This window comes from Pseudomonas sp. FW306-02-D09B, from assembly GCF_058782685.1.
In genome coordinates, this window is record NZ_JBYSXY010000026.1 from 7,007 (window position 1) to 52,793 (window position 45,787).

At 57.2% G+C, this 45,787-nt stretch carries 44 protein-coding genes and 3 tRNA genes; 27 read left to right on the plus strand and 20 right to left on the minus strand.

Annotated features, from left to right (window positions below; translation table 11 throughout):
* Together AC3WK5_RS27265 and AC3WK5_RS27270 are read left to right on the plus strand one after the other, a co-directional pair.
* Nucleotides 1–77, plus strand: a tRNA-Arg gene (locus AC3WK5_RS27265).
* Nucleotides 78–149: 72 nt separating this feature from the next.
* A tRNA-Arg gene (locus AC3WK5_RS27270) sits at nt 150–226 on the plus strand.
* Nucleotides 227–245: 19 nt separating this feature from the next.
* Here the strand turns inward: AC3WK5_RS27270 and AC3WK5_RS27275 are convergent.
* Nucleotides 246–758, minus strand: a complete 513-nt coding sequence (locus tag AC3WK5_RS27275; protein WP_103318658.1) for a cell envelope protein SmpA — start codon at nt 756–758, stop codon at nt 246–248.
* Between the two features lie 320 nt (nt 759–1,078).
* Between AC3WK5_RS27275 and mgtE the strand changes: the two genes are divergently transcribed.
* Nucleotides 1,079–2,521 carry a magnesium transporter gene (gene mgtE, locus AC3WK5_RS27280; RefSeq protein WP_054593610.1) on the plus strand — a complete coding sequence of 481 codons (1,443 nt, stop codon included), beginning with the start codon at nt 1,079–1,081 and terminating at the stop codon, nt 2,519–2,521.
* 165 nt (nt 2,522–2,686) lie between these two features.
* On the opposite strand, the gene AC3WK5_RS27285 is transcribed toward mgtE, so the two are convergent.
* Complete coding sequence (locus AC3WK5_RS27285) at nt 2,687–3,013, minus strand: Arc family DNA-binding protein (protein ID WP_003178899.1); 327 nt, start codon at nt 3,011–3,013, stop codon at nt 2,687–2,689.
* A gap of 388 nt (nt 3,014–3,401) precedes the next feature.
* Between AC3WK5_RS27285 and phnN the strand changes: the two genes are divergently transcribed.
* The 3 genes from phnN to AC3WK5_RS27300 all read left to right on the plus strand — a co-directional run bounded on the left by phnN (nt 3,402) and on the right by AC3WK5_RS27300 (nt 4,850).
* Nucleotides 3,402–3,986, plus strand: a complete 585-nt coding sequence (gene phnN / locus AC3WK5_RS27290) for a phosphonate metabolism protein/1,5-bisphosphokinase (PRPP-forming) PhnN (RefSeq protein WP_054593609.1) — start codon at nt 3,402–3,404, stop codon at nt 3,984–3,986.
* A 123-nt stretch (nt 3,987–4,109) separates the two neighbouring features.
* A tRNA-Arg gene (locus AC3WK5_RS27295) sits at nt 4,110–4,186 on the plus strand.
* Nucleotides 4,187–4,358: 172 nt separating this feature from the next.
* A complete protein-coding gene (locus tag AC3WK5_RS27300; RefSeq protein ID WP_103318662.1) occupies nt 4,359–4,850 on the plus strand; it encodes a hypothetical protein in 492 nt (163 codons plus the stop codon).
* Here the strand turns inward: AC3WK5_RS27300 and AC3WK5_RS27305 are convergent.
* Complete coding sequence (locus AC3WK5_RS27305; protein ID WP_103318665.1) at nt 4,813–5,460, minus strand: recombinase family protein; 648 nt, start codon at nt 5,458–5,460, stop codon at nt 4,813–4,815. The two genes, AC3WK5_RS27300 and AC3WK5_RS27305, sit on opposite strands and share 38 nt — an antisense overlap.
* A gap of 219 nt (nt 5,461–5,679) precedes the next feature.
* Here AC3WK5_RS27305 and AC3WK5_RS27310 point away from each other — a divergent pair, with 219 nt between their 5' ends.
* On the plus strand, nt 5,680–7,005 hold the full coding sequence (locus AC3WK5_RS27310) for an AAA family ATPase (RefSeq protein WP_158248922.1): 1,326 nt from the start codon (nt 5,680–5,682) through the stop codon (nt 7,003–7,005).
* 8 nt (nt 7,006–7,013) lie between these two features.
* Nucleotides 7,014–7,919, plus strand: coding sequence for a DUF4435 domain-containing protein (locus AC3WK5_RS27315; protein ID WP_103318669.1), 906 nt, complete (start codon nt 7,014–7,016; stop codon nt 7,917–7,919).
* 18 nt (nt 7,920–7,937) lie between these two features.
* Here the strand turns inward: AC3WK5_RS27315 and AC3WK5_RS27320 are convergent, their stop codons facing one another.
* The 7 genes from AC3WK5_RS27320 to AC3WK5_RS27350 are packed head-to-tail and all read right to left on the minus strand — an operon-like array spanning nt 7,938 to nt 11,039.
* Entirely contained in the window at nt 7,938–8,522 is a 585-nt protein-coding gene (locus AC3WK5_RS27320) for a tail assembly protein (RefSeq protein ID WP_103318672.1), read from the minus strand.
* A gap of 5 nt (nt 8,523–8,527) precedes the next feature.
* Nucleotides 8,528–8,881 (minus strand): hypothetical protein, encoded by a 354-nt coding sequence (locus tag AC3WK5_RS27325; protein WP_103318674.1) that lies wholly within the window; start codon nt 8,879–8,881, stop codon nt 8,528–8,530.
* A 54-nt stretch (nt 8,882–8,935) separates the two neighbouring features.
* Nucleotides 8,936–9,778: a hypothetical protein gene (locus AC3WK5_RS27330; RefSeq protein ID WP_103318677.1), complete on the minus strand. Its 843-nt coding sequence runs from the start codon at nt 9,776–9,778 to the stop codon at nt 8,936–8,938.
* Nucleotides 9,775–9,996: a hypothetical protein gene (locus tag AC3WK5_RS27335; RefSeq protein ID WP_103318678.1), complete on the minus strand. Its 222-nt coding sequence runs from the start codon at nt 9,994–9,996 to the stop codon at nt 9,775–9,777. Before AC3WK5_RS27335 ends, AC3WK5_RS27330 begins: the two co-directional genes overlap by 4 nt.
* Nucleotides 9,983–10,402 carry a hypothetical protein gene (locus tag AC3WK5_RS27340; RefSeq protein ID WP_103318681.1) on the minus strand — a complete coding sequence of 140 codons (420 nt, stop codon included), beginning with the start codon at nt 10,400–10,402 and terminating at the stop codon, nt 9,983–9,985. The genes AC3WK5_RS27335 and AC3WK5_RS27340 overlap by 14 nt, the downstream gene beginning before the upstream one ends.
* The gene (locus AC3WK5_RS27345) at nt 10,399–10,815 is read right to left on the minus strand and encodes a DUF5681 domain-containing protein (RefSeq protein WP_103318683.1); all 417 of its coding nucleotides are present in this window, start codon (nt 10,813–10,815) and stop codon (nt 10,399–10,401) included. Before AC3WK5_RS27345 ends, AC3WK5_RS27340 begins: the two co-directional genes overlap by 4 nt.
* Nucleotides 10,812–11,039 carry a hypothetical protein gene (locus AC3WK5_RS27350; protein ID WP_103318685.1) on the minus strand — a complete coding sequence of 76 codons (228 nt, stop codon included), beginning with the start codon at nt 11,037–11,039 and terminating at the stop codon, nt 10,812–10,814. Before AC3WK5_RS27350 ends, AC3WK5_RS27345 begins: the two co-directional genes overlap by 4 nt.
* A gap of 1,074 nt (nt 11,040–12,113) precedes the next feature.
* On the opposite strand from AC3WK5_RS27350, the gene AC3WK5_RS27355 reads away from it, so the two are divergent.
* The 5 genes from AC3WK5_RS27355 to AC3WK5_RS27375 all read left to right on the plus strand — a co-directional run bounded on the left by AC3WK5_RS27355 (nt 12,114) and on the right by AC3WK5_RS27375 (nt 19,896).
* On the plus strand, nt 12,114–13,115 hold the full coding sequence (locus AC3WK5_RS27355) for a fimbrial protein (RefSeq protein WP_256585276.1): 1,002 nt from the start codon (nt 12,114–12,116) through the stop codon (nt 13,113–13,115).
* A 1,557-nt stretch (nt 13,116–14,672) separates the two neighbouring features.
* On the plus strand, nt 14,673–16,277 hold the full coding sequence (locus tag AC3WK5_RS27360) for a tetratricopeptide repeat-containing response regulator (RefSeq protein ID WP_103318687.1): 1,605 nt from the start codon (nt 14,673–14,675) through the stop codon (nt 16,275–16,277).
* Entirely contained in the window at nt 16,274–16,966 is a 693-nt protein-coding gene (locus tag AC3WK5_RS27365; RefSeq protein ID WP_103318690.1) for a sensor histidine kinase, read from the plus strand. Before AC3WK5_RS27360 ends, AC3WK5_RS27365 begins: the two co-directional genes overlap by 4 nt.
* Before the next feature lie 228 nt (nt 16,967–17,194).
* The gene (locus tag AC3WK5_RS27370) at nt 17,195–18,436 is read left to right on the plus strand and encodes a glutamine synthetase family protein (RefSeq protein ID WP_177474887.1); all 1,242 of its coding nucleotides are present in this window, start codon (nt 17,195–17,197) and stop codon (nt 18,434–18,436) included.
* Between the two features lie 71 nt (nt 18,437–18,507).
* Nucleotides 18,508–19,896 carry an MFS transporter gene (locus AC3WK5_RS27375; RefSeq protein ID WP_103318694.1) on the plus strand — a complete coding sequence of 463 codons (1,389 nt, stop codon included), beginning with the start codon at nt 18,508–18,510 and terminating at the stop codon, nt 19,894–19,896.
* A gap of 56 nt (nt 19,897–19,952) precedes the next feature.
* On the opposite strand, the gene AC3WK5_RS27380 is transcribed toward AC3WK5_RS27375, so the two are convergent.
* The 4 genes from AC3WK5_RS27380 to flgA all read right to left on the minus strand — a co-directional run bounded on the left by AC3WK5_RS27380 (nt 19,953) and on the right by flgA (nt 22,550).
* Entirely contained in the window at nt 19,953–20,699 is a 747-nt protein-coding gene (locus AC3WK5_RS27380) for a flagellar brake protein (protein ID WP_103318696.1), read from the minus strand.
* Nucleotides 20,700–20,794: 95 nt separating this feature from the next.
* The gene (locus AC3WK5_RS27385; RefSeq protein WP_103318699.1) at nt 20,795–21,262 is read right to left on the minus strand and encodes a flagella synthesis protein FlgN; all 468 of its coding nucleotides are present in this window, start codon (nt 21,260–21,262) and stop codon (nt 20,795–20,797) included.
* 48 nt (nt 21,263–21,310) lie between these two features.
* Complete coding sequence (gene flgM / locus AC3WK5_RS27390) at nt 21,311–21,637, minus strand: flagellar biosynthesis anti-sigma factor FlgM (protein WP_103318762.1); 327 nt, start codon at nt 21,635–21,637, stop codon at nt 21,311–21,313.
* Between the two features lie 151 nt (nt 21,638–21,788).
* Complete coding sequence (gene flgA, locus AC3WK5_RS27395; protein ID WP_103318701.1) at nt 21,789–22,550, minus strand: flagellar basal body P-ring formation chaperone FlgA; 762 nt, start codon at nt 22,548–22,550, stop codon at nt 21,789–21,791.
* Nucleotides 22,551–22,631: 81 nt separating this feature from the next.
* Between flgA and AC3WK5_RS27400 the strand changes: the two genes are divergently transcribed.
* The 6 genes from AC3WK5_RS27400 (at nt 22,632) to flgE (ending at nt 27,808) form a co-directional block, all read left to right on the plus strand.
* Nucleotides 22,632–23,564 carry a chemotaxis protein CheV gene (locus tag AC3WK5_RS27400; protein WP_103318704.1) on the plus strand — a complete coding sequence of 311 codons (933 nt, stop codon included), beginning with the start codon at nt 22,632–22,634 and terminating at the stop codon, nt 23,562–23,564.
* Nucleotides 23,565–23,609: 45 nt separating this feature from the next.
* Complete coding sequence (cheR, locus tag AC3WK5_RS27405; protein WP_054593598.1) at nt 23,610–24,437, plus strand: protein-glutamate O-methyltransferase CheR; 828 nt, start codon at nt 23,610–23,612, stop codon at nt 24,435–24,437.
* Nucleotides 24,438–24,846: 409 nt separating this feature from the next.
* Nucleotides 24,847–25,254: a flagellar basal body rod protein FlgB gene (flgB, locus tag AC3WK5_RS27410; RefSeq protein WP_054593597.1), complete on the plus strand. Its 408-nt coding sequence runs from the start codon at nt 24,847–24,849 to the stop codon at nt 25,252–25,254.
* A 3-nt stretch (nt 25,255–25,257) separates the two neighbouring features.
* Entirely contained in the window at nt 25,258–25,701 is a 444-nt protein-coding gene (gene flgC, locus AC3WK5_RS27415; protein ID WP_054593596.1) for a flagellar basal body rod protein FlgC, read from the plus strand.
* A 15-nt stretch (nt 25,702–25,716) separates the two neighbouring features.
* The gene (flgD, locus tag AC3WK5_RS27420) at nt 25,717–26,445 is read left to right on the plus strand and encodes a flagellar hook assembly protein FlgD (RefSeq protein ID WP_103318706.1); all 729 of its coding nucleotides are present in this window, start codon (nt 25,717–25,719) and stop codon (nt 26,443–26,445) included.
* 31 nt (nt 26,446–26,476) lie between these two features.
* Nucleotides 26,477–27,808 carry a flagellar hook protein FlgE gene (gene flgE, locus AC3WK5_RS27425; protein WP_103318708.1) on the plus strand — a complete coding sequence of 444 codons (1,332 nt, stop codon included), beginning with the start codon at nt 26,477–26,479 and terminating at the stop codon, nt 27,806–27,808.
* A 290-nt stretch (nt 27,809–28,098) separates the two neighbouring features.
* On the opposite strand, the gene AC3WK5_RS27430 is transcribed toward flgE, so the two are convergent.
* Nucleotides 28,099–30,993 carry a ribonucleoside-diphosphate reductase subunit alpha gene (locus AC3WK5_RS27430; RefSeq protein WP_103318710.1) on the minus strand — a complete coding sequence of 965 codons (2,895 nt, stop codon included), beginning with the start codon at nt 30,991–30,993 and terminating at the stop codon, nt 28,099–28,101.
* Between the two features lie 730 nt (nt 30,994–31,723).
* Here AC3WK5_RS27430 and AC3WK5_RS27435 point away from each other — a divergent pair.
* Nucleotides 31,724–32,449 (plus strand): response regulator, encoded by a 726-nt coding sequence (locus tag AC3WK5_RS27435; RefSeq protein WP_054593592.1) that lies wholly within the window; start codon nt 31,724–31,726, stop codon nt 32,447–32,449.
* Nucleotides 32,446–34,056, plus strand: coding sequence for an ATP-binding protein (locus AC3WK5_RS27440; RefSeq protein ID WP_103318712.1), 1,611 nt, complete (start codon nt 32,446–32,448; stop codon nt 34,054–34,056). Before AC3WK5_RS27435 ends, AC3WK5_RS27440 begins: the two co-directional genes overlap by 4 nt.
* Before the next feature lie 158 nt (nt 34,057–34,214).
* On the opposite strand, the gene AC3WK5_RS27445 is transcribed toward AC3WK5_RS27440, so the two are convergent.
* Together AC3WK5_RS27445 and AC3WK5_RS27450 are read right to left on the minus strand one after the other, a co-directional pair.
* Complete coding sequence (locus AC3WK5_RS27445; protein WP_103318715.1) at nt 34,215–34,940, minus strand: 4'-phosphopantetheinyl transferase family protein; 726 nt, start codon at nt 34,938–34,940, stop codon at nt 34,215–34,217.
* A 252-nt stretch (nt 34,941–35,192) separates the two neighbouring features.
* The gene (locus AC3WK5_RS27450) at nt 35,193–35,984 is read right to left on the minus strand and encodes a dienelactone hydrolase family protein (protein ID WP_103318717.1); all 792 of its coding nucleotides are present in this window, start codon (nt 35,982–35,984) and stop codon (nt 35,193–35,195) included.
* 239 nt (nt 35,985–36,223) lie between these two features.
* Here AC3WK5_RS27450 and AC3WK5_RS27455 point away from each other — a divergent pair, with 239 nt between their 5' ends.
* Nucleotides 36,224–36,901, plus strand: coding sequence for a response regulator transcription factor (locus tag AC3WK5_RS27455; protein ID WP_103318720.1), 678 nt, complete (start codon nt 36,224–36,226; stop codon nt 36,899–36,901).
* Nucleotides 36,898–38,244 (plus strand): ATP-binding protein, encoded by a 1,347-nt coding sequence (locus tag AC3WK5_RS27460; protein ID WP_103318722.1) that lies wholly within the window; start codon nt 36,898–36,900, stop codon nt 38,242–38,244. Before AC3WK5_RS27455 ends, AC3WK5_RS27460 begins: the two co-directional genes overlap by 4 nt.
* A gap of 160 nt (nt 38,245–38,404) precedes the next feature.
* On the opposite strand, the gene AC3WK5_RS27465 is transcribed toward AC3WK5_RS27460, so the two are convergent.
* Entirely contained in the window at nt 38,405–39,403 is a 999-nt protein-coding gene (locus AC3WK5_RS27465; RefSeq protein WP_103318724.1) for an AraC family transcriptional regulator, read from the minus strand.
* Nucleotides 39,404–39,739: 336 nt separating this feature from the next.
* Between AC3WK5_RS27465 and AC3WK5_RS27470 the strand changes: the two genes are divergently transcribed.
* Both AC3WK5_RS27470 and AC3WK5_RS27475 read left to right on the plus strand, forming a co-directional pair.
* Nucleotides 39,740–41,074 carry a dicarboxylate/amino acid:cation symporter gene (locus tag AC3WK5_RS27470; protein ID WP_103318727.1) on the plus strand — a complete coding sequence of 445 codons (1,335 nt, stop codon included), beginning with the start codon at nt 39,740–39,742 and terminating at the stop codon, nt 41,072–41,074.
* Between the two features lie 145 nt (nt 41,075–41,219).
* Nucleotides 41,220–42,401 carry a CaiB/BaiF CoA transferase family protein gene (locus AC3WK5_RS27475; RefSeq protein WP_103318728.1) on the plus strand — a complete coding sequence of 394 codons (1,182 nt, stop codon included), beginning with the start codon at nt 41,220–41,222 and terminating at the stop codon, nt 42,399–42,401.
* Between the two features lie 14 nt (nt 42,402–42,415).
* Here AC3WK5_RS27475 and AC3WK5_RS27480 read toward each other — a convergent pair whose 3' ends face one another.
* On the minus strand, nt 42,416–42,910 hold the full coding sequence (locus tag AC3WK5_RS27480) for a SprT family zinc-dependent metalloprotease (protein ID WP_103318731.1): 495 nt from the start codon (nt 42,908–42,910) through the stop codon (nt 42,416–42,418).
* Nucleotides 42,911–43,094: 184 nt separating this feature from the next.
* Entirely contained in the window at nt 43,095–43,697 is a 603-nt protein-coding gene (locus tag AC3WK5_RS27485) for a Yip1 family protein (protein ID WP_054593582.1), read from the minus strand.
* A gap of 435 nt (nt 43,698–44,132) precedes the next feature.
* Between AC3WK5_RS27485 and ttcA the strand changes: the two genes are divergently transcribed.
* Together ttcA and AC3WK5_RS27495 are read left to right on the plus strand one after the other, a co-directional pair.
* Entirely contained in the window at nt 44,133–44,957 is an 825-nt protein-coding gene (gene ttcA, locus AC3WK5_RS27490; RefSeq protein WP_103318736.1) for a tRNA 2-thiocytidine(32) synthetase TtcA, read from the plus strand.
* A 67-nt stretch (nt 44,958–45,024) separates the two neighbouring features.
* Complete coding sequence (locus AC3WK5_RS27495) at nt 45,025–45,696, plus strand: DNA-3-methyladenine glycosylase I (protein ID WP_054593580.1); 672 nt, start codon at nt 45,025–45,027, stop codon at nt 45,694–45,696.
* The last annotated feature ends 91 nt before the right edge of the window (nt 45,697–45,787 follow it).

Genomic DNA, 45,787 nt, shown 5'->3' on the forward strand with positions numbered 1-45,787 from the left:
GCACTCGTAGCTCAGCTGGATAGAGTACTCGGCTACGAACCGAGCGGTCACAGGTTCGAATCCTGTCGAGTGCACCATTTAAGGGTTGTTTGCAGTAATGCAAGTAACCTGGCTTCAACCAGTTGTGATCTGGTCTAAAAACACAAATTGCACTCGTAGCTCAGCTGGATAGAGTACTCGGCTACGAACCGAGCGGTCACAGGTTCGAATCCTGTCGAGTGCACCAAACACCAAAAAGCCTGCGTCTAACGCGGGCTTTTTGCTGTCTGGGATTTGCCTTTTACGCATCCCTTCTCATCGAACACGATTTGCGCGCTTCGACCTTTCTTGCTGTCGTAGCGATAATTCGTCGTCGCGTTTCGAATGCTGACCTTGTCAGGTTTACCTAGCGCACTTTCAACGTCCTGCTGGCTCATGCCGGGAACGATCCGCTGATTGATGATCGCTTCGCGACGCTCCTTGGCGCTGAGCACGTTTGCGCATTTGTCATTCATTTGGCCGATAACGACCGGATCTCTCGGTGTGCTTTTAATTCCTGATGTTTCCTGGTGGTTGGTGCCGGGGAGTATTGCCTCGAATTTGAAAACGCTTGGGTTGTAAATGTTCTGTCGCGACAGTGCCTCTCCAGGAGGGCAGCTCAGCGTCGTGTAAGTGATACGGCCCTCAGCGTCTTCACATCGATGCACAGTCATTGCAGTGGCCTGTAGAGGCGGGCAGAGCAGGGTGATCAACAGGGCTGTGAGTGTTTTCCTGGGCATTGGGCGTCCTCCATGACGGTCACGATCAAGGGTAGTCAGTACATTTCTCGGTGGGGGTGTGTTTTCTTTTCAGGATGAGTCGTCGCAGTTTCAGGGACGCGGACAGCGCTCGGGTTTATCTCGCAAGCGCTTGTTTCAGGCTGGTTTTTTTAACGTTTAAAACCCTCATGCGGTGTATGATTGCGCCCGTCAGCCCCGCCGGGGCTTGTGGAATACCTCCATGGACTTACCCAGTAGTTGCTCAGTACCCCGTTTTACCAATCATGAATTGACTGATTGATCCTTCCGGCGTGCCCCGCTGCTGGGAGTGGAGTTCGCCTATGACCGAAGTTGAAGTAAAGAAAACGCAAGAAAGCCTGCAAGACCGCCTTGCTCAAGTCGTTGAGCTGCTGCATCGCCAGCGAGTGGTCGAAGACCTGACTCATCGCCAGGAAGGTCATCATCACGACCTGGTCGAGAATCTGGTCCACCGGCAAAACCTCGTCGAGTTGCAACGCAAGCTCGATGATTTGCACTCCGCTGACGTTGCCTACATTCTTGAAGCCTTGCCGCTTGCCGAGCGTCTGACTGTCTGGCAGTTGGTCAAGGCCGAGCGCGACGGCGACATCCTGCTTGAAGTATCCGACTCGGTTCGTGAAACCCTGATCGCCGACATGGATGATCACGAGCTCCTGGCGGCGGCCAAGGAGATGGACGCCGACGAACTTGCTGACCTGGCCCCCGAGCTGCCGCGAGACGTCGTCCACGAGCTGATGGAAACCCTTGATAGCCAACAGCGTGAGCGCGTTCGCTCCGCGTTGTCCTATGACGAGGAACAGGTCGGTGCATTGATGGACTTCGAGATGGTGACGATCCGCGAGGATGTCAGTCTTGAAGTGGTTCTGCGTTACTTGCGTCGCCTCAAAGAGCTGCCAGGCCATACCGACAAGCTGTTCGTGGTTGACTACGATGGCGTGCTCAAGGGTGTGCTGCCAATCAAGCGACTGCTGGTCAACGATCCAGACAAGCAGGTTTCGGAAGTCATGGCCAGCGATCCGGTGAGTTTTCACCCGGATGAAGACGCCTACGATGCCGCACAGGCTTTTGAACGTTACGACTTGATTTCGGCCCCGGTGGTCGACAAGAACGACAAACTCATTGGTCGTCTGACCATCGACGAGATGGTCGACCTGATTCGTGAAGAGAGCGAAAGCGAAGTTCTCAACATGGCGGGTCTGCGTGAAGAGGAAGATATTTTCGCGTCAGTCTGGAAATCCTTGCGCAACCGCTGGGCCTGGCTGGCGATCAACCTGATTACCGCATTTGTTGCATCGCGGGTAATCGGTTTGTTCGAAGGTTCTATCGAGAAGCTGGTGGCTCTGGCAGCGTTGATGCCGATCGTTGCCGGTATTGGCGGTAACTCCGGCAACCAGACGATTACCATGATCGTTCGTGCGATGGCGCTTGATCAGGTCAGTACCGGTAATACCTCGCGTCTCATGCGCAAGGAGCTGGCGGTTGGTTTGATCAATGGCCTGGTCTGGGGTGGGGTAATCGGCGTGGTGTCTTACATGCTGTACGGCAGTTGGTCGCTGGGCGTGGTGATGACTGCGGCCATGACCTTGAACCTGTTGCTGGCGGCGTTGATGGGGGTTTTGATTCCGATGACCCTGGCGCGCTTTGGGCGCGACCCGGCGATGGGCGCGAGTGTCATGATTACGGCCATGACCGACAGCGGTGGCTTCTTCATCTTCCTCGGGTTGGCGACAATCTTCCTGCTCTGAGTTTCTAGTGTGCGGTCTTGCTCAAGCCAGCAGGCCGCGCACCTTCATTTTTCAATCTATTAGCGTTATGTCGATGGCAACTGAGCTTGCCGTTGAGTAGGTTATTGGCTGAATTTCAGGCAAAAAAAAGCCAGCACATGGCTGGCTAGAGCTTACGGGATGCAATCAGGAGGCGTCTGCGGCCATTTCAGCGTCGTGGGCAATCAGCGAAACCAGTGCGTTTTGCTGGCGGTGGGAGAGTTGACGGAAACGTTGAAGCAGTTCGCGTTCGTGCAATGACAGCTCGGGGCTGTCCAGGCGCATGCTCAATTCTTCTCCCAGCGCGCCTTCCTGAATAAGACTCTGCTCAAGACGGGCGATGATCTCGGAATTCATGCTGCGGTGATGATTGCGAGCCACCTCGGCAATGCGTTCACGCATCCCGTCTGGCAGACGTACGACGAACTTGTCAGCCGTACGGCTGGAATAAATTGCCTGTTTCAATGGGCGCATATATTTAACCGGTTAGTTCAGGGGAGCGGTTCTCGGAATTGGCCGCAGGATGTCATGTAGGACAAGCCTCGTCGCCAAATGTTCAACCTGAATTGATATGAGGCCCGCATCATGCCTCAAAATTGCCAGATCATTGGCGTCAATTCTGTGACAAATATTGAACTGGAAGCAGGCGTTATGCCAGCACCAATTATCAGAAATGCGGACTGGTTTGAAAACACTTACCGGGCCCGTACATCTGACCGCGTCCTCTTTGCCCGACAGGTGCGTGCTTGGGCGCCCCTGAGCGTGCATGTTATGCGGATACGATCTTCGTTCCTTACAAAATACAGAATAGTGGCAAATGGCCGATTTACTAGGGCGAGCACGCAATGGAGGTGATATAGGGATGCACGGCAGACTTATTTATTTGATGGGGCCGTCCGGCTCCGGCAAAGACAGCCTGATCGATGCGGCCCGCGACTCTTTGCTTGGCCTTGATTGCGTTGTGGTGCGCAGGGTGATTACCCGGTCGGCTGAATCGGTCGGCGAAGACGCTTTGAGTGTTTCCAGGGAGCAATTCGCTCAAATGAGGCACGAAGGCGGTTTTGCACTGTGCTGGCGGGCCAATGGGCTGGATTACGGCATTCCGGCAGAGATCGATAGCTGGTTAAGTGACGGTCGCCATGTGCTGATCAACGGCTCAAGAGGGCATTTGTCTGAAGCCATGGCACGTTATCCGTCGTTGTTGCCCATAGTGCTGACGGTAAAAACCGATGCCCTGCGCAAGCGTCTTGAGCGGCGAGGGCGCGAGAGCGCTGAGGAAATCGAAGCCCGACTTGAGCGCAATGCTCTGTTTTTAATGGACGCCGCTCAGGAAGATCCGGAAGGGATCTTTCGGTTGGACAATTCTGGCGAGCTTTCCACTGCCGTCGACAATTTGCTGGCTCTATTGGTGCAAGAGGGTATCAGCGCAAAAGCCGATCGAATCTAAGCCCGTGATCGAAGCTGGCGTTTGCCTACACTTAATAAGCCTTACAGACGACATGACAAAACCGGGCCTGCCCGTTAACATGCACGCCGTCCATCGCGCCGCATATCCTTGCGGCCGGCATGTGTCTCAGTAGCTCAATTGGATAGAGCATCCCCCTCCTAAGGGGAAGGTTGGCAGTTCGAACCTGCCCTGGGACACCATATAAATCAAGCCCTCCAGCGATTTAAGCTCTCAACATCAAAACCTCATGGGTGCATGGTGGGTGCAAATGAAAGCCGATTGCCATTAAAAACCCACTGATAATTTTCGAAGTGGGTTTTTTTATGGGCGCGGGGCTATCCTTTCGATACAAAACTGATCGAGGCAAAAAGCATGGAGGCGGTTACTGTTGATACCAACGTTCTACCGGTTCTCGACTTGGCTCCAATCGCCGCTAGTGCTGGCTATAAGCTGGAAGTCGTATCAGTTACCAACAGAGAATTAGCCAATACGGATTTGGCAGCAGGGGCCGCCACCTTGGGCGAGACACCCGAGACTCTAGTTTTAAGCGAAAGCTATTTCGGCATGGCTGTTTTAGGGGACCTGAGTCAGTTCTTCGATTTTGAGAAAATTCTGGCCATTCTCTCGAGCAATGGCTTCCCCAGGAATCGTGAAACGCTTACGGCCCGACAGCGCAATCAGCTCCGAGACGCAATGATCCTGCAGTCTCACATCCGATCAGGCAAAAAAATATTTGTCAGTAACGATAGTCGCGGCTTCGTGAAGAACGGTCGACGGGAGGTTTTCGAGAATCTTTTTGGGATCAGAATATTTACTAAGCCTGAGTTCATAGAGCATTGCGAGGAGGTAGCACGCTCTGTGTAACGGGGGTATCCCTGATGCGAAGCACGGTTGTGGTGGAGCATTGGGCGTGTCGAGCTGTTGCTCGGATGCCTAACCCGGCGTTTAGCAGCTCCTTAACTCTCCTATGTAGGTCCTCGTCTATCGGCCGCCCCTGGTATTTGCCAGCGGCTTTGGCCTTCTCGATACCCTGAGCCTGGCGCTCACGACGTTGCTCGTAATCCTTGCGAGCGATGGCGGCCATCATTTCCACAAGCATCGAGTTAATGGCGCCCAGCATCCGCCCGGTGAACTCGTCGCCTTTGGTGTCCTGCATTCCCTGGTGACTCGTTGGCAGGTCGAGCGCGACGATGCGCAGCCCCTTGGAGTCAATCGCAGCCTTGAGCTTCTGCCAATCCTCCACAGGAAGGCGTGAGAGGCGATCTATCGACTCCACCAGCAACACGTCACCCTTGCGCGCATCTTTGAGCAGACGCAGCAGCTCAGGCCGGTCTGCGGTCGCACCGCTGGCATTCTCCAGGTACACACTGGCGATAACCTTGTTGTGGTCGCTAGCGAATTGCTCGAGCGAAGCCCGGGCGCGGCCGGCATCCTGCTCTTCGGTCGATGCTCGGAGGTATGCGCGGATGAACATGATGGGTGCCTGTATCAGTTAGGGTGTTCTCCTAACACTGTTTCACTTTGGGTGTTACTTATCAAGCGAAAAGGCTAAAAAAGGCGGAATCTGCCCGTATCTGGATAGGCATACCCTTGGCTGCTCTGTGGGGAGTCTGTACAGTTATGAGCAATGTGCTGACTATTAATTGGAATGGTTAGTGGGCTTCGTAATTTTATAAAGTCACGGAAGAGCAATATGATAATAAAGAGTTTTTCGGCGCGTAAAGTACATGATTTTTATGATTATAATTTAAAGTTTCAGTCGGATATAAGTTTTTTAGTTGGGGATAACGGAACAGGGAAGACTACTGCGCTAAGGCTAATGCAGGCTGCGCTGTCAATTGATGTTGCGACTTTGCTGGAGATTAAGTTTAGTAGTCTGAAAGTTGAGGTCGAAAAAGATGGTGAGGAGTTCGTGCTTTCAATAAATACCTCTCCAGAGAAATTGCTGTTCAGGCTTAATGGTGAGGAGGTTCCTTATGTTCTTAATTCTACTTTTAGAACGTCTGGTAATCGGATGGTTGAAACGATTAGCTCTAATGGGCGTGTTACTCGTCACCACGTTGAAGATAATAGGCAAGACGTCATTCGATCTGCTGGGCCATTAATGCAAAAATTTTTGCGTGGGTCGCGGCCTATGTTTTTAGGATTGGAGCGACGATTAGGGAAGTATCAGGAGGACCATTTTCCTGAAGAGGTTTACATGGATGATGGATCAATAAGAGCTAGGGTGCAGCGCAAGGAGGTTCTAGATGGACTGGATAACTGTCAGCGACTTGTTCAAAGTGCTTACAAACAGTATCGTAGGGCAAGCGACGGTAGGCTAGATCGCTTGCTTAATATTATTGTGGAGTCTACGTTTGAGTATATTGAGCTTGAACCAGGTTTTTTAGATAATCCAAATGCTAGAGCATATTCGGAAATGTCCGACCTCCAAGAGCGGCGGCAAGAACTGGAGAAGTTTGCACGTGATTTGGGAGGATCTGAAAAAGCGACTGTCCTGATAGAGAAATTTTTTGAAAAAATGGTTGATGTGGCTGTAAATGATAACGAGTCTGGTGGCGCTTGGAGTTTAGAGTGGCTACTCAACATGGCTCAAATTCGTCGCATACAAAAAGTTTTGGCAGAAATGGACAGGCAGAAAAGGTCTGCCGAGAGATTTTATGCGCCGATAAAAGAGTTTTGTGACACTATTAATGAGTTTTTCCGTCATTCACGTAAAGAGTTAACTGTCGACTCTTTAGGTAAGATAAAGGTTACGCAGAATTCTACGCCGGTAGAGTTGGAATTCCTCTCTTCGGGCGAAAAGCAGTTATTGATTTTGATTGCTCATGCCCGCTTTGGCTCCAGTAAAAGAAGCGCTTTTGTGGTTGATGAACCCGAAATATCCCTTCATATGCGCTGGCAAGAGATGTTGGTCGATGCCCTGTTAAAGGGGGGGAAAAATAACCAATTCATTTTTGCTACCCATTCACCAGAGATCGTAGGGTATCACGTCGACAACTGCATTCGTTTGGGCTGAGGTGTGCTATGGAAAGAAGTAAAGCCGCTAAATTTGCTACCTCGGTTTTTTACGAAAGCTTCAATGATTTTGATGTTTATATTGAAGACACTGCACCTGGTTATGGGAAAATCTTTGCTGCTATGTTTTCGAGAGCTATGTCAAGCAGTATAGCTCTTGACAAGGTTTTTCCCTTGGGGGCGCGAGTTGATGTAATAGCCGCCGCCAAAGCAAGGCAAGCGGCAGGGGGGGCGAGACCTGCTGTTTATATAGTTGACGGAGATTTGTATATGTTGGCGGGCGAGCGCGAAGCGCTCCCTGGAAACGTTGTAGTTCTTCCTCGATACTGTATTGAAAATTTTTTACTCGATGAAGTTGCTTTTGTCGAGATAATGGATGAGGAGCATTGTGATTTAGCCTCGGAGGAGTTAAAGGGGCGATTTGATTTTGAAGGGTGGTTTGACCGTTCAACAGCGTCGTTGTGTTCGTTGTTCAGAGTATTTGCTGCTGCACATTTTTTGCGCTCAGGTGTCGCAACTGTATCGCGTGGCTACGGCTCAATATGTAATGGTCAAACTGGGGAGGTTGACTCTGAGAAATCAAAAAGTATCGAGGATGAAATTTTAGAGGGGCTGAAGCTCTATCATGGTGAGGGGGAAGTTAATCGTGCACTAGCTTACGTTGATGCTAAAGTAGATCCGGAGAAGTGTTTTGTTAGAACTTATGTTTCAGCTAAAGATTTCACCCTTCCGTTGATAGTGCTAAAAATGAAATCTGTAGTGCCTGCAAAAATGCCCCACGTCAGCCTTAAGATGCGTATGTCTAAAAAATGCAGCGTGGAGCCTTTGTCTGATGTTGTGAGGCAAATCAGTCGTGTAATAAATATGCCCCATATTATTCCCTCTGAAGCTGAGCTCGACTCTAGATCAGCATAGAAAAGTTAGTCTGGAGGACTACATTCGGTCCTCCGAATAAATCGCAGCGCTGATAATCGCCCCCCCCCAGCGGCGTTTGCCGATGCAAAGCGGTACCGGGTTGCCGGATGCTGTGGTGTTGCGGGCTGAGCCAAACGCGTAGCCCGGCGTATTTTCCGGGGCTGCGCTGGTCTTCAAACCTTTTGGTTGGGGGCTGAGCATTTGAATAACGCCGCCGGCGACCATGGCAATACCAGGTGCGAGTGTCGCTCCATTGGTAAACGGACTGGCGATAATCAACGCGACACCAATGATGGTCTGCAGAAGCCCGGCGCGCTTACTGCCGCAAACCACCGGCACAATGCGTATTTCCTTCGCGCCGCCCAGCGCCAGTTCCTTTTCGTCGACGTTCCTACGGTTTCGAAAAATCGCAAACTCAAGCCCCATCTGTTTCGCGGTTGCGAGATACCGTGCGAAGCCTGGATGGTTTACGTCGATCGCCTTTACCGCCTCGCGCACGTCGCCGGTCGACAGTTCGTAGGTGTGCTCACGCCCGAACAGCTTCGCTGCCGAGCCGCTGAGTAAGATTCGAGTTTTGCTGCCGTAGTTGGTGGCCATTGCCATCGCTTTTACTCCAGTGCGCTCGTGGCGCTGTTGGTGGGTACTTTCACGCCCAGGCGAATGGCGAGCAGGGATCGAGACATACGGGCCTGATCGAATGTCACCTGTTCGCGCCGTGGGTCGTAGTTCCAAATCCGGTCATAGATCACCTGGTAAGCCCTGGCACCACGGAACGCCCCGCGCAGCAGCTCGGCCGAGACCCGAGCTTCGTCCTCGGTGAAGAACGGACCGTCAATCGTCACCTTCTGGCCCTCTCGGACGTGCTGAACATCCCAAACGACGTACCCGCCAATCATCTGGTCATGGTTCGCGAACTCGGAGGTCTTGCATGCCTCGGCGAAGCGTTCTTGGTAGGTGGTCACGGTGTGCTCCTGCGCCCTAGGTGGTCGTGCATCGACGACCACGGGGCGCACTAATTAGGCTGCTTCAGGTTCTTCAGTGGCGGCGGCATCTGCTTTAGGCTGAGGGCGTGCAGGCAACTTGCCGAGCCATTCACGCAACGCCTCAGAACCATCACAACCCGACCGCCACTTTTCAAAGCGACTGGCATAACCGGCAGAGTTTGCAACGAGGCCGCTGAGCGAGACGCCGACTTGAGAGGTGGTCGTCAGCACGTCGTCATAGACGGCCAGCATTTGGCGCAGCGCCTCCACGTCGTCAGCACGAGAGGCCGCGATCCCAGCTCGGGACAGGCCGGCGGCCGATTCTGCGTTGAGGCCGGAGAGCATCGGGTTTGCTCGCAAGACGGCCTCTACGATTTCGGGATGATTGCCGAGGCGCGCTTCGGCCATCAGGTTACGACGGTCGTCGGTGCTCAGGCCTCGAACGAGGGTGCGAAGCTCCTGGTCAGCCAGGAAGCCGACGATGTCGGTGTTGGCGCGTTGGCTGACCGGTGAGAAGCCCCGAGTGACGGTTTCAGCCAGGGTGGACATATCTTTGGCGACAGTTTGCATGGCTGGAAGTAGGGCGGCCGTCAGACCTTCAATCTTCTCCTTGCTCAGGCGCTCAATGGCGGCCGCATTGAAGTCCTTATTGGCGCGGATCGAGATGATGTCTTCCCCGGCGTCTTTGAACGTCTCCAGGGCGAGCATCTGGAGTTTGCGAGCGGACTTCATCAGCCCACCAGCTTGCCAAGTACCTTTGCTGCCGTCTGCTTGCTGGACTGAGAAGGTGCGCGACTCGATTTGCGAATGGTCGTATTCGGAGTAATGGACGTTGGTCAGGCCAACGCGGAGAACTGCTCTTTTACCAATCTTCATTGGGATACCTTTTGGTTGTATGGGCCTTGATCGGGCCTGTGTGGGTGTTGGGTGTCGTTGAAAATCTCGTCGAGAGAGATTTCCCCTCGTGGGCTTCCACCGCCGGCGGCCGCGGCGCTCAACTCGTCCATCAGGTCGCTGATTTCTCGCACGTCGTTGTTGAGCTGAGTGCTACCGGTCTGTCGCCGCAGCTTGGCGATCTGGCTACGGATGCTCATTGCGAGCCTCGATGATTTGACGGTATTGGTCGGCCACGTAGTCCGACAGGCTGATGCCCTCAGGTGGTCGCTGTAACTGCCAGGCGCCTGCTGGCGGGAATGGCTGCATATCCATAATGCCGACCTGATACGGGCGGCTCGGGCGCTCAACATCGATTACGTGCAGGATCATCGCCCTGGCCACCTCTTCGGCTTCGGCGCTGTTCATCTCGCAGAAGGGAAAGTAGAGCGATACGTTCAGACCGTTGATGCGGTAGTTGACGATGTGGCCGACGGTCTCAGGCAGGTCCATGGGCATCGTGCTGGCATTCACGACAGCCAGCACGATCAGCACCACCATCTCTTCGTCGATGCCCATCTTTTCGGCAATGCGTTTGATCTCGGCTTTCAACGCTTTCAGGCTCATCGCTGCATTCCCTCCATCTGCTCGCGGAGTTCTTCGACGGCCTTTTGCAGTTCGGCAACCTCGATCACCCGGGCGACAGCGCCCAAGCCTTCAATGAGTGATTTGCCCTGGTCGGGCGCAATCTGGCCGGCAGCAACGGCGCGCAGGATTGAGCGGGCGGCGCTGGGCAGGTCGGTGTCGTCGAGTTCGAATTGCACGGGCTCGGACGTCGGCTTGATCGGCGGCACCAGGCGCTCAAGGATCAACCGGCACGCCTGCATATCACCGCCTTTTGCGGCCTCAAGCACTTTCGTGGTGACGGCTGTTGCACCCTTGGCCAGCTTGGCGCGAATGGCCTGAGTTTCTCCAGAGCGGCCGCCAGGATTGCCGGATTGGCCGGGCTTCCATTTGCCCGATTTGTCGCGATCAGTCATGCGGTAGGGGATTCCATGGCAATGACCGGCTTGTTTTCAGCAAGGGCGATCAGCAGCGCGGATGCTTGAACGCTTCCCTTGGCGGCGGCGTCTCGAAGTTGACCCCAAGCCGCAGCAACTTCAGAACGGGTTGGTCTGTGCTGGCGTCCTCGGGCGGGCTTGGCTGTGTTCATCAGGTGGCCTCGAATGGGTTTTGAATGGCTCAAAAAACTCACATTAGGCATGATCTGATCATTTATCCAGTGCTTTATGGGTGCACATAAAGTGCTACACGTAACCGGATTAAATGGGACTGAAATAGTTGGTTTGCAGCGGATCGAGGAGGGCGTTTTTGTTGCAGTAAGTCAGAGGTAGGCAAAGTGATACAGGGCCGAGTTTTCGGCTCAGTCGTCCACCTTCAACCTGAGGAAGTTGGTCGGATCTCAAATCCATCCAACCCCCAGTGGGGGATGAATCCGATGCAGGAGCGAGCAGGGGCTAATCCCCAATTTGAGGAATATCCACCGTTGGTGGGAATTGGCTTGAAGTCCGATTTCCGGACAACGACCTGACCTCCCATTTCGGTAGGGCAGGTATCGCGACACGTTTCGCGAATTCTGAAAACGTGTCGCGGAAAAGATGCCACGGATTTTCGTGTGATCTCGGCCAGGCTGATGCAGCCGAATCTGGATGATCCCCCGCTGGGGAAGTACCCCTGATCGGTGGGATTTTCGAACCACAGAGAAATCCTAGGTAGTTCGCCCTTTCGCCAAAGGGTTTTTACGATCTGCTCGTAAAACCAGCCGGGATGCAACTGGGAGGGCGTTATTCCGAACGGCACCCGGTAGATGCGGGATTTTCCCGTATCACAAGCCGCCGTTGTGACGCACTTAGATTCCCTGTTTCCGGGTAGGTAGTTAGGGCAAAGTGAGGAAATCCCACTTTGCTCCGGATGGCTCAAATGTGAGCCATGGTCACATTTACCACCTGCTCCAGCCTGCTGTCAGGCCTGGCTAACGTTAGATAACGGTGGGTTAACGTTATGAGTGGAGGACGACTCCACACTTTTGCGGAGTCGGCCAATTCGAAGCACGAGATAGGCGAAATGTTTCGCCGATTTCCCTATTTTCGCGATATTCATCTGCTACTCCATTCAATGGTAGATCACTTGGTCTGCCTTAGGAGGTATCGGTGGGTATATTGCCTGGATGCAAAGTAGTTAAGCGCGCGGTAATGCACTCAGATTTGAGGGGATTAGGATTGCAGCGTTCGACGTTTTAAGAAGTGTCTTATGTGCACGGCCTTTAGCGATCCCTAAGATGATCGCCCCGCTATTCTGTATCGATATCAATATGAAACTTTCAAGAATGCAGAGCCGACTGCGCCCTCTGCTGAGCGTCGCTGCCGTAATGGCGATTGTATTTTCATCGGAAGCACCTGCGGACTGCCACTTCTACAGCGGCTACAAGACCATCACCATGAACTACGGGAGCAAACTGACGGAAGGCCTGACAGTCCCTCAGGATGCACCCATCGGCACTGTTATTTACCAGGAGATCATTAGCGCGGAGTATCAGCGGTTCAATTGTGGCGCCCCGACACTCTATGGCTTTGTCCTGAACCCGGCACTGGGTAGCGTGACCAGCGGCAGTACCTTTCCTTTGGGTAAAACTGGGCTCTCATTCCGAATAGGCGACGACATAGGGTACCTAGAGGCGGCGCGCATGGACCTTTATAAGGACCCAAACTGGAGTGTGCCCGCCACTGATTACCGACTTGAAATCATCAAGTCGAGTGAATTGGCATCGGAAAACAGTGTTCCCGCTGGCTATCTGGGCCAATACCAAGCCGGTAGCGCAGTGTTTAACAAATTTTATCTGATCAATCCCATTATCCTAAATACGGCCTCCTGCCAGACCCCGGCAGTGTCGGTTCAAATGGGCGACGACTATCGCCTGGACGAATTCAACAAGAGCGGCGATACCCCTCGGACGATCAAATTCAACCTCGCCTTGAACCAATGCCAGCGCGGTATCAAAAAGGTGACCTATTCACTTAAGGCCACCACCCAGGTCATCGACGCGCAAAAGGGCATCGTCGCACTGAGCGCCGGCTCGACGGCCAAAGGCATCGGTCTGCAACTGATGAACGAGGCAGGACAACCTATCGCGCTGGACACTACCTACCCGTTCGACGGGTTCAACACCACAGGCACAAGCTTCAACATACCGCTGTCCGCCGCTTACTACCGCCTGGCCGGCAGCAAACTGGAAGCCGGCACCGCGAACACCGAAGTAACGTTCATCGTGAATTACCTGTAACGAGCTAAGGGCCGATAGCAGCGATTGCTTTTTGTCTGCTTCACGTCCAGCACCTGATGTGCTCAGATTTGAGCACACCGACGATGGCCCAGTTTTGGACCATCCCCACTTTCGGATTTGAAATCCAGAAGGGGCAGATTTGAGATCTGTAGTGGTCAACTAATCCCGGACACGACGTTAAGTTTTTTCTCGGCGCGGGCTGGCGCCACACCAGCCGTGATTGGGGCCGGTACAACAAACTCCCGCAATATATCGGAGTGTCGGGTTGCTCGAGCATCGCTTGTTTGCAGGTTTGTGAGCCTGGTTGTTTGCTGACTGACTCCTGCTCCTGCGTCAGGCTAAGCCCCTGAACCGTCCGAATTGCTCGCCGTCTTCCTGCAACATCGACACGGTACTGCGGCTGCCAGCGGTGCTTCGTCTTTGCGTGAACTGCTGGTCGACTCGACTGTGTAACGAGATGGTCGCCCCCGCGCCCTGTGAGGGCTACGCTTTTGCAGGGTGACTCTGGATTGCATTGGATCACTACACTTACCGATATCCACTAGCGTTGCGCATGGACGGTTCGCGATGATTCATCAAGGAAAGAAAGGCGTGAGGGTGCATCGCTGCCTCGCCGGTAGTGATGCGGGCGACACTTATACTGGGCAGGCCTATGGAGATGATGTGCCCTGCGGATCGTGTGGCGGAAAGCATCCCATTTACGAGACGCAACAGGTCTACGAGGTAGCGCGAACGATCGTCGACTGTATCATCGGCGGGCCAACTATGATGCTCGGAGTCCTTCGCTCAAACGATGGGCAATGGGTTGCCGCCTGTTCGCCGGCTGATGGAACACCAGGCTACAACGCCTTCCGAGGAGCTCTCACAGGCCATCACAAGCGCTTCCTTCCAGCACTGGTGATAGCGGGAAACATCCCGGATGACGGCAGCAGGTCATTTGGCGGTCTCCCTCTGGCGGCGAGCTTCATTCGCTCATGCACTGTGCAGAATGCACCCATTGCTGGTCGATGCGCCGCACCCAAGCTTGTTCATTATGCTATTCGTCTCTCGCTACCCCGGCCTTGGACAATGTCGGAGGTGCTGTACGACCCCGCAGGGAGTAACCCGAATTACACCGACTACCTGACGGCTCCCTCGTGCGCGACATGCGGTGTTCTCTTGCCACAACTACTTTGCCCATTAAAGGCAAGCGCGACACTCAAAGAGTTCACCGGCCTTATTCGGAATTCCTGGGGAGGCTCTTGGTAGGTTGTGGGCGGCATTTCGGCAAGCTGACCATCGCGCATTGAGCCACTGTGGACTATCCGCATTACTACAACGATATCGAAACCGCCCCGTTCAGAATCACCTGGCGGGGCTTTTTTGAGACTTTTCCACGGCTTATTTGCAACGCTCCCACTAAACCCACAATTGTTTGCCAACACCTATAAGGGAACGCCACAACTGGCCGATAACCCGATGGGCCGTTGTCCTGCGCGACGCCCCTATGGGCGGCGAAGTTGAGCTGGCCCCTGCATTTGTCTTTGGGTTCATCTTCTTAATTGCCTGGAATCTTCGATGCTGGCGTACCACCAAAAAAGCTTTTTGATCGTCGATGATTTCTCGGATTTCCGTAGTTCGGTCAGGTCGATGTTGCGTGAGCTGGGTGTCAAGGATGTCGACACTGCCGACACAGGTGAGGTGGCGCTGCGCATGTGTGCGCAGAAGCGCTACGACTTCATCTTGCAGGATTATCACCTTGGCGATGGCAAGAAGAACGGTCAGCAGGTGCTTGAAGACCTGATGGTCGAGAAGCTGATCAGCCATGAAAGCGTGTTTCTGATGGTCACCGCCGAGAGCAGTCAGGCGATGGTGCTTAGTGCGCTTGAGCATGAGCCGGATGCGTATCTGACCAAGCCTTTCAACCGCGCTGGCCTGGCCCAGCGGCTGGAGCGACTGGAGCAGCGCAAGACGTTGCTCAAGCCGATTCTGCAGGCGCTGGATCGGGGTAAGCCGGTTGAAGTCCTGAATGCCTGTATCGAGCTGTGCAAGCAGGACCCGCGCTATTCGCCGCTGTGCCTGCGTTACCGTGCCGATGCGTTGCGCGACATGAATCAGAATGAGGCGCTGGAGCGCTTGTACAACAGCATTCTGGCGGATCGTCCATTGCCTTGGGCCTATGTCGGTCTGGGGCGATTGATGTTCAAGCGTGGCCAGATCGCTCAGGCAAAAGTCGTCTACGAAAAGGCGCTAAAGGCTTTCCCGATGATGCCGGCGTTGTATGACGGACTGGCCGATGTGCTGGTTGCTGAAGGCGACACCAAGGCTGCGCAGAATGTGCTGGAAGAGGCTGTTCGCCTGTCGCCATTGGCGGTGCGCAGGCAATCGTTGTTGGGCAAGTTGGCGATGACCAACGAAGACTTTGAAGGTGCGGCGAAAGCCTATCGCCAAGCGGTCTCCCAAGGCGCGCAGTCACGTTTCAAAGACCCTGAAAGCAATCTGGGCCTGGCTCATGCGCTCATCAGTAAAGGCAGTGAAAAAGGCCTGGATACCCGCACTCGACTGGAGATCAACCAGACCCTGAGTGCCGTTGCCAAGGAAAACATCAACGATCCGGGGCTGCAGATCCGGGCGCGCTTGATGAAAGCCACCAGCCTGCTGCTCAACGATGCCGAAACTGCTGAGAAGCTGACGGAGCAAGCACTGGCCCGTCTGGATGGCATGGAGCAGTTCATGAGCGCCGAAGCGGCGTTGCTGGTCGCCAAGCAGTTGAAGATGCTGGGGCAGACTGACGCCGGTAATTCGATGTTGAAAAACTGCGCCGAGATTTACGGCGACGACCCGGTGGTGATGCAAGGCATTGCCCAGCAGACCGACGACCCGGCGATTCTCAACTCCGGCAACGCGGCGGCAGATCTCAACCGCCAGGGCGTGCGCAGTTACAAGGCGGGCGCGTTGCCCGAGGCGCGGGAGCTTTTTCGCGGTGCGCTGTTGTTGCAGCCGAAGAACATCAGTATTGCCCTCAATATGGCGCAATCGCTGTTGCACGGGGCTGATGCCAGCCTCGATTCAGCGCTGCTGGAAGAGTGCCGTACGTGCCTGAAAATGGTGGGCATGATGCCCGAGAGCGATGCGCGTTATCCGCGTTATCAGAAGCTGCGAAGCAAGGCGTTTGGCGAATGAATGATGTTGACGAGGGGCTCGACTTTTCCACGGTGATCGCCTCCACCGTACACGACATGAAGAACTCTCTGGCGTTGCTGATGCAGGCCCACGGACAGTGGCTTGCGCGCTTGCCTGCGGCTCAGCAGCACACTGCCGAGCAGGGCGTGATCGACTATGAGTTCGCTCATCTGAACGGCATGCTGGTGCAGTTGCTGGGGCTCTACAAGCTCGGCGTCAACCAGTTGCCGTTGCGTCCGGACTATCACGAACTGGACGATTTCATCGAAGCGCAGTTGGCGGCTCATCAGGACGTGTTCAAGAGTCGCGGCATTGTCGTGACTTATGAGATCGATCCCTTGAGCCCTCTCGGATTCTTCGACCGGGAGCTGATTGGAACGGTATTGGCCAATGCGATCAACAATGCCATTCGTCATGCCAGGCATTCGCTATTGATCAGCATCGGTGAGGAAACCGGGCAGTTGCTGTTGTCGATCAATGACGACGGCGAGGGTTTCCCGGCCCAGATGATCGAACGTCAGGCGGATTACGTACAGGGCATCAATCCGGCCAGTGGCAGCACCGGCCTGGGTCTGTACTTCGCTGCGCGTATTGCACAACTGCACCAGCGCAGCGGCGTGCACGGGCGCACTGAAATCCGTAATGGCGGCCCGTTGGGAGGCGGGTTGTTCAATCTCTACCTGCCCTGATATCCGCCACGGCACGCAGCATTTTTGTAGGACATTTTTATGTCCCGGTGCTTGATATTCCGAACAGCTGGTGCCTATTTTGTACATGTCGCCGTTCGCGGCTTGCACAACTTCAAGGATAGAGTCATGACGACCGATGGCCAGCGTTCACTCGCACAACGATTGACGGGCATTGATGAGATTGAATGCGTCACCCCGGATCTCAATGGCGTGCCGCGTGGCAAGGTCATGACCGCAGAAGGATTCCTTGAGGGGCGGCGTTTGCAAATGGCGCGTGGCGTGCTGCTGCAATGCATCATGGGCGGTTATCCGCCGGCACGATTTTACGGCAGCGACGACGGCGACCTGGCGCTCAATGCCGATCCGAAACAAATTCACCGTTTGCCCTGGAGCAAGCAGCCCCGCGCGTTGGCCATTTGCGATGCCGATGAGTTGAGCGGGGAAAGCTCGCGTCTCTCGACTCGCGGTCAGTTGAAAGCGGTGATCGCCCGTTATGCCTCCCGTGGTTTGGCGCCCGTGGTGGCGACCGAGATGGAGTTCTTTGTTTTTGCACCGAACACCGACCCGACCCAACCTTTCCAGCCGCCGGTTGGACTGGACGGACGTCGCGAGGAAGGTCATTCGGCATTCAGTGTCAGCTCCAACAACGGATTGCGCCCGTTCTTCAACGAAGTCTATGAATGCATGGCAGCCCTGGGTTTGCCGCGCGATACCTTCATGCACGAGATGGGCGTCAGTCAGTTTGAAATCAATCTGCTGCACGGTGATCCGCTGCTGCTGGCCGACCAGACATTCCTGTTCAAGCATCTACTCAAGGAAGTCGCGCTCAAGCACCACCTGACCGTGGTCTGCATGGCCAAACCACTGGCGCATACGCCGGGCAGTTCGATGCACATTCACCAGAGCATCGTCGAGGTGGGCACGGACCGAAATGTGTTCAGCGATGACGCTGGACAGCCGACTGCAATCTTCCGTCATTTCATCGGTGGCCAGCAGGCAGGGATGGCAGATTTCACGGCGTTGTTTGCGCCGAACGTGAACTCTTACCAGCGTCTGTGCCATCCTTACGCATCGCCGAATAATGCCTGCTGGTCTTATGACAATCGGGCGGCGGGTTTGCGGATTCCAGCCAGCTCGCCAGAAGCGCGTCGGGTCGAGAACCGTCTACCGGGCGCGGATGCCAACCCGTATCTGGCGATTGCCGCCAGTCTGGCGGCCGGGTTGTATGGCATTGAAAACGAACTGGAGCCGACGCCGGCCATTCAAGGCCAGTTTGAAGTGCCGGACAGTTTGTCGTTGCCGTGTACCTTGCATGCTGCTCTTGAGCGTCTGACACGTAGCCAATTGGCGAAGGAACTGTTTGGCAAGGAGTTCATCGAAGGCTACATCGCTTCGAAGACCATGGAGTTGAGCAGTTTTCTTGATGAAATCACTCCCTGGGAGCGGCGTGTTTTGGCCGCCCAGGCCTAACCGATTCGTCGCTGTCGGGCTATCGTTGTCGGTAGCCCGGTACTCACTGCAAGGAGCCGCTCGGAACGCCGATGCGCCAAATCCTGAAATCCTTTCGAGCGCTTTATTTCGCCTCGCTGATGATGTTGATCGGCTCGGGCCTCCTCAGTACTTACCTGGGCTTGCGCCTGGCAGCGGACCATGTCGACAGTCTGTGGGTCGGGGCGCTGATGGCGGCCAACTATTTCGGCCTGGTGCTGGGCGGAAAAATCGGTCACCGGTTGATCGCACGGGTCGGTCATATCCGGGCCTACTCGGCCTGTGCCGGTATCGTCGGTGCGGCGGTGCTGGGGCACGGTCTGATCGATTGGCTACCGGCCTGGCTGGTGCTGCGGATGGTTGTTGGTCTGGGCATGATGTGCCAATACATGGTCATCGAGAGCTGGCTGAACGAGCAGGCCGAAGCCAAGCAGCGCGGGCTGGTGTTCAGCGGCTACATGATCGCTTCGTACCTGGGGCTGGTGCTGGGCCAGTTGATTCTGGTCATGCACCCGTCCCTGGGGCTGGAATTGCTGATGCTGGTGGCGTTGTGTTTTGCGCTGTGCCTGGTGCCGGTCGCGCTGACGCGGCGGATTCACCCGGCGCCCTTGCACCCGGCGCCGATGGAGCCGCGCTTTTTCATGAAGCGGGTTCCGCAGTCTCTCAGTACGGTGCTCGGCGCTGGCCTGATCGTCGGTTCGTTCTATGGTCTGGCGCCGTTGTACGCGTCCCAGCAAGGGCTTTCCACTGAGCAGGTCGGTCTGTTCATGGGTAGCTGCATTTTTGCCGGGTTGCTGGTGCAATGGCCGCTGGGCTGGTTGTCGGATCGTTATGATCGGGCGCTGCTGATTCGCAGTTTTGCCTTTTGCCTGGCGCTGGCAGCGTTGCCGTTGGCGATCATGCCGCAGGTGCCGCTTGAGGTGCTGTTTATCGCTGGCTTCGCCTGCTCGCTGGTGCAGTTCTGTCTGTACCCGTTGGCGGTGGCGTTTTCCAACGACCACGTCGAGGGTGATCGGCGGGTATCGCTGACCGCCATGTTGCTGGTGACCTACGGTGTGGGGGCGAGCATCGGTCCGCTGGTGGCGGGTGTGCTGATGAAGTTGTTTGGCAGTCAGATGCTGTACGCGTTCTTCAGTTTCTTCGCAGTGGTGCTGGTATGGCGCATCCGGCCGAAAGCGGTGACCAATCTGCATCAGGTGGAAGATGCGCCACTGCATCACGTGGCGATGCCGGACAGCATGTCGAGTTCGCCACTGGTGGCAGCTCTCGACCCGCGGGTCGATGAGCAGGTCGTGCATGACCAGATGCAAAATGGCGCGAGCCCTGATCCGGATCCTGAGCAGGATGCAAAGTCCGAAGCTCAGGACACCGACAGCGCTGATGAACAGACTGATGATCCGGGGGCGGAGCGCCCGAAAAGCTTTACCGAGGCCAGGCCTTAGGGCAAAAAAAACGGGCAGTCACCGCAAGGGACTGCCCGTTTTTTCAAGCGTCTGGATCAGATGTCGTCTTTGTCGAAGCGGCGCGCTTCGCGTTGCAACTGATAGACGAAGCGCTCGACCTGACGCTGCACCAGCCCGCTCATGTTGTGAAAGCGTACGCCGGCGAAGGTGGTATCGATTTTCTCTTCGTGATGCAGATAACGCAGCTCGACCGGTGCGGTCATGCTGCCGAAGGGCAGGGCGGCGATGAAGCGTTCATAAACCTGACCCAATTGAAGTCCGCTGGTGATGTCGCCATCAAAGCGCAGCTTGCAACCTGTCGCAGAGATATCCAGCAGTTTGCCACTGATGGGCGTCTTGAGCTTTTCGCCACCGAGTTCGATGTTTACCAGTTGTGCCAGTTTCAAGGCTGCGCGAAACGCATTGCGACGCTGGTGGTAAACCACTTCATCGGGCAGCGTGCCACGGTAGCAACGGCCACCGTTGGACTCGTCGATGGTCAGTGTGCCGTTGCTTTCCCAAGCAATACGTACGCCTTCATGAAAGCCTTCAACCCGAAAAGCTTCGCCGGCAAGCAGGAAGCGTTCACCATCGCGGGGGATCATTTCGTCCAGGGCGATCATGTTGCTGTCGCGATCGATATCGATCAGGTAGCTCTGAAATCGCTGGCTGCGTTCATGGAACGTGATGATCAGGGGATCATGGCTCTCTTGCAGCATCCGCAGGTTGCCGGTGATTTCCAGCGGGGTGCTGAGCACCTTGGGTGGCTGCGGAGCATCTTCCGCGCTTGAGGCGTTGAACACGGTTTATCAATCTCCAGACAGAATACGATCACACGCAAAAGCTAGCATTCTGCCAGCATGTTTCGTGCCTTGATAGAGCACGCTTATTTATGAGTTCAAGCCTGACTGAGCGCGCGGGGCTTCGCGAGCATGGAGGTTGATCCGCGGGCGTCATAAAGCGCTGGAGGCTCGCCACCGTTAAGTATTTTCAGCTGATTGGCGGTGGTGGCTTGTTGCACCTGGATCGAGCGGCCATTGAGCTCGTTGGCGGCTTGGCAATCTGTAAGCAGTTGGGTCAGCGTATCGCTTTGGGTCAGCAGCTGATCGCCGATACTTGAGTGAGCGGCGAACTGCTCCAGACCTGCGCGGCTGGCAGGAAGGTTCAGGCTCGCGAGAATTTCACTGCGTTTGCGCCCATGCTGTTCCAGCAGAATGATCAGTGCCTGTTTCTGCGCCAGAATATCCTCGAGCAGCGGCATGTCACGGCCGTGCAGGGCGAGGGATTCGGTCTTCAGCAGCTCCAGCAATTGTTGAGCTGGAGCAAAGTCATCGGTGATCAGTTGCAGTAAATTAGTGTCGTGCATGGCTGGCCTTGGGTTTTAAGCGTCCAAAAGCCTGGCGCAGGCCTTTGGCTAGCGCTGGGCTTCGAAGTTGAGCAGTTTGCTGGCTACACGGTTGCTGTCGACCTTATAGCTGCCATCAGCAATCGCTGCTTTCAACTCGGCCACGCGGGCATTGTCGACGGCAGGCTGATCGCGCAGCTTGTCAGTGATCTTCTGCAACTGTTGAGCCTCATTGCTGAGGTGTACCGATTCCCCGCTTTGGGTCGCACCGGCCTGTTCGGTCGAAGTGCTCAGCGGCGCGGATTTGCCGGCATCGCCGGTGTCCTTGCTGACGCTGGTCCGCGTGCTGCTTGCGAGCGTGGGGGAGCTGTTTAAACGGCTGAAATCGATGACCATGATAAAAAAACCTCTGGGAATTTGGACGCTTGCCATGTTTTCGGCCATGCCCGGGAAAACTTTAGGCTCAATAGTCGATGAGCCCGGGCGCGTCGGTATTTGCCCTGCGTGAGGCACAGTTTAGGGAACAGGACGGTTGTGCGCCAGTTATCTACATGGAGACTTCCACCTGCCCCGGGGCCATGACTTGCGCCTTGATGACCCGTTGGGAGTTGAGGTTTTTGACTCTGATCTGTTCGTTAAGGCCGCCATTGGACAGCGCTTCACCCGGCATCCGCACGCTGAGCGTGCCGCTGCGGGCGGTGATGACCACCTGATCACCCTTGCGCACGACTTCTGCCTGCTCCAGATGGACGAGGGTAACTACCTGATCGCTGACCATTGGTCGGACAAGTTTTTGTCCGATGGCTTGATCGACGTTTGTCAGATATCCCTGATTGATCAGGCTGATATCGCGCTCACGCAACATGACATCCGAAGGGTCGATGATTCCGGCTCGTTTGAGGGGGCGGGTGGTCGTGACGACCTCGCGAAACAGGCGGACTTGAGCGGGTACGAAGACTGTCCAGGGGGAGACGCCATCGCAACGGACTTTCACTGTAACCCGGCCCAGAGGTATCGCGGGGCTCTCCAATGTCGCTGTCAATTCCCTGTCGCACGCCGGCATGTGCATGCGCGGGTCGAGCTTGTTGACTTCGATTTCGTAGCGCCCTGCGGTTTGACTGGTGGCCAGATAGTCTTCTACGGTGAATTCAAGAAAGCCCTGAGTGACGCCGATAAGTAGATCAGGCAAGGTAACCGGGTCAGCAAAGGCAGGGCTGCCAACGTTCAACAGGCATACGGCTGACAGGGCGCCGAAGAATTTACGGCACATTGATGTCAGGCGTCGGGAAAATGTCGTTTTTGTGTTCATGGCAGTTAAAAAGCAAGCGCCGTGCCGTTTAGTGATGAATGTGCGTCGCAACACACTTAGCGTTGGTGTAGGAGTCTGGGCATGGCTGGTGTAATGGATTCGGTTAACCAGCGCACGCAACTGGTAGGGCAGAATCGCCTGGAGCTGTTGTTGTTCCGTCTCGACGGCCAGCAGCTTTACGGGATCAATGTGTTCAAGGTTCGGGAGGTGCTGCAATGCCCCAAACTGACCCTGATGCCCAAGTCCAGTCCTGTCGTGTGCGGTGTGGCGAATATTCGTGGGGCAACCATTCCGATTCTGGATCTGGCAATGGCGACCGGCTCAGGCGGGTTGCAGGATCAAAGCAATCCCTTCGTGATCATCACGGAGTACAACACCAAGACCCAGGGTTTTTTGGTGAGGTCGGTCGAGCGGATCGTCAACATGAACTGGGAAGAAATCCATCCGCCGCCCAAGGGCACGGGTCGCGATCATTACCTGACCGCAGTGACTCGAGTCGACAATCAGTTAGTCGAAATCATCGACGTGGAAAAGGTCCTGGCGGAAGTTGCGCCGACGTCGGATGCGATTTCGGTTGGTGTGATCGATGCCGATACCCAACACAAGGCAATCTCCTTGCGAGTGCTCACGGTCGATGACTCGTCGGTGGCGCGCAAGCAGATCACGCGTTGCCTGCAGACGGTGGGGGTTGAAGTCGTTTCGTTGAACGACGGCCGGCAAGCGCTGGATTACCTGCGCAAACTGGTCGATGAGGGCAAGAAGCCGGAAGAAGAGTTTCTGATGATGATTTCCGACATCGAAATGCCCGAAATGGACGGCTACACCCTTACGAGCGAGATCCGCAGCGACCCTCGCATGCAAAAGCTCCATATCATCCTGCATACTTCGTTGTCAGGTGTATTCAATCAGGCGATGGTGAAGAAAGTCGGTGCCGATGACTTCCTTGCCAAATTCCGTCCTGATGACCTGGCATCCCGGGTAGTCGACCGGATCAAAGCAGCAGATATCAGCTAGTGGCCTTCGCTCCTGGCGGTCAATACGATTTAAGAGGCGGCATCATTGTCTACGGGTAATTTGGATTTCGAACAGTTCCGGGTCTTCCTGGAAAAAGCCTGTGGCATTTTGCTCGGTGAGAACAAGCAGTATCTGGTGTCGAGCCGTCTCAACAAACTGATGGAACAGCAAGGCATCAAGTCCTTGGGTGAGTTGGTGCAGCGGATGCAGACCCAACCGCGCAGTGGTTTGCGCGAGATGGTGGTGGACGCGATGACGACGAACGAAACCCTCTGGTTTCGTGACACCTATCCGTTTGAAGTCTTGAAGAACAAAGTGCTGCCTGAGTCCATCAAGGCCAGTCCCGGGCAGCGCCTACGGATCTGGTCGGCGGCGTGCTCGTCCGGGCAGGAACCGTATTCGCTGTCGATGTCGATCGACGAGTTCGAGCGGGTCAATATGGGGCAGTTGAAGATGGGGGTGCAGATCGTTGCCACCGACCTGTCCGGGACCATGTTGACCAACTGCAAGACCGGTGAGTACGACAGCCTGGCGATCGGTCGAGGTCTTTCGCCGGAGCGTCTGCAACGCTACTTCGATCCGAAAGGGCCGGGGCGTTGGGCGATCAAGGCACCGATCAAGAGTCGGGTGGAGTTCCGCTCGTTCAACCTGTTGGACAGCTACGCCAGTCTCGGCAAGTTCGACATCGTGTTCTGCCGCAACGTATTGATCTACTTCTCTGCCGAAGTGAAGAAAGACATTCTGCTGCGGATTCACAGCACGCTGAAGCCGGGCGGTTATCTATTCCTGGGGGCTTCCGAAGCGTTGAACGGTTTGCCGGATCATTATCAGATGGTTCAGTGCAGCCCGGGGATCATCTATCAGGCGAAGTGATCGGCCAGTCGTCGGTACTGAAAAAAAATAACGGGAGTCCTCAGGGGCTCCCGTTATTTTTTGCACAACACAATTCCCTCGTAGCAGCTGGCGCAGCCTGCGTTCGGCGCGGGCCGCGTTCGGACGTAGCCGTCGCAAATTCGGTATCCACGGATTACTGGAAGACCGCAGCGTCTGATTTTACGACCGCTTCGCGGCCGAACGCCGCCTTCGGCAGCTGCTACGGATTGCGTGCATCTCGGCATCCTGAGCGGCAGAAAAGCGGCAGGCGCCGGAAATCCGTTGCCGCTTTTCTGGCATTGCCGCTTTGCCGCCGCTCGCAAAGCCCCGGTTTATGGGGTTTTAGAAGCTGGCACGGGGCTTGCTATAACCCTGTTACGAAAAATCAGGTCACCCAAAGGTTTCCGACATGAGCATCAGCTTCGATAAAGCGCTCGGTATCCACGAACAAGCCCTGGGCTTCCGCGCTCAGCGTGCCGAGGTCCTGGCCAACAACATTGCCAACGCCGATACCCCGAACTACAAGGCTCGGGATCTGGATTTCTCGTCGGTGCTGGCCGCCCAGAACGACAAGAACAAGAACGGCACCTTTGCTTTGAACATGACCAACAGCCGTCATATCGAAGCCCAGGGTATGAGCAGTGGTGAGGAGTCGTTGCTGTATCGCACGCCGATGCAACCGTCGATTGACCAAAACACCGTGGACGCCCAACTGGAACAGTCGAACTACGCGCAAAACGCGGTCAACTTCCAGGCTAGCTTCACGCTGCTCAACAGCAAATTCAAAGGGCTGGTATCAGCCCTGCGCGGGGAGTAATCCATGTCTCTGTCCAGTGTATTCAACATTGCCGGTAGCGGCATGAGTGCTCAAACCACTCGCTTGAACACCGTCGCCAGTAACATCGCCAACGCCGAGACCGTCTCTTCGAGCATCGATCAGACCTACCGTGCCCGTCACCCGGTGTTTGCCACCATGTTCCAAGGCGGTCAGTCCGGTGGCAGCAATTCGCTGTTCCAGAATCAGGATGCCGCGGGCCAGGGCGTGCAGGTACTCGGCGTAGTCGAAGATCAAAGCAACCTCGAAGCACGCTACGAGCCGAACCATCCGGCGGCTGACGCCAAGGGTTACGTGTATTACCCCAACGTCAACGTGGTGGAGGAAATGGCCGACATGATTTCTGCCAGTCGTTCGTTCCAGACCAACGCGGAAATGATGAACACCGCCAAAACCATGATGCAGAAGGTCCTGACCCTCGGTCAGTGATAAGGGGCGATTTTTATGAGCGTTACCGATTCCACCGGCGGCCTGAGCATGACCGACCTGCTGGCGAACTCCTCGGTCAAAAGCACCGGTACGGCCGCGAATGGCCTTTCCGCAGCAACCAGTAGCGCGACTGGCGGCAAGGCGCTGGGCAAGGACGCGTTCCTGCAGTTGCTGGTGACCCAGCTGAAGAACCAGGACCCGCTTTCGCCACAGGATAATGGCGCATTCGTGGCTCAACTGGCGCAGTTCAGTAGCCTTGAAGGGATCACTTCCCTCAATACGACTGTGAGTTCTCTCGCCAGTAATTTCAGCTCTTCCCAGGCGTTGCAGGCTTCTTCTCTGGTGGGGCGTTCGGTGATTGCGCAAACCAGCACCGCTCAGATCAGCGACCCGAGCAAGGGCCTGACCGGTACGGTGAACCTGACATCGTCCATCACCGATGGAACGGTGACTATCAGCGATGCCAGCGGAAAGGTTGTGAGAACCCTTAACCTGGGCACTAAGCCTGCAGGCAGCGCCAGCTTCACTTGGGACGGCAACGACAATAGCGGCGCCGCAGTCGCTGCGGGCACTTATACCGTCAAGGCCAATGCGCCGATCAACGGCACGGCGACCGATCTGGCCACCTACCTGCCAGCAACGGTCAACAGCGTGACGCTGAGCCAAACCGGCGGCGAGTTGATGCTCAATCTTGCAGGTCTGGGCCCTATCGCCCTGTCCAAAGTTCAAACCATTGGTCTATAGAGCCGGCTAACGCGGCATAAAGGAGTGGAATATGTCTTTCAATATCGGCCTTAGCGGTCTCTATGCAGCCAACAAACAACTGGACGTGACCGGCAACAACATCGCCAACGTTGCGACCGCCGGTTTCAAGTCTTCGCGCGCCGAGTTCGCCGATGTCTACTCGGCAACCAAGCTGGGCAACGGCTCTAAAGTTGTCGGTAGCGGTGTAAACCTGGCCAACGTATCCCAGCAGTTCACCCAGGGTGATATCAACAACACCGGCAACGTGCTGGACATGGGTATCAATGGCTCGGGTTTCTTCACCCTGAGCAATAACGGTTCGACGACCTACACCCGTGCCGGTACGTTCAAGGTCGACAAGGATGGCTTCATCACCAATACCAATCAAACTGCCCGTTTGCAGGGTTACGGTGTGGACGCCAATGGCAAGGTCATCAACGGCGTGTTGACTGACCTTAAGATCGACACTTCGAATCTGGCGCCAAAACCGACGTCGACCGTGTCCTCGACGATCAACCTGGATTCGACTGCTCCGGTGATTGACGACACGGTAGCCACCGGTACTCCATTCGACCCAAATACCCTCGCCACCTACACCAAATCGTTCAGTACGCCGATCTATGACAGCCAGGGCAACTCGCACGTCATGGATCAATACATGGTGAAGACCGGTGCTAACACGTGGAAGACCTACACCCTGGTAGACGGTCGCAACCCGGATGCCACCGGCAGTGACCCGAAAGTCACCGCCCCGATTGCTACGACCATCACGTTTGATACCGCTGGCAAACTGGTCTCGGTGGCAACACCACCGGCGACGCCTGCGGCCCCTAACGCAGCCAACACCGTGACGTTGGCCAACTGGGTGCCGGGTAAGGTCACCAACGGTGTGTGGGCGGCCAACGGCGCGGCACCAAGCGCTAGCAAATTGACCATTTCGATGACCAACACTACGCAGTTCAATGCCGACTCTGCCCGCTCTATCCCGGCTCAGGACGGTTATGCCACCGGCCAGATCACCAACCTGACCATTGACGGCACCGGCACCCTGTTCGCCAACTTCAGTAACAACCAGAGCAAGGCCATCGGCCAGGTTGCGCTGGCCAGCTTCACCAACGAACAAGGCCTGCAAGCTGTGGGTGGCACCAGCTGGAAAGAAACGTTCGCCTCGGGTATCCCTGGCTACGATGCTCCGGAAACCGGGTCCCTGGGTTCGATTCAGTCCAACTCCCTGGAAGAGTCCAACGTCAACCTGACCAACGAACTGGTCAACCTGATCAAGGCGCAGAGCAACTACCAGGCCAACGCCAAGACCATCTCCACCCAGAGCACCATCATGCAGACCATCATTCAGATGACCTGATGCTGCTTGGTTGATTGCGCTACACAAGAAGCCCCTCGGAAGAGGGGCTTTTTTGTGGTCGGGATTTTTTGTCGGCAACTGTGGCTCTGGTTATCTGGGTTGGCCCCATCGCGAGCAGGCTCGCTCCCACCACTATTTGTAAACACCAGAGATCACCTGTAGGAGCGAGCCTGCTCGCGATGGCGTCAGTACGGTCACCGCTTTCCTGGAGGCAAAAGAAAACCCCCGATCAATCCAGAGGATTGATCGGGGGTTTCAGGTAAGCGCCGCAAGGCGCTTACCGGCGCAGCTTATTGGCAGGCTTCGCAATCCGGCTCGTCGATGGCGCACGCCTTCGGTACTGGAGCAGGACCGGCTGGAGCTGCCAGGACCGAGTCGTCACCGTGGTTGCCGCCGCTGGAAACAGCGTTCAGCTTGCCGGTGTTGATGGTCGACTTCTCGGTGCTGGTCGCGGCCAGGGCACGGAGGTAGTAAGTGGTTTTCAGGCCACGGTACCAGGCCATGCGGTAGGTCACGTCGAGCTTCTTGCCCGATGCGCCGGCGATGTACAGGTTCAGCGACTGAGCCTGGTCGATCCACTTCTGACGACGGCTGGCCGCGTCAACGATCCACTTGGTGTCGACTTCGAAGGCAGTCGCGTAGAGCTCTTTGAGTTCTTGCGGGATGCGTTCGATCTGCTGCACGGAACCGTCGTAGTACTTCAGGTCGTTGATCATGACCGAGTCCCACAGACCGCGAGCCTTGAGGTCGCGAACCAGGTACGGGTTGATCACGGTGAATTCGCCCGACAGGTTCGATTTCACATAGAGGTTCTGGTAGGTCGGTTCGATCGACTGCGACACGCCAGTGATGTTGGCGATGGTCGCGGTCGGTGCGATGGCCATGATGTTGGAGTTACGAATACCTTTCTGTACGCGAGCACGCACCGGCGCCCAGTCCAGGGTTTCGTTCAGGTCAACGTCGATGTACTTCTGGCCACGCTGATCGATCAGGATCTGTTGCGAATCCAGCGGCAGGATGCCTTTGGACCACAGCGAACCCTGGAACGTCTCGTAAGCGCCACGCTCGTCAGCCAGGTCGCAGGAAGCCTGGATCGCGTAGTAGCTGACCGCTTCCATCGACTTGTCGGCGAACTCGACAGCCGCGTCGGAACCGTAAGGGATGTGCTGCAGGTACAAAGCGTCCTGGAAGCCCATGATGCCCAGTCCGACCGGACGGTGCTTGAAGTTGGAGTTCTTCGCTTGTGGCACCGAGTAGTAGTTGATGTCGATAACGTTATCGAGCATGCGAACGGCGGTGTTCACGGTACGTTCCAGCTTGGCGGTGTCCAGCTTGCCGTTGACGATGTGGTTCGGCAGGTTGATCGAGCCCAGGTTGCAAACGGCGATCTCGTCCTTGTTGGTGTTCAAGGTGATCTCGGTGCACAGGTTCGAGCTGTGAACCACGCCAACGTGCTGCTGTGGGCTGCGCAGGTTGCATGGGTCTTTGAACGTCAGCCATGGGTGGCCGGTTTCAAAGAGCATGGAGAGCATTTTGCGCCACAGGTCTTTGGCCTGGATGGTCTTGAACAGCTTGACCTTGCCTGGGTACTCGGTCAGGGCTTCGTAGTACTCGTAGCGTTCTTCGAAGGCCTTGCCGGTCAGGTCGTGCAGGTCCGGAACTTCGGACGGCGAGAACAGGGTCCATTTGCCGTCATCGAAGACGCGCTTCATGAACAGGTCAGGGATCCAGTTGGCAGTGTTCATGTCGTGGGTACGACGACGGTCATCACCGGTGTTCTTGCGGAGCTCGATGAACTCCTCGATGTCCATGTGCCAGGTTTCCAGGTAAGCGCAGACAGCGCCTTTGCGCTTGCCACCCTGGTTGACGGCGACAGCGGTGTCGTTCACTACTTTCAGGAACGGAACAACGCCCTGGGATTTGCCGTTGGTGCCCTTGATGTACGAGCCCAATGCGCGAACCGGGGTCCAGTCGTTGCCCAGGCCGCCAGCGAATTTCGACAGCATGGCGTTGTCGTGGATCGCGTGGTAGATGCCCGACAGGTCATCCGGCACGGTGGTCAGGTAGCAGCTGGACAGCTGAGGACGCAGGGTGCCGGCGTTGAACAGGGTCGGGGTCGAGGACATGTAGTCGAAGGACGACAACAGGTTGTAGAACTCGATCGCACGGTCTTCCTTGTTCTTCTCTTCGATCGCCAGGCCCATGGCCACGCGCATGAAGAAAATCTGCGGCAGTTCGAAACGCACGCCATCCTTGTGGATGAAGTAACGGTCGTACAGGGTTTGCAGGCCCAGGTAGGTGAACTGCTGGTCGCGCTCGTGGTTGATCGCCTTGCCGAGTTTTTCCAGGTCGAAGGTCGCCAGGACCGGGTTCAGCAATTCGAATTCGATACCCTTGGCGATGTAGGCAGGCAGGGCCTTGGCGTACAGGTCGACCATTTCGTGGTGAGTTGCGCTTTCAGCAACTTCCAGGAAGCTCAGGCCTTCGGCACGCAGGGTGTCCATCAGCAGGCGCGCGGTCACGAACGAGTAGTTCGGCTCACGCTCGACCAGCGTACGGGCGGTCATCACCAGCGCGGTGTTGACGTCGGTCAGGGCCACGCCGTCGTAGAGGTTCTTCAGGGTTTCGCGCTGGATCAGCTCGCCGTCGACTTCTTCCAGACCTTCGCAGGCCTCGGTGACGATGGTGTTCAGGCGGCCCATGTCCAGAGGGGCAAACGTGCCGTCGGCACGGGTGATGCGGATCGACGGGTGAGCCTGCACCGCTTCCTCGGCAGGCGCGCGTACTGCGCGCTCTTTGGAGCGGGCGTCACGGTAGATCACGTAGTCACGAGCGACTTTCTGCTCGCCGGCACGCATCAGGGCCAGTTCGACCTGGTCCTGGATTTCTTCGATGTGGATGGTGCCGCCCGATGGCATGCGACGCTTGAAGGTCGCGGTGACTTGTTCGGTCAGGCGGGCAACGGTGTCGTGGATTCGCGACGAGGCAGCAGCAGTGCCGCCCTCAACTGCGAGAAACGCTTTGGTGATGGCGACGGTGATTTTGTCATCGGTGTAAGGAACGACAGTGCCGTTACGCTTGATCACGCGCAGTTGGCCTGGCGCGGTGGCGGACAGATCCGAATTCGAATCAGTGGCCATCGGCGCGGTGCCCTGCGGGTTCTCGCGAGTTGTGTCGGTTTGCATGGGTGTCTCCACGTTCTCTATGTTTGTTTGGGCACCATGAAGGCGCCCACCGTTCCGTCCTGAAGCACTACAACCGGCAAGCGCCGGGCATAACAACTTCGGGACAGTCAGGAAGGGGCTGTTGAGCGCCGCTTCCTTGCCGAAGTCTTTGGTCTCAAGCCTGGGGCCGAAAACCGAATTCCGTTTGGGTGACAGTAATTGACTGCAACACCCGTACCGTTTTCGCCGCTGGCGGCTAAAAAACAGTCGCCATCCGCAGGTGCGGTTTGGGCTTCTGAAAATACGTTTGGTTCAACCAGACAGAGGCAATAAAAGCGCTTGAATTTGGTGTCTGATTTGTGTTTGGTTTTTTGCGTAAACCCCTACATGTAGGGTTTTTTTTAGCGCGAGCTACAAGATAATGCGTTTTGGGGGGTGATTGCAACGTACTACCTGTGGATAAAGCTGTGCGTAAAATGTGTATGAAACTGTCAATCGGCGTGTAGGCCGCAACCCTGCTGGGGTGGACCGTTTGTCATGGAATTTTGCCCTGAAAAATAGCCTTGGGCGTATTTTTGAGGGCGCGAACCCTATCACAAAAAAACGCAGTTACCGAGAGCATTTGCCAGCTTGTGTTCTCAAGGGAAGGCGTTGCTACAATCGGTCACTGCATACGCAGACTTATCCACTCCAATCATTACAAAAAGACGAGTGGAGCCTTCCTTAATAGCGTTCGGCAAAGAGGTCACCCGTGGAGCAAGAAGCCTGGCAGGTATTAATTGTCGAGGATGACCAGCGCCTGGCTGAGTTGACTCGTGAGTATCTCGAAAGCCACGGTCTGCGGGTCACCCTCGAAGGCAATGGAGCGCTGGCGGCGGCGCGGATTATCGCCGAGCAACCGGACCTGGTGATCCTTGACCTGATGCTCCCCGGCGAAGACGGCCTGACGATTTGCCGCAAGGTTCGTGATCACTACGACGGACCAATCCTGATGCTCACGGCGCGCACTGACGACATGGACCAGATCCAGGGCCTGGACATGGGCGCCGATGACTACGTGTGCAAACCGGTGCGCCCGCGTTTGTTGCTGGCGCGTGTCCAGGCCTTGCTGCGACGCAGTGAAGCACCCGAGCCTGCGGCACCAGAAAAACTCCGTCGCTTGCAGTTCGGCCCGCTGGTCGTCGACAACGCGCTGCGTGAGGCGTGGCTGCAGGACACTGGCATCGAGTTGACCAGTGCCGAGTTCGATCTGCTCTGGTTGCTGGTGGCCAACGCCGGGCGGATTCTGTCCCGCGAGGAAATTTTCACGGCGCTGCGAGGCATTGGCTACGACGGTCAGGATCGCTCGATCGATGTTCGCATTTCGCGGATCCGGCCGAAGATCGGCGATGACCCGGACCATCCGCGACTGATCAAGACCATTCGCAGCAAGGGGTATCTGTTCGTTCCTGAAGCCTGTGTAGATCAACCCTTGTGAACTCGATCTTCCTGCGCATTTATGGCGGCATGTGCGCCGCGCTGATTCTGGTGGCGGTACTTGGTGTACTGGCCTTGCACCTGCTCAACCAGGTGCGCAGCGAGCAATACCGTGAACGCCTGGCCCACGGCACGTTTTCCTTGATGGCCGACAATCTGCAACCGATGAACGAGACCGAGCGTCATCGCGCGTTGCTGGTGTGGGAGCGTTTGCTGGGCATTCCCTTGAGCTTGCAGACGTTCGCCCAGACCGACCTCGACTTGAGCCAGCGCACGCGGGTGCTGCACGGCCAGGCATTGGTGGAGCAGACCGGCCCGCACGCGGCAAAGGTCTACCGTTTGGTCAGCGATAAAGAGCAGCTTGTTCTGACGGGAGAAGTGCAACAGATCAGCGAGCAACTGGCGCGGGCGACCATTTACCTGTTGGCCGATGAATTGGTGCGTTACCCGGTGGCCGAGCAGCCCAAGCGTCTTGAGGCGTTGAAGAAGGACAAGGGCTTTGGCTTCGAGCTGCAACTGATTACGGTCGATCAGGCGGACATGGACGAGGACCAGAGCCGTCGGGTCTCTGAAGGCGACACGGTGATGGCGCTGGGCAAGGGCGGCGATTCGATCCGGGTGTTTGCCGGGATGGTCGGTACGCCCTGGGTGCTGGAAATCGGCCCGCTGTATCAGATGAACCCCTACCCGCCGGAGTGGCTGGTACTGATTGCTGCATTGGGCCTGAGCCTGATCGGGTTGATCGTCTATTTGCTGGTGCGCCAGTTGGAGCGCCGCTTGCGAGGTCTGGAGTCGGCCGCCACACGGATCGCCAAAGGCAGCCTGGAAACCCGCGTGCCGGCACGCGGTGCGGATTCGGTGGGGCGATTGGCGGCGGCGTTCAACGGTATGGCCGAGCATCTTCAGCAACTGTTGGCGATTCAGCGTGAACTGGTGCGCGCGGTGTCCCATGAGCTGCGCACGCCTGTTGCGCGGTTGCGTTTTGGACTGGAGATGATCAGCACGGCGAACACGCCACAAGCGCGGGAGAAATACCTGGAGGGCATGGATCACGATATCCAGGACCTCGATGGCCTGGTGGACGAGATGCTCACGTATGCGCGGTTGGAGCAGGGTTCGCCAGCGCTGAACTTCCAGCGCGTCGACCTCGATGCCTTGGTCAATCAGGTGATCGGTGAACTGGCGCCATTGCGCGCCGATGTGACGGTGCATCGCGGCCTGTGCCTGTCGGCTGCCGATTGCGATGGCGCCTGGGTCGAGGCTGAGCCGCGCTACCTGCACCGGGCGTTGCAGAATCTGGTGAGCAACGCGATGCGTCATGCCCAGTCCCAGGTGTCGATCAGTTATCAGGTGGGGCAGCAGCGTTGTCGCGTCGATGTCGAAGACGATGGGCCGGGCGTGCCGGAAAGTGCCTGGGAAAAGATCTTCACGCCATTTTTACGTCTGGATGACAGCCGCACCCGAGCGTCCGGCGGGCACGGCCTGGGGCTGTCCATCGTGCGCCGGATCGTTCACTGGCATGGCGGTCGGGCGCTGATCAGCAAGAGTAAAAGCCTGGGGGGCGCGTGTTTCAGCCTGAGTTGGCCCAGAAGTCAGGAGAAGCTCTGAGATCTTTACCGTCTGTAAGGACCTCTTCGCGAGCAAGCCCGCTCCCACATTAGATTTCCAGTGTTCACAAATCATGTGTTCACCGCAGATTAAATGTGGGAAGGGCCGGGCGACGTTCGCTTGCTCGCGAAGGGGGCCCTGCCAAACACTGAAGTTCTTCAGGCCTTGATACTGACCAGGCTCAGCAACTGTCCATCGTGCACGCCAAATTGCGCATCCAGTTCCGTGCCGTAGTGCCATTCGCTGGAGAGATCGGTCAACAAGCGCAGGCGCACATGCCCGCTCTCGGCCCATTCCAGCACTTCGGCATGTTCGAAATAGAAGCGCTTCTGCACGATTGGGTAGAGCGCCTTGAACAGGCTTTCCTTGACCGAGAAGGTCAGGGTCACCCACAACGCCAGCTGATCTTGACGGCCCGCGGCCATGCGTTCGAGCTCGGGCGGAGTGAGGATCTCGGCGGCCAGACGCTCGGCGCGTTCGGCGTTCAGCAGGTTCTCCAGGTCCATGCCCAGGCTGCGCCAATGCGTCTTGCGCGCAACAATAGCGGCGGCCCGGCCGGTGCTGTGGGTGATCGAGCCGCAGATATGCGCCGGCCACACGGGCGCGCGGTCCTCGCCAATCGCCGGAATGCAGTCCAGACCCTCCAGTTGCTGCAAGGCGGCCCGGGCGCACACCCGCCCTGCGAGAAACTCGGCCTGACGTTTGGCGACCGAGCGCTGGATGCTGGGGGGCGCTTCGATGATGCTGCGCCGGAAGTCGTCGAATACCAGCAATGACGGATCGAAACGAGTGCTGAGCAGCACCGTATCGGGCAGCGCATCAGGCAACGGCCAGTGGGCGTCGAGCGGTTTGCAGCAGGCGGGGAGAGCGGGGAGCGGGTTCATCCCGGCATTTTGCCGGGTTGACCTGGCGCTGGGTAGTGGCCGCGTAGTAATCATCTGGCGCGCGGTGCTGTTGTGGCGAGGGGGCTTGTCGGAACGCCGCACCGCCCCGTTGGGTCGCAAAGCGGCCCCAAAACCTGCACCTGTATTCGTTTGGATGTACCGAGTACGCAGGGTTTGCGACTGCTGCGCAGTCGAACGGGGCGGTGCGGCGTTCCGACAAGCCCCCTCGCCACAAGGGAGGGCAGTCAGCGATTAGCCAAAGATTTTTTTGAAGAAGGCCTTCATGTCCGCCCACGAGCTTTCATCGGCGGCTTTGTTGTAGCCGATGTCCGGGCCGCCGTGATCGCCATGGCTCAGGCGATCAGCGTCCGGATTGCTGAAACCATGCTTGGCACCTTTCAGGCTGACGAACTTATAGTCGGCGCCGGCCTTGTCCATTTCGGTTTTGAACGCTGCCACTTGATCCGCGGTGATCATGCTGTCCAGAGCACCGTGCTCTACCAGCAGCTTGGCCTTGACGCTGCCAGGCGTCGCCGGGGTGTTGGTCGCCAATACGCCGTGGAAACTCACCACACCCGCCAGCGGTGCCCCTTGGCGGGCAGCATCGAGGACAATCCCGCCGCCGAAGCAGTAACCGATCGCCGCGAGTTTTTTCGGGTCGGTCTGCGGTTGTTTTTTCAGCAGATCAAGCCCGGCATTGAAGCGGGCACTGGCCGTTGCGCTGTTTTTCAGCGCTTCATTCATGAATGCCATGGCGTCATTCGGGTGCTCGGTGTTTTTGCCTTTGCCATACATATCGATCGCCAGCGCGCTGTAGCCCAGCCCGGCGAGGTCGCGGGCCCGGCGCTTGGCGTAGTCGTTGAGCCCCCAGAACTCATGGACCACCACCACGCCCGGGCGAGCCCCCTGAATGCTGTCGTCGTAGGCGTAATAGCCGATCATTTCAGTCCCGTCGGCACTCTTGTAAGGAATCTCCTGAGTCTTGATTGCCGCTTGGCTGAGGCTGCTCAGGGCGAATAAAACGAGTGCGATCAATACGCGCATGGTTGATGCTCCTTTAAAAGACGTCCAGACAGCCTAGTCGATCCTGTTCAGTCCGAGTTCAGCGGGTTGTGGTTAACCTACAGTCACAACTGTGGTATCGGTTACTTCGTCAGGGTTGTCCGGGATGATGCAGCAGGTTTCGCCAAACACCTTGGTTGAATCAGGTTACCGTTACTGGCGTATTAGCAATCGAGGTGCGAGGTACCTGTGGAGATGTTGATTTTGCCTGGGAGAGCGTTATGAAACTGCTGGTCGTCGAAGACGAAGCGCTGTTGCGTCATCACCTGCAAACCCGCCTGACCGACAATGGCCACGTGGTCGAGTCCGTGGCCAATGCCGAAGAGGCCTTGTACCAGACCGGGCAATTCAACCATGACCTGGCGGTGATCGACCTCGGTTTGCCGGGCATGGGCGGGCTGGACCTGATTCGCCAGCTGCGTGCGGAAGGCAAGACCTTTCCGATCCTGATCCTGACCGCGCGCGGCAACTGGCAGGACAAGGTCGAAGGCCTGGCCGCCGGTGCCGATGATTACGTGGTCAAGCCGTTCCAGTTCGAAGAGCTGGACGCGCGCCTGAACGCCTTGCTGCGCCGCTCCAGCGGTTTTACCCAGTCAACCATCATTGCCGGGCCGCTGGTGCTGGACCTCAATCGCAAGCAGGCGACCCTCGACGAGCAGCCGTTGGCATTGACCGCCTACGAGTACCGGATCCTCGAATACCTGATGCGTCATCACCAGCAGGTGGTCGCCAAGGACCGTTTGATGGAACAGCTCTATCCGGACGATGACGAGCGTGATCCAAACGTGATCGAAGTGCTGGTCGGCCGTCTGCGGCGCAAGCTGGAAGGGCCGACCGGCTTCAAGCCGATCGATACCGTGCGTGGCCTGGGCTACCTGTTCAACGAGCGCTGCCGGTGATTCGATCGCTGCGCCTGCGCCTGATGCTGGCCGCCACGACACTGGCGGTGCTGTTCATGCTGGCCTTGTTGCCGGCCATGCAGGGCGCGTTCAGCCTGGCGCTGCAAGATTCGATCAAGCAGCGCCTGGCCTCGGATGTCACCACACTGATATCTGCTGCGCGGGTTGAAAACAACCGCTTAGTGATGCCCACGCAGTTGCCGGATGAGCTCCTCAACCTCACCGACAGTCGCCTGTTGGGCTACATCTATGATCGCGACGGTCATCTGGTCTGGCGCTCGCGGGCGACTCATGATGAGGACATCAGTTACCGACCGCGTTACGACGGACACGGCGATCAATTCGCGCGGATTCGTGAGGCCAACGGCCAGGAATTCTTCGTTTATGACGTCGAGGTCAAGTTGCTCGGCGGTAAAAGCGCAGCGTTCAGTATCGTCGCACTGCAGCCGGTGCGTGAGTACGAGCAGACGCTCGACGGCCTGCGGGAAAATCTCTACCTGGGTTTTGGCGCTGCGTTGCTGGTGTTGCTGTCGCTGCTGTGGATCGGCCTGACCTGGGGCTTGCAGGCCTTGAAACGCTTGAGCCAGGAACTCGACCAGATCGAGAACGGTGCCCTTGAAAGCCTCAGCGAAGAACACCCCCGCGAATTGTTGCGCCTGACCGGCTCGCTGAACCGTTTGCTGCGCAGCGAGCGTGAGCAGCGCAGTCGCTACCGCGACTCTCTGGATGATCTGGCCCACAGCCTGAAAACCCCGTTGGCGGTGTTGCAAGGGGTCAGTGAAGACATGGCCCAGCGGCCGGAAGATCGGGAGCAGGCGTGGGTGCTGCAATCGCAGATCGAGCGCATGAGCCAACAGATCAGCTATCAGTTGCAGCGCGCGAGCTTGCGTAAAAGCGGTCTGGTGCGTCACCAGGTGCGGTTGCGGCCGGTACTGCAAAGCCTTTGCGACACTCTGGACAAGGTCTATCGCGACAAGCAGGTACGGACCTCGTTCGACCTGCCGAACCCGTGCTACGTGCCGATCGAGCAGGGCGCCTTGCTGGAAATGCTCGGTAACCTGCTGGAAAACGCCTATCGCCTGTGCCTGGGCGAAGTGCGCGTTAGCTTGCGGCAAACCATGAGTGGTGTGGAGCTGTGCATCGAAGATGACGGCCCGGGCGTACCGCCGGATCAACGTGCGCGGATTCTTCAGCGCGGCGAACGGCTGGACCGCCAGCACCCGGGGCAGGGCATCGGCCTTGCGGTGGTCAAGGACATCATCGAGAGCTACGGCGCACAGTTGACCCTGGGGGATTCAGCCTTGGGCGGCGCGGCATTCCGGATTCATTTTCCGGTGGTGTGAGGTGGTGGTCGGTGCTCTTTCGGGCCTCTTCGCGAGCAAGCCCGCTCCCACATTCGATTTGTGTTGTTCACAAATATTGTGTTTACCGAAGATCCAGTGTGGGAGCGGGCTTGCTCGCGAAGAGGCCCGTGACGACACCGCAAAACCTCGAACCTATGACTCAGTTCTCCTGCGCGCGATAGGCGCCGGGCGTCAACCCGGTCCACTTCTTGAACGCCCGGTGAAACGCCGACGGCTCGGAGAATCCCAGCTGTTCGGCGATCTGTTGCAACGACAGGTCGGCACGGCTGAGGTGATAAATCGCGATGTCGCGGCGCAGTTGGTCTTTCAATTCCTGAAAACTCGTACCCTCTTCACGCAAGTGCCGACGCAAGGTCTGCGGGCTGATGTGCAGGTGTGCGGCAACCGCTTCCAGGTCTGGCCAGCGCGCACTGTCGCGGCTGAGCAGGCGGCGTAACTGGCTGCTGAGGCTATCGCCGTCATCCGGGCGCGATAGCAGATCGGCGGGCGAACGTTCGAGGAAATGCTTGAGGGTACGTTCGTCCTGCAACAACGGCATCTGCAGGTAACGGCTGTGGAACAACAGGCTGCTTTGCTCGGCCGAAAACACCATCGGGCAGGGGAACAACAGGTCGTACTCGGCAGCGTGCTCGGGTTTCGGGTAGCTGAAACAGGCCTGTTCCAGGCGAATGCGCTGACCGATCAGCCAACTGCCCAGTCGATGCCAGATCACCAGCTGACATTCGCTGAAAAAGTGATCCGGGTCCCACAGCTGAGAATCATCCAGGCTCAAACGCACCATTTCACCTTCGCGGGTCAGGGTCAGGCGCGGAGCGTCGGGGAATAGGCTATAAAATAATAAGCCGCGACTGAGTGCTTTCTCGAGCGTGCGGCAGTGAATCAAGGCATGGCACATCATGGCGAAGGTGCCACGTTTGCTTGGGCCGCGGGCAAAGCCCAGGTATTCGTCATCCAGCGCTTGCCAGAGCCCTTGCAGCAGGCTGGTGAACTGTTCGGGCGCGATCCTGGCGCGAGGTTCGTCGAGCAATTCGACGCTGATCCCCAGCTGTTGCAACAGACCCGAATAGTCATAGCCGCGTCGGCGCGCGCCACCGAGGGCCGCACGAGCAAAATGACTGGCGATGGTACGTTCGCGCATTGGGGTCTGATCCGTCCATTGAGTGGCGGATCTTAGCCACGGCCTGGTGGCGGGACAAGGCGGATATCCGCCAAATTGTAGGACGAGAGCCGGTTGGTGGGCGGAAATCCGCCACCCCGGTCGGGTGGTCAAGGGATGAAGGAACCCCGGCAACCCTGATGGCAAAAGGCTTTTGGACGATTTTGGCAAGGTGGCACGGGCTTTGCGATAAGGGTGAGAGGTCTGCCAGCGCGCAGCTCGACAAAACAAATCCCTCCGGTGCAGGAGGGTTCGCACTTTAGGTGTCGCCTGCCTCAGATGATTGATTGCAGCGCGGTGCTCTTGAGGAACTTTGTAATGACGACTCGTCAGCCACTGTACAAATCCCTGTATTTCCAGGTGATCATTGCCATCGCTATCGGCATCGCGCTCGGTCACTACTACCCGCAAACCGCCGTGGCACTCAAGCCACTGGGTGACGGGTTCATCAAACTGATCAAAATGGTCATCGCTCCGATCATCTTCTGCACCGTGGTCAGCGGTATCGCGGGCATGCAGAACATGAAATCGGTCGGCAAGACCGGCGGTTACGCGCTGCTGTACTTCGAAATCGTTTCGACCATCGCATTGCTGGTGGGTCTGGTAGTGGTCAACATCGTGCAGCCAGGTAACGGCATGCACATCGATGTCAGCACCCTGGATGCTTCCAAAGTGGCTGCTTATGTCGCTGCCGGTGCGGATCAAAGCGTCGTTGGCTTCATCCTGAACATCATCCCGGCCACCATCGTCGGCGCGTTCGCCAACGGCGACATCCTGCAAGTGCTGATGTTCTCGGTGATCTTCGGTTTCGCCCTGCATCGCCTGGGTGCCTACGGCAAGCCGATCCTGGACTTCATCGATCGCTTCGCCCACGTGATGTTCAACATCATCAACATGATCATGAAGCTCGCGCCAATCGGTGCGCTGGGCGCCATGGCTTTCACCATCGGTGCCTACGGCGTTGGCTCGCTGGTGCAACTGGGTCAGTTGATGGCGTGCTTCTACATCACGTGCGTGGTGTTCATTTTGGTCGTGCTCGGCGGCATCGCGCGCGCTCACGGTTTCAGCGTGCTGAAAGTGATTCGCTACATCCGTGAAGAGCTGCTGATCGTGCTGGGTACTTCCTCTTCGGAATCGGTGCTGCCACGCATGCTGATCAAGATGGAGCGTCTGGGCGCGAAGAAATCCGTTGTGGGTCTGGTGATCCCGACCGGTTACTCGTTCAACCTCGACGGTACTGCCATCTACCTGACCATGGCCGCTGTGTTCATCGCTCAGGCGACCGACACCCACATGGACATCACTCACCAGATCACTTTGCTGGTTGTGTTGCTGCTGTCCTCCAAAGGCGCCGCCGGTGTGACCGGTAGCGGCTTCATCGTGCTGGCCGCCACCCTGTCGGCGGTCGGTCACCTGCCGGTTGCCGGTCTGGCGCTGATCCTCGGGATCGACCGCTTCATGTCCGAAGCCCGCGCGCTGACCAACCTGGTGGGTAACGCGGTTGCTACCCTGGTCGTGGCCAAGTGGGTCAAAGAGCTGGATGTCGACCAGATGCATGAGGAACTGGCTTCCGGTGGTCGCGCAATCACCAATACGCATGGCGAAGACGATGTGCATGTGGCTGAAAGCCCAGCCCCGACTTCGGTGAAGTAATTCATTGAGTTGATGAAAAACCCGCTTCGGCGGGTTTTTTATTGCCGCAGGTTTGAGCGCAAAGGTCAGTCCGGCTGATGGTTAAGGTGATTGCTGCCAGGTCATCGGCTGCCTAGGCTTTAGGTATCGCTGACGGAGAATGACCATGCAAGGCCCACTGGCATCACTCAAGGTTCTGGATTTTTCGACGCTGTTGCCGGGGCCATTCGCCTCGTTGTTGCTGGCGGACATGGGCGCCGAAGTGCTGCGGATCGAATCACCGACCCGGATGGACCTGTTGCGGGTTTTACCGCCCCACGACCAAGGCACTTCTGCCAGCCACGCCTACCTCAATCGCAACAAGCGCAGCCTGGCGCTGGACCTCAAGCAGCCGGCAGCGCTGGAGGTGGTCAAGCAACTGCTGCAAGACCACGACATCCTCCTCGAGCAGTTTCGACCCGGGGTGATGGAGCGTTTGGGGTTGGGGTATGAGGCTTTGAAGGCGATCAATCCGCGGCTGATTTACGTCTCGATCAGCGGTTACGGCCAGACGGGCCCCTACAAGGACCGCGCCGGTCACGACATCAACTATCTGTCACTGGCCGGCGTGTCCAGCTATACGGGGCACGAGGATAGTGGGCCGTTGCCGTTGGGCGTTCAGGTCGCGGACATTGCCGGTGGTTCGCTGCATGGGGTGATCGGCCTGCTGGCGGCGGTGATTGCCCGTCAGCACAGTGGCCTGGGGCAACACCTGGACGTGAGCATGACCGATTGCGCATTCAGTCTGAACGCCATGGCGGGCGCGGGGTATCTGGCCTGTGGTGTCACACCGGGGCGTGAAGATCAGATGCTCAATGGCGGCAGCTTCTACGACTATTACCGCACTCGCGATGGTCGCTGGATGTCTGTCGGCAGCCTGGAACCGGACTTCATGCAGCAGCTGTGCACGGCGCTGGGGCAGCCGGATCTGGCGGTACTGGGTTTGTCGCCCGTCCCCGAGCAGCAGAAGGCGCTCAAGCTGGCGTTTCAGATCGAATTCGAAAAACATGACTTTGCCGAGCTCTGCACATTGTTTGCCGGACTCGATGCTTGCGTTGAGCCGGTGCTGAGCCTGGCCGAAGCGGTTGAGCACCCTCAGCTGAAGGCTCGGGATCTGGTCACCCAGGTGCCACGCAACGACGGCACCGCGCAGGCGCAGATGGCTTGTCCGTTGAAGTTTTCAGGCGGGTTACCCGAGCCTCGACATATCGGCGCGGCATTGGGCGAGCATACCGATCAGGTGTTGGGTGAGTTGGGGTATAGCGCTGAACAAATCGAGGAGTTGCGTACAGCAAAGGTAGTGCTGTGATCGTTCCCATGCGGTCATTCGACCCGCGACTCACCGGTAAACACTAGCGTCTGCCGGCAACGCCGGCACAAATATCGCCGCCCTTGTCGCACCAGGCTATGGCGCTGGGCCGAGAACGGGAAATCGCTGTTGGCGCAGGGGCAGCGGTAGATGTAGCGGGTCACGCTGCGGCGTTTGATGGCGTAGGTGTGGCAGCGGTTGGGTGGCAGTTCGTACACCCCGCGCATGATCAATTGCCATTCTTCGCCATGCGGCTGTATGCGGTCACCGAACAGTTGATGGGCGATCAGGTGCGCGACTTCGTGAGCCACGGTCTGTTTGAGGAAGTCTTCGGCGTTTTCCCGGTACAGCTGCGGATTAAAACGCAGCAGGTTTTCATGCAGGTGCGCTACGCCGGCCTTCTGGCCGCGCAACTTGAGGCTGACCACCGGGCGTTTGAAAGGTCGCTTGAAAAAAGATTCGGCTTGTTGGAAACAGTCTTCGACGCGGGAATTGAGTTGCTCGGGCATGCTTGGCGGATCTCCAGAGGCGTCGAGTATGCTGCAAACCGTGCTCATTGCGAATCGCCCAGGCGCCGAATGGTCGTCGCGCAATAGAGAAGGCCGCCTTGCGGCGGCCTGTGTTGGCAGATCCCTGTTTGTTTTATAGGCAGCGTCCTTCGCCCGCTTCATTTGCCCGTTTAAGTTGCCGATTCTAGTTGGTATAGACCGGGCCAACGCCCAGGCCCCAGACAATCACGGTGAATGCCATGATCGCCACCAGCACCACCAACCCTACGGCAAGCACTGAACTTGAGAACAGAAAACCTTCGTCCGACGGAATGTTCATGAAGGTCGGTAGCCCCACGTACAGCAGGTACACGGTGTAGCAGATGGCTGCAGTGCCAACGACCATGCCCAGCCACATGTGCGGATACAGCGCCGCCAGACCGCCGATGAACAGTGGCGTGGCGGTGTAGGTGGCAAACGCGACACAGCGCGCCAGGCTCGGGCTGGCGTCATAGGTGCGAGCCATCCAGTGAATGAACGCACCCATCACCGCAACCCCGCCGAGCATCGCCAGGTACGACATGATGGTCATCCAGAGCGCGCTTTCCTGGGTCAGCATGACCGGCGCGCGGCTACCGATGACCCAGCCGACCTTGGTGGTACCGATAAACGCCGAAATAGCCGGTATTGCCGCCAGAATCAGCGTGTGGGTGAGGTACATGTGGCTGATACTTTCCTCTTGGTCGCCACGGATTTCTTTCCATTCTTGATCAGGGTGGGTGAAAAGCCCCACGACGTGATGGATCATAGTCAGTCACTCCTTCGTGATTGCTATCGCCCCCCAGCGGAGCGCCTACGGGCCAGCGGCCAAGTAAGTAGAGGTCTGAAATGCGCGCGACCTTATGACGCAGTATAGAAAGTACTGGCTGTCACAGGTGGGGGGCTTTAGAGCAAATCGCGCTGTAAACCCCGGGGTTAATTGCTGCTCGATCTGGGTATCGCCCCTGTGGCGAGGGAGCTTGCTCCCGCTGGGGCGCGAAGCGGCCCCAATACAGACACTTCGTTTTTTCAGCGCAACCGTAGCAGCAGGTTTTACGACTGCTGCGCAGTCGAACGGGAGCAAGCTCCCTCGCCACAGGGGTATGCTCAAGTCAGACAAAGCGCGGACTCCAGGCTCTTCGCCCCCGAAGGGTTTTTGCGTAAAATGTCGGCCTTTCGTCACACCTCGCGGATTTCAAGCGCCATGGGCACTCTTTCGGTCAACCAGAACAAACTGCAGAAACGTCTACGCCGACAGGCCGGTGAAGCCGTCGCCGATTACAACATGATCGAAGACGGCGACAAGGTCATGGTCTGCCTGTCCGGCGGCAAGGACAGCTACACCATGCTCGACGTGCTGATGCACCTGCAGAAGGTGGCGCCGATCAAGTTCGAGATCGTCGCGGTGAACATGGACCAGAAGCAGCCGGGTTTCCCTGAGCATGTGCTGCCGGCTTATCTGAAAGAGCTGGGCGTGGAATACCACATCGTCGAAAAGGACACCTACTCGGTGGTCAAGGAACTGGTGCCGGAAGGCAAGACCACTTGCTCGTTGTGCTCGCGCCTGCGTCGCGGCACGCTCTACACCTTCGCCGACGAAATCGGCGCGACCAAAATGGCCCTCGGTCATCACCGCGACGACATCGTCGAGACGTTTTTCCTGAACATGTTCTACAACGGCTCGCTCAAGGCCATGCCGCCGAAGTTGCGTGCCGACGACGGCCGTAACGTAGTGATCCGCCCATTGGCCTACTGCAACGAGAAAGACATTCAGGCTTACTCGGACTTCAAGCAGTTCCCGATCATCCCGTGCAACCTCTGCGGCTCCCAGGAAAACCTGCAGCGTCAGGTGGTCAAGGAAATGCTTCAGGAGTGGGAACGCAAGACGCCGGGCCGCACCGAAAGCATTTTCCGCGGTTTGCAGAACGTCATTCCGTCGCAGTTGGCGGACCGCAACCTGTTCGACTTCACCAACCTGCGTATCGACGAAACCGCTGCGTCGCGTTTTGTGAGCGTGGTGAATCTCTGATTGCTGGACCGTTCTGACTTAACGGCGCTCGCGGGCGCCGTTTTTATTTCATTGCTCAGGAGAGGGCATGCGCGATTACAAGTGGCTGCACGAATACTGTCTGAACCGTTTTGGTTCGGCAGCCGAACTGGAAGCCCATCTGCCCGTGCCCAAGACCCCGGCACAACTGCGCCAGATCAGCGATGATCGCTACCTGTCGACCTTGGCATTGCGGGTCTTTCGCGCAGGCCTCAAGCACAGCCTGGTGGACGCCAAGTGGCCGGCATTCGAAGAAGTGTTCTTCGGGTTCGATCCAGAAAAGGTCGTGCTTATGGGCGCCGAGCACCTTGAGCGACTGATGCAGGACGCACGGATCATCCGCCACCTGGGCAAGCTCAAGAGCGTGCCGCGCAATGCGCAGTTCATCCTGGACGTGGCGAAAGAGAAGGGCAGCTTCGGCGAGTTGATCGCCGAATGGCCGGTGACCGACATCGTTGGCCTGTGGAAGTACCTGGCCAAACACGGGCATCAATTGGGCGGGTTATCGGCACCACGGTTTTTGCGGATGATCGGCAAGGACACCTTCGTGCCGAGCTATGACGTGGTCGCGGCGTTGAATGCGCAACAGATCATCGACAAGGTGCCGACCAGCCTGCGCGATCTGGCGACGGTGCAGAACGCTTTCAACCAATGGCACGCCGAGAGCGGCCGGCCGATGTGTCAGATATCGATGATGCTGGCTTACACCGTCAATCATTGAGGCCGTGTCGCCTTCATCGCGAGCAAGAGCTAGGCGCCCCCCCTGCTCCTACGGTTTTAGTGGGTACGACACAAAACCGTAGGAGCAGGGG

Bases quoted from the DNA above. Each gene is read 5' to 3' on its own strand.
- AC3WK5_RS27320 (WP_103318672.1), bottom strand. From the start codon at position 8,522: ATGGCAATGGCCACCAACTACGGCAGCAAAACTCGAATCTTACTCAGC.
- AC3WK5_RS27445 (WP_103318715.1), bottom strand. From the start codon at position 34,940: ATGAACCCGCTCCCCGCTCTCCCCGCCTGCTGCAAACCGCTCGACGCC.
- AC3WK5_RS27480 (WP_103318731.1), bottom strand. From the start codon at position 42,910: ATGCCCGAGCAACTCAATTCCCGCGTCGAAGACTGTTTCCAACAAGCC.
- flgE (WP_103318708.1), top strand. From the start codon at position 26,477: ATGTCTTTCAATATCGGCCTTAGCGGTCTCTATGCAGCCAACAAACAA.
- flgA (WP_103318701.1), bottom strand. From the start codon at position 22,550: ATGAACACAAAAACGACATTTTCCCGACGCCTGACATCAATGTGCCGT.
- AC3WK5_RS27400 (WP_103318704.1), top strand. From the start codon at position 22,632: ATGGCTGGTGTAATGGATTCGGTTAACCAGCGCACGCAACTGGTAGGG.
- AC3WK5_RS27495 (WP_054593580.1), top strand. From the start codon at position 45,025: ATGCGCGATTACAAGTGGCTGCACGAATACTGTCTGAACCGTTTTGGT.
- phnN (WP_054593609.1), top strand. From the start codon at position 3,402: ATGCACGGCAGACTTATTTATTTGATGGGGCCGTCCGGCTCCGGCAAA.
- AC3WK5_RS27330 (WP_103318677.1), bottom strand. From the start codon at position 9,778: ATGAAGATTGGTAAAAGAGCAGTTCTCCGCGTTGGCCTGACCAACGTC.
- AC3WK5_RS27360 (WP_103318687.1), top strand. From the start codon at position 14,673: ATGCTGGCGTACCACCAAAAAAGCTTTTTGATCGTCGATGATTTCTCG.
- AC3WK5_RS27430 (WP_103318710.1), bottom strand. From the start codon at position 30,993: ATGCAAACCGACACAACTCGCGAGAACCCGCAGGGCACCGCGCCGATG.
- flgM (WP_103318762.1), bottom strand. From the start codon at position 21,637: ATGGTCATCGATTTCAGCCGTTTAAACAGCTCCCCCACGCTCGCAAGC.
- flgC (WP_054593596.1), top strand. From the start codon at position 25,258: ATGTCTCTGTCCAGTGTATTCAACATTGCCGGTAGCGGCATGAGTGCT.
- AC3WK5_RS27455 (WP_103318720.1), top strand. From the start codon at position 36,224: ATGAAACTGCTGGTCGTCGAAGACGAAGCGCTGTTGCGTCATCACCTG.
- AC3WK5_RS27310 (WP_158248922.1), top strand. From the start codon at position 5,680: ATGATAATAAAGAGTTTTTCGGCGCGTAAAGTACATGATTTTTATGAT.
- AC3WK5_RS27335 (WP_103318678.1), bottom strand. From the start codon at position 9,996: ATGAGCATCCGTAGCCAGATCGCCAAGCTGCGGCGACAGACCGGTAGC.
- AC3WK5_RS27485 (WP_054593582.1), bottom strand. From the start codon at position 43,697: ATGATCCATCACGTCGTGGGGCTTTTCACCCACCCTGATCAAGAATGG.
- AC3WK5_RS27350 (WP_103318685.1), bottom strand. From the start codon at position 11,039: ATGCCTAATGTGAGTTTTTTGAGCCATTCAAAACCCATTCGAGGCCAC.
- ttcA (WP_103318736.1), top strand. From the start codon at position 44,133: ATGGGCACTCTTTCGGTCAACCAGAACAAACTGCAGAAACGTCTACGC.
- AC3WK5_RS27370 (WP_177474887.1), top strand. From the start codon at position 17,195: ATGACCGCAGAAGGATTCCTTGAGGGGCGGCGTTTGCAAATGGCGCGT.
- flgD (WP_103318706.1), top strand. From the start codon at position 25,717: ATGAGCGTTACCGATTCCACCGGCGGCCTGAGCATGACCGACCTGCTG.
- AC3WK5_RS27300 (WP_103318662.1), top strand. From the start codon at position 4,359: ATGGAGGCGGTTACTGTTGATACCAACGTTCTACCGGTTCTCGACTTG.
- AC3WK5_RS27285 (WP_003178899.1), bottom strand. From the start codon at position 3,013: ATGCGCCCATTGAAACAGGCAATTTATTCCAGCCGTACGGCTGACAAG.
- AC3WK5_RS27450 (WP_103318717.1), bottom strand. From the start codon at position 35,984: ATGCGCGTATTGATCGCACTCGTTTTATTCGCCCTGAGCAGCCTCAGC.
- AC3WK5_RS27275 (WP_103318658.1), bottom strand. From the start codon at position 758: ATGCCCAGGAAAACACTCACAGCCCTGTTGATCACCCTGCTCTGCCCG.
- AC3WK5_RS27340 (WP_103318681.1), bottom strand. From the start codon at position 10,402: ATGAGCCTGAAAGCGTTGAAAGCCGAGATCAAACGCATTGCCGAAAAG.
- AC3WK5_RS27470 (WP_103318727.1), top strand. From the start codon at position 39,740: ATGACGACTCGTCAGCCACTGTACAAATCCCTGTATTTCCAGGTGATC.
- AC3WK5_RS27305 (WP_103318665.1), bottom strand. From the start codon at position 5,460: ATGTTCATCCGCGCATACCTCCGAGCATCGACCGAAGAGCAGGATGCC.
- AC3WK5_RS27365 (WP_103318690.1), top strand. From the start codon at position 16,274: ATGAATGATGTTGACGAGGGGCTCGACTTTTCCACGGTGATCGCCTCC.
- AC3WK5_RS27475 (WP_103318728.1), top strand. From the start codon at position 41,220: ATGCAAGGCCCACTGGCATCACTCAAGGTTCTGGATTTTTCGACGCTG.
- mgtE (WP_054593610.1), top strand. From the start codon at position 1,079: ATGACCGAAGTTGAAGTAAAGAAAACGCAAGAAAGCCTGCAAGACCGC.
- AC3WK5_RS27465 (WP_103318724.1), bottom strand. From the start codon at position 39,403: ATGCGCGAACGTACCATCGCCAGTCATTTTGCTCGTGCGGCCCTCGGT.
- AC3WK5_RS27315 (WP_103318669.1), top strand. From the start codon at position 7,014: ATGGAAAGAAGTAAAGCCGCTAAATTTGCTACCTCGGTTTTTTACGAA.
- flgB (WP_054593597.1), top strand. From the start codon at position 24,847: ATGAGCATCAGCTTCGATAAAGCGCTCGGTATCCACGAACAAGCCCTG.
- AC3WK5_RS27375 (WP_103318694.1), top strand. From the start codon at position 18,508: ATGCGCCAAATCCTGAAATCCTTTCGAGCGCTTTATTTCGCCTCGCTG.
- AC3WK5_RS27345 (WP_103318683.1), bottom strand. From the start codon at position 10,815: ATGACTGATCGCGACAAATCGGGCAAATGGAAGCCCGGCCAATCCGGC.
- AC3WK5_RS27385 (WP_103318699.1), bottom strand. From the start codon at position 21,262: ATGCACGACACTAATTTACTGCAACTGATCACCGATGACTTTGCTCCA.
- AC3WK5_RS27355 (WP_256585276.1), top strand. From the start codon at position 12,114: ATGATCGCCCCGCTATTCTGTATCGATATCAATATGAAACTTTCAAGA.